This is a genomic window from Actinomadura sp. GTD37, assembly GCF_041951365.1.
In the GTDB taxonomy this organism is placed as follows: domain Bacteria; phylum Actinomycetota; class Actinomycetes; order Streptosporangiales; family Streptosporangiaceae; genus Spirillospora.
On the sequence record NZ_JBGNUS010000017.1, the window covers coordinates 1 to 45,400 of the forward strand.

At 73.9% G+C, this 45,400-nt stretch carries 43 protein-coding genes; 14 read left to right on the forward strand and 29 right to left on the reverse strand.

Features of this window, described 5'->3' with window-relative positions:
• Nucleotides 1-623: 623 nt before the first annotated feature.
• The 11 genes from tyrS to argC all read right to left on the reverse strand — a co-directional run bounded on the left by tyrS (nucleotide 624) and on the right by argC (nucleotide 11,781).
• Nucleotides 624-1,901 carry a tyrosine--tRNA ligase gene (gene tyrS / locus ACA511_RS40285; RefSeq protein WP_375030029.1) on the reverse strand — a complete coding sequence of 426 codons (1,278 nt, stop codon included), beginning with the start codon at nucleotides 1,899-1,901 and terminating at the stop codon, nucleotides 624-626.
• Nucleotides 1,902-1,976: 75 nt separating this feature from the next.
• Nucleotides 1,977-2,426: a hypothetical protein gene (locus ACA511_RS40290; protein ID WP_375030030.1), complete on the reverse strand. Its 450-nt coding sequence runs from the start codon at nucleotides 2,424-2,426 to the stop codon at nucleotides 1,977-1,979.
• Nucleotides 2,419-3,057, reverse strand: coding sequence for a DNA-3-methyladenine glycosylase (locus tag ACA511_RS40295; protein ID WP_375030031.1), 639 nt, complete (start codon nucleotides 3,055-3,057; stop codon nucleotides 2,419-2,421). Before ACA511_RS40295 ends, ACA511_RS40290 begins: the two co-directional genes overlap by 8 nt.
• Before the next feature lie 84 nt (nucleotides 3,058-3,141).
• A complete protein-coding gene (argH, locus tag ACA511_RS40300; RefSeq protein WP_375030032.1) occupies nucleotides 3,142-4,560 on the reverse strand; it encodes an argininosuccinate lyase in 1,419 nt (472 codons plus the stop codon).
• A gap of 166 nt (nucleotides 4,561-4,726) precedes the next feature.
• Entirely contained in the window at nucleotides 4,727-5,929 is a 1,203-nt protein-coding gene (locus ACA511_RS40305; protein ID WP_375030033.1) for an argininosuccinate synthase, read from the reverse strand.
• 64 nt (nucleotides 5,930-5,993) lie between these two features.
• Nucleotides 5,994-6,509 carry an arginine repressor gene (locus tag ACA511_RS40310; RefSeq protein ID WP_375030034.1) on the reverse strand — a complete coding sequence of 172 codons (516 nt, stop codon included), beginning with the start codon at nucleotides 6,507-6,509 and terminating at the stop codon, nucleotides 5,994-5,996.
• Nucleotides 6,506-7,423: an ornithine carbamoyltransferase gene (argF, locus tag ACA511_RS40315; protein WP_375030035.1), complete on the reverse strand. Its 918-nt coding sequence runs from the start codon at nucleotides 7,421-7,423 to the stop codon at nucleotides 6,506-6,508. The genes ACA511_RS40310 and argF overlap by 4 nt, the downstream gene beginning before the upstream one ends.
• Before the next feature lie 2 nt (nucleotides 7,424-7,425).
• Nucleotides 7,426-8,667 (reverse strand): acetylornithine transaminase, encoded by a 1,242-nt coding sequence (locus ACA511_RS40320; RefSeq protein ID WP_375030036.1) that lies wholly within the window; start codon nucleotides 8,665-8,667, stop codon nucleotides 7,426-7,428.
• Nucleotides 8,664-9,602 (reverse strand): acetylglutamate kinase, encoded by a 939-nt coding sequence (gene argB, locus ACA511_RS40325; protein WP_375030037.1) that lies wholly within the window; start codon nucleotides 9,600-9,602, stop codon nucleotides 8,664-8,666. Before argB ends, ACA511_RS40320 begins: the two co-directional genes overlap by 4 nt.
• Nucleotides 9,599-10,756, reverse strand: a complete 1,158-nt coding sequence (gene argJ / locus ACA511_RS40330; RefSeq protein ID WP_375030038.1) for a bifunctional glutamate N-acetyltransferase/amino-acid acetyltransferase ArgJ — start codon at nucleotides 10,754-10,756, stop codon at nucleotides 9,599-9,601. The genes argB and argJ overlap by 4 nt, the downstream gene beginning before the upstream one ends.
• A complete protein-coding gene (argC, locus tag ACA511_RS40335) occupies nucleotides 10,753-11,781 on the reverse strand; it encodes an N-acetyl-gamma-glutamyl-phosphate reductase (protein WP_375030039.1) in 1,029 nt (342 codons plus the stop codon). The genes argJ and argC overlap by 4 nt, the downstream gene beginning before the upstream one ends.
• Before the next feature lie 237 nt (nucleotides 11,782-12,018).
• Between argC and ACA511_RS40340 the strand changes: the two genes are divergently transcribed.
• The 3 genes from ACA511_RS40340 to ACA511_RS40350 are packed head-to-tail and all read left to right on the forward strand — an operon-like array spanning nucleotide 12,019 to nucleotide 14,329.
• Nucleotides 12,019-12,516 carry a MarR family winged helix-turn-helix transcriptional regulator gene (locus tag ACA511_RS40340; RefSeq protein WP_375030040.1) on the forward strand — a complete coding sequence of 166 codons (498 nt, stop codon included), beginning with the start codon at nucleotides 12,019-12,021 and terminating at the stop codon, nucleotides 12,514-12,516.
• Nucleotides 12,513-13,481: an ATP-binding cassette domain-containing protein gene (locus ACA511_RS40345; protein WP_375030041.1), complete on the forward strand. Its 969-nt coding sequence runs from the start codon at nucleotides 12,513-12,515 to the stop codon at nucleotides 13,479-13,481. The genes ACA511_RS40340 and ACA511_RS40345 overlap by 4 nt, the downstream gene beginning before the upstream one ends.
• On the forward strand, nucleotides 13,478-14,329 hold the full coding sequence (locus ACA511_RS40350; protein ID WP_375030042.1) for an ABC transporter permease: 852 nt from the start codon (nucleotides 13,478-13,480) through the stop codon (nucleotides 14,327-14,329). Before ACA511_RS40345 ends, ACA511_RS40350 begins: the two co-directional genes overlap by 4 nt.
• Before the next feature lie 490 nt (nucleotides 14,330-14,819).
• On the opposite strand, the gene ACA511_RS40355 is transcribed toward ACA511_RS40350, so the two are convergent.
• Together ACA511_RS40355 and ACA511_RS40360 are read right to left on the reverse strand one after the other, a co-directional pair.
• Nucleotides 14,820-15,554 (reverse strand): hypothetical protein, encoded by a 735-nt coding sequence (locus ACA511_RS40355; RefSeq protein WP_375030043.1) that lies wholly within the window; start codon nucleotides 15,552-15,554, stop codon nucleotides 14,820-14,822.
• A 71-nt stretch (nucleotides 15,555-15,625) separates the two neighbouring features.
• Entirely contained in the window at nucleotides 15,626-17,245 is a 1,620-nt protein-coding gene (locus ACA511_RS40360; protein ID WP_375030044.1) for an ABC-F family ATP-binding cassette domain-containing protein, read from the reverse strand.
• 292 nt (nucleotides 17,246-17,537) lie between these two features.
• Between ACA511_RS40360 and ACA511_RS40365 the strand changes: the two genes are divergently transcribed.
• The 4 genes from ACA511_RS40365 (at nucleotide 17,538) to ACA511_RS40380 (ending at nucleotide 22,860) form a co-directional block, all read left to right on the forward strand.
• Nucleotides 17,538-20,282 (forward strand): AAA family ATPase, encoded by a 2,745-nt coding sequence (locus ACA511_RS40365; protein ID WP_375030045.1) that lies wholly within the window; start codon nucleotides 17,538-17,540, stop codon nucleotides 20,280-20,282.
• Between the two features lie 69 nt (nucleotides 20,283-20,351).
• The gene (locus ACA511_RS40370) at nucleotides 20,352-21,299 is read left to right on the forward strand and encodes an ATP-binding cassette domain-containing protein (protein WP_375030046.1); all 948 of its coding nucleotides are present in this window, start codon (nucleotides 20,352-20,354) and stop codon (nucleotides 21,297-21,299) included.
• Nucleotides 21,296-22,069, forward strand: a complete 774-nt coding sequence (locus ACA511_RS40375) for an ABC transporter permease (RefSeq protein ID WP_375030047.1) — start codon at nucleotides 21,296-21,298, stop codon at nucleotides 22,067-22,069. The genes ACA511_RS40370 and ACA511_RS40375 overlap by 4 nt, the downstream gene beginning before the upstream one ends.
• Nucleotides 22,066-22,860 carry an ABC transporter permease gene (locus tag ACA511_RS40380; protein ID WP_375030048.1) on the forward strand — a complete coding sequence of 265 codons (795 nt, stop codon included), beginning with the start codon at nucleotides 22,066-22,068 and terminating at the stop codon, nucleotides 22,858-22,860. Before ACA511_RS40375 ends, ACA511_RS40380 begins: the two co-directional genes overlap by 4 nt.
• Nucleotides 22,861-22,912: 52 nt before the next feature.
• Here ACA511_RS40380 and pheT read toward each other — a convergent pair whose 3' ends face one another.
• The 8 genes from pheT to infC form a co-directional block, all read right to left on the reverse strand.
• Nucleotides 22,913-25,423: a phenylalanine--tRNA ligase subunit beta gene (pheT, locus tag ACA511_RS40385; RefSeq protein ID WP_375030049.1), complete on the reverse strand. Its 2,511-nt coding sequence runs from the start codon at nucleotides 25,421-25,423 to the stop codon at nucleotides 22,913-22,915.
• The gene (pheS, locus tag ACA511_RS40390) at nucleotides 25,423-26,532 is read right to left on the reverse strand and encodes a phenylalanine--tRNA ligase subunit alpha (RefSeq protein WP_375030050.1); all 1,110 of its coding nucleotides are present in this window, start codon (nucleotides 26,530-26,532) and stop codon (nucleotides 25,423-25,425) included. Before pheS ends, pheT begins: the two co-directional genes overlap by 1 nt.
• A gap of 137 nt (nucleotides 26,533-26,669) precedes the next feature.
• A complete protein-coding gene (locus tag ACA511_RS40395; protein ID WP_375030051.1) occupies nucleotides 26,670-27,782 on the reverse strand; it encodes an ATP-binding protein in 1,113 nt (370 codons plus the stop codon).
• Nucleotides 27,783-28,032: 250 nt separating this feature from the next.
• Nucleotides 28,033-28,464 (reverse strand): STAS domain-containing protein, encoded by a 432-nt coding sequence (locus tag ACA511_RS40400; RefSeq protein ID WP_375030052.1) that lies wholly within the window; start codon nucleotides 28,462-28,464, stop codon nucleotides 28,033-28,035.
• 364 nt (nucleotides 28,465-28,828) lie between these two features.
• On the reverse strand, nucleotides 28,829-29,644 hold the full coding sequence (locus tag ACA511_RS40405) for a TrmH family RNA methyltransferase (RefSeq protein ID WP_375030053.1): 816 nt from the start codon (nucleotides 29,642-29,644) through the stop codon (nucleotides 28,829-28,831).
• Between the two features lie 34 nt (nucleotides 29,645-29,678).
• Complete coding sequence (gene rplT / locus ACA511_RS40410; protein ID WP_371944371.1) at nucleotides 29,679-30,056, reverse strand: 50S ribosomal protein L20; 378 nt, start codon at nucleotides 30,054-30,056, stop codon at nucleotides 29,679-29,681.
• A 69-nt stretch (nucleotides 30,057-30,125) separates the two neighbouring features.
• Complete coding sequence (rpmI, locus tag ACA511_RS40415) at nucleotides 30,126-30,320, reverse strand: 50S ribosomal protein L35 (RefSeq protein ID WP_375030068.1); 195 nt, start codon at nucleotides 30,318-30,320, stop codon at nucleotides 30,126-30,128.
• Between the two features lie 183 nt (nucleotides 30,321-30,503).
• On the reverse strand, nucleotides 30,504-31,052 hold the full coding sequence (gene infC / locus ACA511_RS40420) for a translation initiation factor IF-3 (RefSeq protein WP_375030069.1): 549 nt from the start codon (nucleotides 31,050-31,052) through the stop codon (nucleotides 30,504-30,506).
• A gap of 603 nt (nucleotides 31,053-31,655) precedes the next feature.
• On the opposite strand from infC, the gene ACA511_RS40425 reads away from it, so the two are divergent.
• Nucleotides 31,656-32,150: an NUDIX domain-containing protein gene (locus ACA511_RS40425; protein WP_375030054.1), complete on the forward strand. Its 495-nt coding sequence runs from the start codon at nucleotides 31,656-31,658 to the stop codon at nucleotides 32,148-32,150.
• A 10-nt stretch (nucleotides 32,151-32,160) separates the two neighbouring features.
• Nucleotides 32,161-33,099, forward strand: coding sequence for a carbohydrate kinase family protein (locus ACA511_RS40430; RefSeq protein WP_375030055.1), 939 nt, complete (start codon nucleotides 32,161-32,163; stop codon nucleotides 33,097-33,099).
• On the opposite strand, the gene ACA511_RS40435 is transcribed toward ACA511_RS40430, so the two are convergent.
• Nucleotides 33,075-33,791 (reverse strand): HIT family protein, encoded by a 717-nt coding sequence (locus tag ACA511_RS40435; RefSeq protein WP_375030056.1) that lies wholly within the window; start codon nucleotides 33,789-33,791, stop codon nucleotides 33,075-33,077. The genes ACA511_RS40430 and ACA511_RS40435 overlap by 25 nt on opposite strands.
• Nucleotides 33,792-33,957: 166 nt before the next feature.
• Here ACA511_RS40435 and ACA511_RS40440 point away from each other — a divergent pair, with 166 nt between their 5' ends.
• A complete protein-coding gene (locus tag ACA511_RS40440) occupies nucleotides 33,958-35,355 on the forward strand; it encodes a prenyltransferase/squalene oxidase repeat-containing protein (RefSeq protein WP_375030057.1) in 1,398 nt (465 codons plus the stop codon).
• Between the two features lie 39 nt (nucleotides 35,356-35,394).
• On the opposite strand, the gene ACA511_RS40445 is transcribed toward ACA511_RS40440, so the two are convergent.
• The 7 genes from ACA511_RS40445 to ACA511_RS40475 all read right to left on the reverse strand — a co-directional run bounded on the left by ACA511_RS40445 (nucleotide 35,395) and on the right by ACA511_RS40475 (nucleotide 42,700).
• A complete protein-coding gene (locus tag ACA511_RS40445) occupies nucleotides 35,395-36,249 on the reverse strand; it encodes a shikimate dehydrogenase (RefSeq protein WP_375030058.1) in 855 nt (284 codons plus the stop codon).
• A gap of 11 nt (nucleotides 36,250-36,260) precedes the next feature.
• A complete protein-coding gene (gene mltG, locus ACA511_RS40450; RefSeq protein WP_375030059.1) occupies nucleotides 36,261-37,421 on the reverse strand; it encodes an endolytic transglycosylase MltG in 1,161 nt (386 codons plus the stop codon).
• Nucleotides 37,418-37,876 carry a Holliday junction resolvase RuvX gene (gene ruvX, locus ACA511_RS40455; RefSeq protein ID WP_375030060.1) on the reverse strand — a complete coding sequence of 153 codons (459 nt, stop codon included), beginning with the start codon at nucleotides 37,874-37,876 and terminating at the stop codon, nucleotides 37,418-37,420. Before ruvX ends, mltG begins: the two co-directional genes overlap by 4 nt.
• Nucleotides 37,877-37,913: 37 nt before the next feature.
• Entirely contained in the window at nucleotides 37,914-40,583 is a 2,670-nt protein-coding gene (gene alaS / locus ACA511_RS40460; protein WP_375030061.1) for an alanine--tRNA ligase, read from the reverse strand.
• A 2-nt stretch (nucleotides 40,584-40,585) separates the two neighbouring features.
• The gene (locus ACA511_RS40465; RefSeq protein WP_375030062.1) at nucleotides 40,586-40,921 is read right to left on the reverse strand and encodes a hypothetical protein; all 336 of its coding nucleotides are present in this window, start codon (nucleotides 40,919-40,921) and stop codon (nucleotides 40,586-40,588) included.
• Entirely contained in the window at nucleotides 40,918-41,334 is a 417-nt protein-coding gene (locus ACA511_RS40470; protein ID WP_375030063.1) for a DUF948 domain-containing protein, read from the reverse strand. Before ACA511_RS40470 ends, ACA511_RS40465 begins: the two co-directional genes overlap by 4 nt.
• A gap of 103 nt (nucleotides 41,335-41,437) precedes the next feature.
• Entirely contained in the window at nucleotides 41,438-42,700 is a 1,263-nt protein-coding gene (locus ACA511_RS40475) for a replication-associated recombination protein A (protein WP_375030070.1), read from the reverse strand.
• A 249-nt stretch (nucleotides 42,701-42,949) separates the two neighbouring features.
• Here ACA511_RS40475 and ACA511_RS40480 point away from each other — a divergent pair, with 249 nt between their 5' ends.
• From ACA511_RS40480 to ACA511_RS40495, 4 genes are all read left to right on the forward strand, one after another.
• Nucleotides 42,950-43,393 (forward strand): hypothetical protein, encoded by a 444-nt coding sequence (locus ACA511_RS40480; RefSeq protein WP_375030064.1) that lies wholly within the window; start codon nucleotides 42,950-42,952, stop codon nucleotides 43,391-43,393.
• Between the two features lie 103 nt (nucleotides 43,394-43,496).
• Nucleotides 43,497-44,102, forward strand: a complete 606-nt coding sequence (locus ACA511_RS40485; protein WP_375030065.1) for a DUF3105 domain-containing protein — start codon at nucleotides 43,497-43,499, stop codon at nucleotides 44,100-44,102.
• A complete protein-coding gene (locus ACA511_RS40490; RefSeq protein WP_375030066.1) occupies nucleotides 44,099-44,722 on the forward strand; it encodes a DUF305 domain-containing protein in 624 nt (207 codons plus the stop codon). The genes ACA511_RS40485 and ACA511_RS40490 overlap by 4 nt, the downstream gene beginning before the upstream one ends.
• A 65-nt stretch (nucleotides 44,723-44,787) precedes the next feature.
• Nucleotides 44,788-45,354 carry a TIGR03086 family metal-binding protein gene (locus ACA511_RS40495; protein WP_375030067.1) on the forward strand — a complete coding sequence of 189 codons (567 nt, stop codon included), beginning with the start codon at nucleotides 44,788-44,790 and terminating at the stop codon, nucleotides 45,352-45,354.
• Nucleotides 45,355-45,400 lie beyond the last annotated feature (46 nt).

Below are 45,400 nucleotides of genomic sequence, written 5' to 3' on the forward strand. Positions count from 1 at the left end.
CCAAACGACCAACCAAGGGGCGAACCCCAGCCGGCCAAACCTCGAAGAAAATCCCAGCAAACACGCACCCCCACAAAAGAGGGCCGTGCATTGCCTCAAAGAAATCCCCGACCATCCGAAGATGATCACGGGGCGACCCGGCCCCCAAAAAGAAGACCGAGCCGATAAAGGCACTGGCTTTTAACACGCTGTTGAGTTCTCAAGAAACGGACACCCACCGCGCCGAACCCCGCTCTCGCAGACCCGGCTCCGGGGCAACCCTTCAAGCCTACCCGATCCGCCCCGTTTGTCCAACTCTGGGGCCGTTCGGCCTCTGCGTCCCAATTGATGGAGACAAGACGGCTCGCCATCGAGATGGTCTGCAGAGGTTCCCCTTCGGGGCCGGCCGCCTGTTCGGCGTCCCGCTCCCCTGGGGGCGAGTAGAACACTAGATCCACCCGCCAGGGGCGTCAAATCGACCGTGTCCAGGGGTGAAACCCCAGGTCACATGCTGTTTTCCGGACCTCCATCATGCCTCGAACGGGTCCCTCGTAACCGCACTGTGACGTGTATCTACCGAAGTTTGGCCGCAGCATGACGACCGCCCGCCCGGCAGACGGCCGGGCGGGCGGTGACGGAGCGGTTCAGGGAGCGGTCACCTCGACGCCGCCGACGTTCCGCTTGCCGCGTCGCAGGACGAGGTAGCGGCCGTGGAGGAGGTCGGCGGCCGCCGGCACGGCGTCCTCGGAGTCGACCTTGGCGTTGTTGAGGTAGGCGCCGCCCTGCGCGATGGCGCGGCGCGCCTCCGACTTGCTCTTGCACAGACCGGACGCCGCCAGCAGGTCCACCACGGCCGGCAGGTCGCCGGACGGCACCTCGGCGCGGGGCACCTCGGCCAGCGCGGCCCTCAGCGTCCGCTCGTCCAGCTCCTCCAGGGAGCCCTGCCCGAACAGGGCGCGGGAGGCGGCGACCACGCGGGCCGTCTCGTCCGCGCCGTGCACGAGCGTGGTCATCTCCTCGGCGAGCGCCCGCTGCGGGGCGCGGGCCGCCGGACGGTCGGCGCCCTGCTTGACCAGTTCCTCGATCTCCTCCCGGGGGCGGAGGCTGAAGAACTTCAGGAACTGCTCCACGTCCCGGTCGTCGGCGTTGATCCAGAACTGGTAGAACGCGTACGGCGAGGTCAGCTCGGGGTCGAGCCAGTACGTCTCGCCGCCCGCGGTCTTGCCGAACTTGGAGCCGTCGGCCTTGGTGAGCAGCGGCGTGGTCAGCGCGTGCGCGCTGCCGCCCTCGACGCGGCGGATCAGGTCGACTCCCGCGGTGAGGTTGCCCCACTGGTCGCTGCCGCCCGTCTGCAGCAGGCAGCCGTGCCGGCGGTACAGCTCCAGGAAGTCCATCGACTGGAGCAGGACGTAGCTGAACTCGGTGTAGCTCATGCCCGTCGAGTCGAGCCGGGCCTTCACCGTCTCCCGGGCGAGCATCCGGTTGACCGGGAAGTGCTTGCCGATGTCGCGCAGGAACTCGATCGCGGACATGGGGCCCGTCCAGTCGAGGTTGCTGACCATGGTGGCGCCGGTCGGCCCGTCGTCGAAGTCGAGGAACCTCGACACCTGGCCGCGGACCCGCTCGACCCAGCCCGCGACGGTCTCCTCGGAGTTCAGGACGCGTTCGGCGCTCTTGCCGCTCGGGTCGCCGATCAGGCCGGTTGCGCCGCCGACGAGGCCGATGGGCCGGTGGCCCGCCTTCTGGAAGCGGCGCAGCGTGAGGATCTGGATGAGGTTGCCGAGGTGCAGCGAGGGCGCCGTCGGGTCGAAGCCGCAATAGAGGGTGACCGGTCCCGCGGCGAGCAGGGCCCGCAGTTCGTCCAGGTCGGTGGACTGCGCGACCAGGCCGCGCCACGCGAGATCATCCAGGATGTCGGTCACGGTCTCCCTCGTCTCCGGCTTGCATTCCGTCCGCCCCCAGCCTGCACGGGCGGGCACGTGTCACGCCAACGATATTCAACGGCCCTCGCGGTAGCGCACCGGGACGAACAGCTCGTGTCCCGAGTTGAACGCCACCCGGACGCCGTCCGCCTCCCACTTCACGGTCTCGATCCGGAGGCGGACCCCGGTGTTCAGCTCCACGTGCTCGAAATGGCCATAGGACAGGCCCGGGTCGTCGCCGATGTAGAGGTAATGCCCCTTGTACCGGCCGAACACCCGGCTCGTCGTCCGGATCAGCCCGACGTACTGGGCTCCTGCCTCGTCCTCCGCCGACTTCGGCTGCTCGACCCTGCTGACCGTGACGTCCTTGTCGGCGACGCGGTCGACGGCGACGAAGGCCGCGGCGACGACCAGGAGCGCCACGAGCACGTTCCGGAACGCCTTCCTCAGCCGCCGGGCCGGGGGTTTCGCCGACGGCGTCGGCGGCGGCGGCGCGGATGCGACCGGCGGTGCGGAGTCAGTCATTCGCGCCGACCCTCCCTCGCCGCCGCCTCGGCACGTGCGGCCGGTACGGGGAGACGCTCGGGTCGCCCTCGATCCAGAATCGCCATGGGACCTCCTTGGCGCCGTTCACGCCGGTCCGCGGTCCGCTGCGGATCAGCGCGGGGTCCGCGCCCTCGCCTTGGACGATGGTCATCTCCCCGCCGGGCGTGCACACGTCCAGGCCGTTCTGCTCCCGCGCGATGCCGAGGGCCTGGCAGAGCCTGGCCGGGCCGCGGGCGAGGTCGCGGACGGTCGAGCGGGGACGGCGCTCCCGGGCGACGTCCTCGCCGTCGATGATCTCGCCCGCGCGGAGCAGCACCGCCATGGACTCCCCGTCCGGTCCGCAGACCAGGTTCATGCAGAAGTGCATGCCGTAGGTGAAGTACACGTAGACGTGCCCGGGCGGCCCGAACATCACCGCGTTGCGCTGCGTCCGCCCCCGGAAGGCGTGGGAGGCCGGGTCCAGCGGGCCCGCGTACGCCTCCACCTCCGTGAGCCGCGCGGCCACCTCGCCGTCCGGGGTGCGGTGGGCGATCACGTGGCCCAGCAGTGAGGGAGCGACCTCGTCGACCGGGCGGTCGAAGAAATGCCGTGGCAGCAATGCTCCGTCCATCGCCTCACCGTGTCCTAGGGGTGGTACGCCGGGGACGCCAGCCTACGGGGCGCCCCGGCGGTCGCGCAGCCTTCTCTGCGGGCGTCAGGCGTCGGAGCCCGACGCCCAGGCGGCGTGCTCGTTGACCTGGGAGCGCAGCGCGGTGATCTGCTCGCGGACGCGGTCGGGGGCCGTCCCGCCGTACGCCTTGCGCGACGCGAGGGCGCCCTGGACGTTCAGCACCTCGCGGACGTCGGGCGTCAGGTGCGGCGACACCTTGGCGAGCTCCTCGTCGGTGAGGTCGTCGAAGCCCTTGTCGTTGACCTGGCACCACACGACGAGGTGGCCGACGACCTCGTGCGCGTCGCGGAACGCCGTGCCGCGCCGGACGAGGAGTTCGGCGAGGTCGGTGGCGAGGGCGAACCCGTCCGGGGCGAGGGCCTCCAGCCGCTCGGTGTTGACGCGCATCGTCGCGATGAGGCCGGACATGGCCGGGAGGACGAGCAGCAGCGTCTCGACGGCGTCGAACGCGCCCTCCTTGTCCTCCTGAAGGTCGCGGTTGTAGGTGAGCGGCAGGCCCTTGAGGGTGGTCAGCAGGGCGACGAGGTGGCCGATGAGGCGCCCCGCCTTGCCGCGCGCCAGCTCCGCGACGTCGGGGTTCTTCTTCTGCGGCATGATCGACGACCCGGTGGCGTAGGTGTCGTCCATCTCGATCCAGCGGAACTCCTGCGACGCCCAGAGGCAGATCTCCTCGCCGAGGCGCGACAGGTGCACGCCGGCCAGCGCGGCGGCGAAGAGGAACTCGGCGACGAAGTCGCGGTCGGCGACGGCGTCCATCGAGTTGGGCGCGGCGGCGTCGAAGCCGAGTTCGGCGGCGGTGGCCTGCGGGTCCAGCGGCAGGGACGAGCCGGCGAGGGCGCCGGAGCCGAGCGGGGAGATCGCCGCGCGCTTGTCCCAGTCGCGCAGCCGCGCGATGTCGCGGGTCAGCGGCTGGACGTGCGCGAGGAGCTGGTGGGAGAACAGCACGGGCTGCGCGTGCTGCAGGTGGGTCATGCCGGGCGCGGCGACGCCGAGGTTGTGCTCGGCCTGCGCGATCAGCGCGGTCTCCAGCTCGACCAGCCGGGACACGATCTGCCGGGCGTGGTCGCGCAGGTAGAGGCGCAGGTCGGTGGCGACCTGGTCGTTGCGGCTGCGGCCGGCGCGCAGCTTGCCGCCGAGGGCGCCGAGCCGCTCCAGCAGGCCGCGTTCCAGGGCGGTGTGGACGTCCTCGTCGGCGACGGTGGGCCGGAACTCGCCGGACCGGCACGCCTCCTCCAGGCCGTCCAGGGCACCGATCATGCGTTCCAGCTCGTCGTCGGTGAGCAGCCCCGCCCGGTTGAGGACGCGGGCGTGCGCGCGCGAGCCCATCAGGTCGTAGGGGGCGAGACGCCAGTCGAACTGGACGCTCACCGAGAGCCGCGCGAGCGCGTCCGACGGGCCGCCTTCGAACCGGCCGCCCCACAGCCGCGTCGGTGCCTTCGTCACGAAAATCCTCTTCTTCCCACCGCTGATCGTTTTGTCGTCTCCGTGCCGTGCCACCGCGCGGGGACACCGTGACCGGCGTCCCCGCGCGAAATGGCACGTCCGCCACAGGGTACGGCGAAACCGTCCGCGGCCTGCGCTCGGCTGGACCCCCGTGGCGTGCGGTCCGTCAGGCGTTCGTGTCGCGGTCCCGCTTGGCGGAGATCTTGCTGGGCAGGCTCCACAGCTCGACGAAGCCCTTGGCGAGGCTCTGGTCGAAGGTGTCGCCGGTGTCGTAGGTGGCGAGGTCGTAGCTGTAGAGGGACGCGTCGCTGCGCCGGCCGGTCACGACGGCGCGGCCGCCGTGCAGCGTCATCCGGACGTCGCCGGACACGTGCTTCTGCGCGTCGGCGATGAACGCGTCCAGGGACTCCTTCAGCGGCGAGAACCACAGGCCGTCGTACACCAGCTCGCCCCACCGCTGGTCGACGGACCGCTTGAAGCGGGCGAGGTCGCGCTCGACGGTGACGTTCTCCAGCTCCATGTGCGCGGCCATCAGCGCCATCGCGGCCGGGGCCTCGTAGACCTCGCGGCTCTTGATGCCGACGAGCCGGTCCTCGACCATGTCGATGCGCCCGACGCCCTGGGCGCCGGCGCGCCGGTTCAGCTCGGCGATGACCTGGTACGGCGTGAGCGGGCGGCCGTCCAGCGCGACGGGCACGCCGGCCGCGAACGTGATGACGACCTCGTCGGCCTCGCGCGGCTCGGCGGGGTCGGCGGTGTAGTCGTAGACGTCCTCGATGGGCCCGTTCCAGATGTCCTCCAGGAACCCGGTCTCGACGGCCCGGCCCCACAGGTTCTGGTCGATGGAGTACGGCGACTTGGCCGACACGTCGATCGGCAGCCCCTTCTCCTCGGCGAACGCGATGGCCTTGTCCCGCGTCCAGGCGAAGTCGCGGGCGGGCGCGATGACCTTGAGATCGGGGTCGAGGGCGGACAGGCCGGCCTCGAAGCGGACCTGGTCGTTGCCCTTGCCGGTGCAGCCGTGCGAGACGGTGGTGCCGCCGAACTGCTTCGCGGCCGACACCAGGTGCTTGACGATCAGCGGCCGGGACAGCGCCGACACCAGCGGGTAGCGGTCCATGTAGAGGGCGTTGGCCTGCATCGCCGGGACGCAGAAGTCCGCGGCGAACTCCTCCCTGGCGTCCACGACGACGGCCTCGGCGGCGCCGCAGGCGAGGGCCCGCTTGCGGATGTTGTCGAGGTCCTCGCCGCCCTGGCCGACGTCGACGGCGACGGCGATGACCTCGCCGCCGGTCTGCTCGGCGAGGTACGGGATGGCGACGGAGGTGTCCAGGCCCCCGGAGTACGCGAGTACGACGCGCTCGCTCATGGTCATTGTCTCCTGTGCGAAGTGTTCGGATTCGGAAGGCTGGGATGGGGGCCGCGGACGGCCCCTAACTTCGTCGTTCGCGCCCGCCGGTCAGCCTGAGGAGCGCTTGCGCGACGTCCTCCCCGCCGTGGGGGTCGCGGGCGATGACGAGGATCGAGTCGTCGCCCGCGACGGTCCCGAGGATCGTCGGCCACTCGGCGTGGTCGATCGCCGAGGCCAGGTACTGCGCGGCCCCGGGCGGGGTCCGCACCATGACCAGGTTGGCCGACGCCTCGGCCGAGACGAGCAGCTCCGCGGCGAGCCGGGAGAGCCGTCCGGTGAAGGTCTCGGCGGCCCCGGTGCGGGCCCGCCGGATCCGCTCGCCGCCCTCTCCGGGGACGGCGTAGATCAGGCTGCCGTCGTCGGCGCGCAGCTTCACCGCGCCGATCTCGACCAGGTCGCGCGACAGCGTGGCCTGGGTGACCTCGACCCCCTCGTCGCCGAGGAGCTTGGCGAGCTCGCCCTGCGAGTGGACGGGATTGCGGGTCAGCAGCTCGATCACCCGGGCGTGCCGGGCGGCCTTGGTCAGGGGGGTCGTCACCGGGAGCGCTCCAGAAGCCAGACGAGCAGGGCCTTCTGGGCGTGCAGCCGGTTCTCCGCCTCGTCCCAGACGCGGCTCCGCGGCCCGTCCAGGACGGACGCGGCGATCTCCTTGCCGCGGTAGGCGGGCAGGCAGTGCAGGACGATCGCGGCCGGGTCGGCGAGGGCGAGCAGTTCCTCGTCGACGGCGTAGGGCTCGTAGAGCGAGGTGTCCTTGCCGTCCTGGCCCATCGACACCCAGGTGTCGGTGGCGAGGACGTCGGCGCCGGCGGCGGCCTCCGCGGCGTCGTCGGTGACGGTCACGGACCCGCCGGTCGCGGCGGCGATCTCGGTGGCGCGGGCCACGACGGCCGGGTCGGGCGGGAGGGACGCGGGCGCGCCGACGCGGACGTGCATCCCGGCGGTGGCGCAGCCGAGCAGGTAGGAGTGCGCCATGTTGTTGGCGCCGTCGCCGAAGTAGGCGAGGGCGGCGCCGGCGAGGCCGCCCTTGGCCTCCCGGACGGTCTGCAGGTCGGCGAGGACCTGGCAGGGGTGGAACTCGTCGGTGAGGGCGTTGACGACGGGGACGGCGGTGCCGGCGGCCATCTCGTCGATGCGCTCCTGCCCGGCGGTCCGCCACACGATGGCGCCGACCTGCCGTTCGAGGACGCGGGCGGTGTCGGCGATCGTCTCGCCGCGGCCGAGCTGGCTCGTTCCCGCGTCCATCACGAGGGCGTTGCCGCCGAGTTCGGCGATGCCCGCGGCGAAGGACAGCCGGGTCCGCGTGGACGGCTTGTCGAACAGCACGGCGACCGACCGCGGGCCCTCCAGGGGCCGGTGGCCGAAGCGGTCCTTCTTGACCTTCGCGGCGAGGTCGAGCACCTCGGCCTGCTCGGCGGGGGTCAGGTCGTCGTCCCGGAGGAAGTGCCTGGTCATGGTCATCCCTCCTGGGCCGGGGAGGCGGCGTCGAGGATCGCGGGGAGCGCGCCCGTGAACGACCGCGCCTGGTCGGCGGTGAGGACGAGCGGCGGCGCGATCCGCAGCGCGTCCGGCTGGACCGCGTTGACCAGGAAGCCGGCCTCGCGGGCGGCGGCCTCCGCGGCGGGCGCGTGCGGCCCGGTGAGGACGGCGGCCCGCCACAGGCCGCGGCCCCGCACGCCCGCGAGCAGCGGATGGTCGACGGCGTCGAGCCCGGCGGCCAGGGCCTCCCCCACGGTGACGGCGTTGGCGAGGAGGCCGTCCTTCTCGATGGTGCCGAGGACGGCGAGGGCGGCGGCGGCGCCCACGGGGTTCCCGCCGAAGGTGCTGCCGTGGTCGCCCTTGGCGAACAGGCCGCCGTGCGGGCCGAACGCGACGCACGCGCCGATCGGCAGTCCCCCGCCGAGGCCCTTGGCGAGGGTGATGACGTCCGGCCTGGCGTTCTCGTGCTCGAACGCGAACCAGGTGCCGGTGCGGCCGATCGCGGACTGGATCTCGTCGGCGACGAACAGCGCGCCCGTCGCGTCGCAGATCTCGCGGGCGGCCTTGAAGTACCCGTCCGGCGGCGGGACGACGCCCGCCTCGCCCTGCGCCGGCTCCAGGAAGACGGCCGCGCAGTCCTCGTCCACGGCGGCCTTCAGCGCGTCCGCATCCCCGTACGGAACGAAGCGGACGTCGATGGCGAACGGCCCGAACGGCTCCCTGATCGACGCCTTGCCGGTGAGGGACAGCGCCCCCATGCTCCGGCCGTGGAACCCGTTCTCCGCCGCGACGAAGTACGACCGGCCGTTCTGCTTGCCGTACTTGATGGCGAGTTTCAGCGCGCACTCGTTGGCCTCGGTGCCGCTGTTGCCGAGGAACACCCTGCCGTCGCCGCCGAGCAGCGCGCGGAGCCGCTCGGCGAGCAGCACCTCGGGCTCGTGCAGGAACAGGTTGGACGTGTGCGCCAGCGTCGCGACCTGCGACGACACCGCCTCCACGAGGGCCGGGTGGCCGTGCCCGAGCGAGCTGACCGCGATCCCGGCGATCAGGTCGAGGTACTCGCGGCCGCCCGTGTCCCAGACCCGGCAGCCCTCGCCGCGCGCCAGCGCCAGCGGCGGGACGCCGTAGTTGGGCATGAACGCGGCCTCGAACCGGCTCCCGAGGTCGTTCACGGGGCCGTTCACGGGGCCGTTCACGGGGCCGCTCACGGGGCCGCTCACGGGGCCACCTCCGCCGGGGCGCCCGGGAGGCTGGGCAGCACCATCGTTCCGATCCCTTCGTCGGTGAAGATCTCCAGCAGCAGCGAGTGCGGGACGCGGCCGTCCAGCACGTGGGCCTGCGGGACGCCGCCGCGCACGGCCGCCAGGCACGCCTCCATCTTCGGCGCCATCCCCGCCGACAGGCCCGGCAGCAGCGCGGCCAGCTCGTTGGTGGTGAGGCTGTCGATCACGTCGTCGCTGCCGGGCCAGTCGGCGTAGAGGCCGTCGACGTCGGTGAGGACGACGAGCTTCGCCGCGTCCAGCGCGACGGCGAGCGCCGCGGCCGCCGTGTCGGCGTTGACGTTGTAGACCTGGCCGTCGTCGCCGCGCGCGATGCTGGAGATCACCGGGACGCGGCCGTCGTCCAGCAGCGCCCGGACGGCGCCGACCTGCACCTCGACGATCTCGCCGACCTGGCCGAGGTCGACCGGCTCGCCGTCCACGACCGCGCGCTTGCGCTCGGCGGTGAACAGGTTCGCGTCCTCGCCGGACATGCCGAGCGCGAACGGCCCGTGCCGGTTGATGAGGCCGACCACGTCGCGCTGCACCTGCCCGGTCAGCACCATCCGGACGACCTCCATGGCCTCCGGCGTGGTGACGCGCAGCCCGGCGGTGAACGTCGAGTCGATGCCGTTGCGGGCGAGCGCCGCGTTGATCTGCGGGCCGCCGCCGTGCACGATCACCGGCTTCAGCCCGGCGTAGCGCAGGAACACGACGTCCTCGGCGAACGAGTGCCGCAGTGCCTCGTCCGTCATCGCGTGCCCGCCGTACTTGATCACGACGGTCGTGCCGTGGAACCGCTCCAGCCACGGCAGCGCCTTGATGAGCGTCTCGGCCTTCGGCAGCACGCCGGCCCGGTTGCCGCGGATCTCCGCGCCGCTGGTGATCGCGCTCATGTCGAGTACGCCGAGTTCTCGTGGACGTAGTCGGCGGTGAGGTCGGTCGTCCAGACGGTGGCGCTGTGCGGGCCCGCCGACAGGTCGACGGTGATCGTCACGTCGCGGGGCCGCAGGTCCACCTTGTCGCGGTCGTCGCCGAACGAGCCGCTCCGGCACACCCACACGCCGTTGATCGCGACGTTGAGGTCGTCGGGCTCGAAGACCGCGTCGGTGGTGCCGACCGCCGACAGCACCCGGCCCCAGTTCGGGTCCTCGCCGTGGATCGCGCACTTGAGCAGGTTGTTGCGGGCGATGGACCGCCCGACGGTGACCGCGTCGTCCTCGGACGCGGCGCCGACGACCTCGATCGCGATGGCCTTGGACGCGCCCTCGGCGTCCACGAGCAGCTGCCGGGTGAGGTCGGCGCACACCTCGGTGAGCAGCGCGGTGAACTCCTCCTCGTCCGGGACGGTCCCGGCCGCGCCGGACGCCAGCAGCAGGACGGTGTCGTTCGTCGACGTGCAGCCGTCGGAGTCGAGCCGGTCGAGGGTGACGCCGGTCGCCGCGCGCAGCGCCCGGTCGAGCGCCTCGGCGGGCAGGTCGGCGTCGGTGGTGACGACGCAGAGCATGGTGGCGAGGGACGGGGCGAGCATGCCCGCGCCCTTGGCCATCGCGCCGATCATGTAGCCGCCCTCGCCCTGCCGGAAGGAGATCTTGGCGACGGTGTCGGTGGTGCGGATCGCGTCGGCGGCGGCGAGCCCGCCGTCGCCGCGCGACAGCTCGGCGGCGGCCTTGCCGACGCCGGGCAGCAGCAGGTCCATCGGGAGCCGCTCGCCGATCAGCCCGGTCGAGCAGACGGCGATCTCGCCGGCCGAGGCGTCCAGCAGCTCGGCGGCCTTCTCGGCGGTGGCGTGGGTGTCCTGGAAGCCGGGCGCGCCGGTGCAGGCGTTGGCGCCGCCGGCGTTCAGCACGACCGCGCGGACGCGGGCGCCCTTGAGGACCTGCTCCGACCACAGCACGGGCGCGGCCTTCACCCGGTTGCGGGTGAACACGCCGGCCGCCGCGCGGGACGGCCCGTCGTTGACGACGAGGGCCAGGTCGCGGGTCCCGCTGTCCTTCAGCCCGGCGACGACGCCGGCGGCGCGGAAACCCCGGGGGGCGGTGACGCTCAAGGGGACACTCCGATCGTGGTGAGCCCGAGTTCTTCCGGGAGGCCGAGGGCGATGTTGGCGCTCTGGACGGCGCCGCCCGCGGTGCCCTTGGCGAGGTTGTCGACGGCGGCGACCACGACGACGCGGCCCGCCGCCTCGTCCAGGGCCGTCTGGAGGAGGACGGTGTTCGCGCCGAGCGTCATGGACGTCGCCGGCCATGTGCCCTCGGGCAGCAGGCCGACGAACGGCTCGCCGGCGTACGCGTCCGTGTAAGCGGCGCGCAGCGTCGCGGCGGTGACGCCGGGGCGGGCCTTGGCCGTGCAGGTCGCGAGGATGCCGCGGCTCATCGGCGCGAGCGTCGGGGTGAAGGAGACCGTGACCGGCTCCCCCGCGGCCGCGCTCAGGTTCTGCACCATCTCCGGCGTATGCCTATGCGTGCCGCCGACGGCGTAGGCGGAGACCGAGCCCATGACCTCGCTGCCGAGCAGGTGCGGTTTGAGGGCCCGTCCCGCGCCCGAGGCGCCGGACGCGGCGACCACGACGGCGTCGGGTTCGGCGAGCCCGGCGGCGAACGCGGGGGCCAGCGCGAGCGACACGGCGGTCGGGTAGCAGCCGGGGACGGCGATCCGCCGGGCGCCGCGCAGCGCGTCCCGGTGGCCGGGCAGCTCGGGCAGGCCGTAGGGCCAGGTGCCCGCGTGGGGCGTCCCGTAGTACGCCTCCCAGGCGGCCGCGTCGGTGAGCCGGTGGTCGGCGCCGCAGTCGATGACCAGCACGTCCTCGCCCAGGCGCGCGGCGAGCGGCCCGGACCGGCCGTGCGGCAGCGCCAGGAACACCGCGTCGTGGCCGGCCAGGGTCTCGGGGGTGGTCTCGGCCAGGACGCGCCCGGCCAGGGATCGCAGGTGGGGCTGGTGCGCGCCCAGTTCGGTGCCCGCGTTGGAGCCCGCCGTCAGCGCGCCGATCTCGAACTCTGGATGTCCCGCCAGGATGCGCAGCAGCTCGCCGCCCGCGTACCCGCTGGCGCCGGCGACCGCCGTCCGGATTCCCATCTCCCCATGCCCTCTCGAAGACAACAAGCAAAAGTATGCATGACTCTGGATGGCTATCCAACAACGACCCCCGATGTTCCCACCCATTGAGATGAGCGCCACAGCGAAGCCGCCCGCGCATATGTCAACCACGGTTGACACTTGCCAAATGTCAACCTATGTTGACATCGTGACGTCGAGAGTAATTAGATGCCTAAAGGTTTGCCAGCTAAAGATCAGGGCCCTAACATCGTCCGCATGGAGAACTTCGGCATCGGCGACGTCGAGCTTTTCGGCCCCATGCAGGAGTGGCCGACCGGCAGGCTGTTCGCCGCCGCCTCGCGCATGTCGGGCCCCGTCGTGTGGCGCATCATCGAGAAGCACGGCATCAGCCCGGCCGGGTTCTTCCTGCTGCGCCTGCTCATCGTCGAGGACGGCCTGCGTCCCGGCGAGGCCGCCAGGCGGCTGCGCGTCACCCCGGCGACGATCACCTCGGTGGTCGACACGCTGGAGCGCAACGGGCACGTGCGGCGCGAGCGCTCCCACCGCGACCGGCGCGGGGTGATGCTGCGCATCACCGACGCGGGCCGGCAGCTGCTCGCCGAGAAGTCCCGGCCCATCGGCCGGGACCTCGGCCGCCTCTACAACGTCGTCGACGACGCCGACGAGGAGGCCGTCCGCAGGTTCCTGCTCAACCTGATCGAACGATTCGAGAACTACCCCCACGAAGAGGAAGCGGAGGGAGACGGCACATGACCGAATCCCCGGAAGCCGCAGTACGCACGGTCGGCCTCGAGAAGACCTATCCCGCCTCCGGGCCGCGTCCCGCGGTGCCGGCCGTGCGGGGCATCGACCTGGACGTCCCGCGCGGCGAGTTCTTCGGGCTGCTCGGGCCGAACGGCGCGGGCAAGTCCACCACCATCGGCATGCTCACCACGCTGGTCGTCCCGACGGGCGGCAGCGCCCAGGTGACCGGTCTGGACGTGGTCCGGGACTCCGTCGAGATCAAGCGGCGCATCGGCGTCGTCTCGCAGAACAACACCCTCGACAGCGACCTGACCGTCGCCGAGAACCTGGAGTTCCGCGGCCGGTACTTCGGGCTGAGCGCCCGGGACGCCCGCAAGCGCGCCACCGAGCTGCTGGAGCTGTTCGGGCTGACCGAGCAGCGCGGCGGCAACCCGTTCGAGATCTCCGGCGGGCAGGCCAAGCGCGTCATGATCTGCCGCGCGCTCATGCACGGCCCCGAGGTGCTGTTCCTGGACGAGCCGACCGCCGGCCTCGACCCGCAGACCCGCACCAACCTGTGGGAGGTGCTGCGCGGCCTCCAGGCGGCGGGGCAGACGATCCTCCTCACCACCCACTACATGGAGGAGGCCGAGGCGCTCTGCGACCGGGTCGCGGTCGTCGACCACGGCAGGATCCTCGCCAGCGGCACCGTCGACCAGCTGAAGTCCAGCGCGGGCGCCGACACCGTCATCACCGTCGCCTACGACGCCCCCGCGCCGGAGGAGATCAAGGCGCTCTCCGACCGGGAGGGCATCAGCAGGGTCGAGGTGAACGACGGCCAGGTCCGCGTCTTCGCCGCCGACCCGGAGGGCATCCTCGGCGAGCTCGTCACGATCGGCTCCTCCGCCGGCGTCGGCGTCACCGACGCCACCCAGCTCCGTCCCAGCCTGGAGACCGTCTTCCTCGCCCTCACCGGAAGGGAATACCGCGAATGACCGCCTCAGCCGCTCCCGCCGTCCTGGCCCCGCCGCCGCCCGCGCGGGCGACCGTCCCGCGCACGTTCGCCGCGATGATGGCGCGCGAGGCGCGGGTCATGCGCAAGAACTTCCTGTCGACGTTCGTCCGGGTGCTGGTGCAGCCGGTGATGTTCGTGTTCGTGTTCGCCTACGTCCTGCCGAAGCTCGGCGGCGGCGCGATGGCGGGCGGGCCGGGCGGGCCGTCGTTCTCCACCATCCTCGTGCCGGGCCTCGTCGGCTCGTCCATCATCATGCAGGCGATGATGGCGGTGATCTTCCCGCTGATGATGGAGCTGACCTGGCAGAAGTCGATCACGGACCGGGCGCTGGCGCCGGTGCCGATCCCGCTGCTGGCCGCCCAGAAGATCATCGCGGCGGCGGTGCAGGGCCTCATCGGCGGGCTGCTGGTCTTCCCCGCGGTGCTGCTCATCCACGCCGACGGCCAGTCGCCCGACGTGCACGTGGACAACTGGCCGGTGCTGATCCTGGTGATGGTGGCCGGGTCGCTGCTGTCGGCCGCCGGCGGCCTCCTGCTCGGCACGCTGATGAACCCGCAGAAGGTCCAGGTCCTGTTCGCGATGGTGCTGCTGCCGATGACGATGCTCGGCTGCGTGTACTACCCGTGGTCGGCGCTGGACCACATCCGCTGGCTGCAGATCCTCAGCCTGTTCAACCCGCTCGTCTACGTCAGCGAGGGGCTGCGGAGCGCGCTCACCCCCGACATCCCGCACATGCCGTCGTGGGCGTTCCTGCTGGCCATCGTCGGCGGGACGGTCCTGCTGACGTGGGCCGCGACCCGCACATTCACCAAGCGGGTCCTCACCTGAGCCGAGCACGGGAGCGGGGCCCGGGGGTTTTGCCATCCCCCGGGCCCCTGTGGTTACCGCCCACTTCGCACGCCGGCGTCAGTGGGACGCGGATCATCCTGAACGACTCCGGCGCGTTGCCGTTACGCCATCGCCCCACGAGCGGAGCGAGCCGGATTCGAACCGGCATATCCGGAGTTTCGTCCGCGTCCGCGCGATCCGGCGATCGGCGGTGAATGCTGAGCTTCGAGCGAGAATCTGAGGTTGAGCGGGCGGCTGCCTCTACCGGTTGGGCCACCCCGGCGCGGGTGCCGGGGGCGGGATTCGAACCCGCACTGAACGCTCACCCTGATCAGCTTCGGCTTGAGCTTCAGCTTGCGCTCCTCGCGCACCCCCCGCGCGGCGGCGGGGGGATCCTATTGAGTTGTCGCGGGCCGCTCGAGTCGCCGCGGGCCGCGCCCGGACCGGGCCCGGCCGCACCGGGGCCCGGCCGCACCGGGGCCCGGCCGGGTCAGCCGAAGATGTAGCCGAACACGGCGTCGCCCACGCGCCGGTCGGTCACCTCCGCGCCGTTGGCCTCCTCCCGCGCGAACTTCACGGCGTCCCGCAGCTTCTCGACGCGGTCGAGCAGCTCGTTGACCCGCCGGGCCGGCAGCGCGCCGGAGAACTTCACCGTCGTCCAGTGGCCGACGGCGATGTCCTCGTAGTAGACCTCGACCTGGGCCGGGTGCTTCTCGGTCGCCTCCGCCTTGACGTGGTTGCGCGGCACCTTCCTGGTCTTCACCGTGCGGACGGGCTCGGTCCGCCACACGTCGGTGGACGGGTCGAAGGTCCACGTCTCGGCCGCGTCCAGGATCGGCAGCTTCCGCAGGAAGGCGTGCAGGTCGGTGAGCTGCTTCTCCAGGAAGAGCAGGTAGGTGACGGGCACGTCGCGCACCAGCGTCGCGCCGTCCACGGCCACGTCGGCGCGGGCGGCGCAGTTGGCCCAGTCCTTGGTGGCGGTGACGTCGAGCAGCCGGGTGAGCGAGCGCGTCACGTCGCGCAGCACGCCCTCCACCGTGACCTGGACGCGGGTGGACTCGGCGGGCAGCTGCTCGCCGTCCTCGTCCTTCGGCTGGTAGGCCCGCGAGATGCCGGACAGCAGCGGGGCCTTCTGGGTCGACTGGTGCGCCGCCGCCAGCTCCTGGACGGACTTGCTCTTCACGCCCTTCTCGACCGCGATGATCTGGTTGAGCTTCGTCGGCATCCCGTTCACTTCCCCTCGATCGCGAGCACGACCGTAACAGCGGCGCTATCGCGTGATCACCCCATTTATCGCTACTCGATCGGCTCCGTCTCGCTGAGGCCGGCGGTGCGGTCCATGCGCAGCCAGCGGGTGATGCCCAGGGTGCGCAGGAACGGCATGTCGTGGCTGACCACGATCAGCGCGCCCTCGTAGGCGGCGAGGGCCTGCGCGAGCTGCGCGGCGCTCGCCATGTCGAGGTTGTTCGTCGGCTCGTCCAGCAGGAGGAGCTGCGGGGCGGGCTCGGCGAGCAGCAGTGACGCCAGGACGGCGCGGAACCGCTCCCCGCCCGACAGGGTCGCGGCGCGCTGCTCGGCGCGCGCGCCCCGGAACAGGAACCGGGCGAGGCCGGCCCTGATGTCGGTCACCGCGGCCGACGGCGCCTGGGCGCGGACGTTGCCGATGACGCTCAGCTCCCCGTCGAGGACGTCGAGGCGCTGCGGCAGGTAGCGGACGCCGTCCACGCCGATCCTCACCTCCGTTCCGTCGGGCACGCGCTCGCCGGTCAGCGCACGCAGGAACGTCGTCTTGCCCGAGCCGTTCGGGCCGGTCAGCGCGATCCGCTCCGGGCCCCGGACGATCAGCTCGGCGAGCGTGCCGGTCTCCGGCTCGGGCGCGGCCAGGCCGGTCACCGTCACGACCGTCCGGCCGGCCGGGACGCGGGTCGCGGGCAGCTCGATCCGGATCCCGGCGTCCTCGCGGACCGCCTCCTCCGCCTCGGTGAGCCGGGTGCGGGCGCCGGCGAGCCGCTCCTCGTGCATGATGCGGTGCTTGCCGGCCGACTCCTGGGCGGCCCGCTTGCGCGCCCCCATGACGATCTTCGGTTCGCGCTTGTTCTCGTACATCTTGGCGCCGTAGCGCTTGCGCCTGGCGAGCTTGACGTGGGCCTCCTCCAGTTCGCGCTTCTGGCGGCGCAGGTCGGTCTCGGCGGACCGGACCGTCCGCTCCGCGGCCTCCCGCTCGACGGCGAGCAGGTCCTCGTAGGCGGACAGGTTGCCGCCGAACGCCCGGACCGCGCCGTCGCGCAGGTCGGCGATCTCGTCGACGCGGTCGAGCAGCTCCCGGTCGTGGCTGACGACGACGAGCACGCCCGTCCAGGACGCGACCGCGTCGTAGAGGCGGCGCCGCGCGTCCAGGTCGAGGTTGTTGGTGGGCTCGTCCAGCAGCAGGACGCCCGGACGGGCGAGGAACAGCGCCGCGAGCCCGACCATCACGGCCTCCCCGCCGGAGAGGGTCGGGACGGTCCGGTCCAGGCCGAGGTGGTCGAGGCCGAGCCGGTCGAGTTCGGCGCGGGCGCGCTCCTCGACGTCCCAGTCGTCCCCGACGGCGGTGAAGTTCTCCTCGGTGGCCTCGCCGCGCTCGATGGCGTGCAGCGCGGCGCGGGTCGCGGTGATGCCGAGCAGGTCCGAGACGGTGGCCGCGTCGTCGAGGACGAGGTTCTGCGGCAGGTAGCCGATCTCCCCGTCGACGGCGACGGCGCCCGACGCGGGCCGCAGCTCACCGGCGATGATCTTGAGCAGGGTGGACTTGCCGGAGCCGTTGACGCCGATCAGCCCGGTCCGGCCGGTGCCGAACGCGGCGTCGAGGCCGTCCAGGACGACGGTGCCGTCCGCCCAGGCGAACGACAGGTCCGAGCACACGATGGCGAATGACATAAAGGGCGGTCTCCATGGGTTTCGAGCGGTTTCGGGCTGCATGGAGACACCGCGGGATCGCGCGACGCGCCGGCGGGCATGAGAAAGCCCGGCGGATCGGGGTCCACTCTGAGGTCGCGTGCGCGGGCCTGGACGGCCGTACGCGCGGTGTCGGACCTCAGATCCTCAATGGACTCCCCTGCCGGGCGGCGATGTGACGGGACCGAGGTTACCCGACGGCTTATCGCAACACAAGTAGTGTTAAGCGGTTTTCCGGTGGATCTCCGCCGGGCCGCCCGGCATCCTGGTGCGGATGGGAACCGTCAGCCCCGTGTTCGCCGGGCGCGCCGCCGAGATGGCCGAGTTGCGCGACGCCCACGCGCGGGCGTGCGCGGGCGAACCCGCCGCCGTCCTCGTCGGCGGGGAGGCCGGCGGCGGGAAGACCCGCCTCGTCGCCGAGTTCACCCGGGACCTGCGCGCGCTGACCGGCGGCTGCCTCGAGCTGGGCGCGGCCAGCCTGCCCTACGCGCCGTTCAGCGCCGTCCTGCGCCGCCTCGGCCGCGACACCGTCGCCTCGCTGATGCCCGGGACGGCCCTGCCCGAGCTGGCCCGGCTCATGCCCGGGCTGACCGCCGCGCCGCCGCCGGCCGACGACGGCACCGGCCAGATGCGGCTGTTCGAGCACGTCCTCGCGCTGGTGGAGCGGCTCGCCGAGCGGGAACCGCTCGTCCTCGTGATCGAGGACGCCCACTGGGCCGACGGCTCGACGCGCGACCTGCTGTCCTTCCTGTTCCGGAACCCGCCGCGCGGCCGGGTGCTGCCCGTCGTCACCTTCCGCCCCGAAGAGCCCGACACCCGTCCCCTGTTCGCCGACCTGGCCCGCCTCCCCCATGTGACGCGCGTCGGCCTGCCGCCGCTCACCCCGTCCGAGGTGGCGGACCAGATGCGCGGCATCCTCGGCGCCGCCGGTCCCGCCCTGGCGCGGGACGCCCACGCCCGCGCCGGCGGCAACCCGCTCTTCGTGGAGGCGCTCGCCGGCAGCCCCGGCGGAGCGGTCCCCGGTTCGCTGCGCGACCTGCTGCTCGGCCGCGTCCGCCGGCTGCCGGAGGAGTCCCGCGCGGCGCTGCGGGCGGCGAGCGCCGGCGGGGACCGCACCGGGCACGCGCTGCTGGCCGCGGTGACCGGCCTGACCGACGCCGGGCTGAGCGCCGCGCTGCGTCTCGCCGTCGACCGCGGCCTGCTCGTCGCGGACGGCGACGGGTACGCGTTCCGGCACGCGCTCATCCGCGAGGCCGTCCACGAGGACCTGCTCCCCGGCGAGCGCGCCGGGCTCCACCGCCGGTACGCCGAGAGCATCGAGCGCTCCCCCGGGCTCAGCGGCGCCCCGGCGAGCGCCCTGGCCGTCCACTGGCAGGGCTGCGGTGACCACGCGCGCGCCCTCGCGGCCGCGTGGCGGGCCGCCGGCGAGCACCATGCGGCCGCCGCCTACGCCGAACAGCTCACGCTGCTGGAACGCGTCCTGGACCTGTGGGACCTGGCGCCCGGCGCCGCGGCCTCGACCGGCCTCCCCCGGGTCCGGGTGCTGGAGGCCGCCGCGGAGGCCGCCGGGATGGTCGGCGACGCCGACCGCGGGCTGCCGCTCGTCCGGCGGGCCCTGGAGGAGGCGGGGGACGGGCCGGCGGACGACCCCGGCCTGGCCGCGCGGCTGCTGGCGCTGAGGGCGGGCCTGCGCGGCGTCCAGGGCGGGGAGGACGAGCTGGACGACCTGCGGGCGGCCGAACGGCTCGCCGCCGCACCGACGCCGGACCGCGTCCGGGTGCTCTCGCAGCTGAGCTCCCGGCTGCTGGTCTACGGCGAGCACGGCGAGGGGGAGCGGCTCGGCAGGGAGGCGCTGGAACTGGCGCGCGCCCTGGACCTCGGGCCCGCCGTCCCCTCGCTGAAGGCGCTCGTGGCCGCCGCCGCGGCACGGGACGGGGACGGCGACCTGGCTCCCCTCGAACGGGTCAGGCGCCACGACCTCGAACCGAGGGTGCGCGCCCGGACGCTGAACACGCTCGTGCACTGCCTCCTGAACCGGGGCCGCGCCGGCGAGGCCCTGGCGCTCGCGGCCGAGGGGCTCGCCGTCGCGGAGGACGCGGGGGTCGCCTACGGCTCGGGGACGGCGCTCGCGGTCAACGAGGTCGAGGCCCTGTACCGGCTCGGCCGCTGGGACGAGGCCGCCGGGGCGATCCAGCGGCGGCTCGACCGCCACCACGGGCCGGCCTTCCGGCGGCAGATGATGATCTGGCGGATCGCCCTGCTGGCGGCCCGCGGCGCCGGCCCGCGGCCCGATCCGGAGGCGCTCGGCGCCGCGTTCGACACGGGGTTCCCGCAGACCGCGCTGCCGCTCGCCCAGATGACCGTCGAGTGGCGGCTGGCCGAGGACGACCGCCCGGCGGCCCGCGCGGCCGTGGACGCCGTCCTGCGCCATCCGCGGCTCACCGTCCAGCCCTGCCATCTCTGGCCGCTGCTGGAGGCCGCCGCCCGCGCCGGCGGCCCGCGCCTCCCCGAGATCGCGGAACTGGCCGCGCGGGCGCCCGCCGCGACCCCCGTGGCGGCGGCGCACCGGGCGGCCGCCACCGCGCTCGCGGGCGGCCCGGCGGACTGGGACGCCGTCGTCGGCACGTGGGAGGGCCTCGGCCAGCCGTACCCGCTCGCGCGGGCGCTCTTCGACGCCGCCTGCGCCGACCTCGCGGCCGGGGACCGTCCGGCGGCCGCCGCCCGGTTCGCCCGCGCGGCGGACATCGCCGCGCGCCTCGGCGCCGCGCCGCTGGCCCGCCGCGTCTCCGAACGCGCCCGCCGCGCGGGACTGGCCGGGCCGTCCGGCGGGCCGCTGACCGCCCGCGAGTCGGAGGTGATGCGGCTGCTGGCGCGGGGCCGCTCCAACCGGGAGATCGCCGAGGAGCTCGTCATCTCCCCCAAGACCGCCAGCGTCCACGTCTCCCGCATCCTCGCCAAGCTGGGCGCCGCCTCGCGCGGCGAGGCCGTCGCCGCCGCCCGCGACCGCGGCCTGGCCTGAGGGGCCGGTCCGGGAGATAAGCCGGCTCCTTATGGCTCCGGGCCCCGCCTTACGGCGACGGTCGGAGACATGGAAGCCGCCGTGCACACCGCCGGGCTGCGCCGCGTCTACGAGCGCGGCCGGCAGGACCCCGTCGTCGCCCTGGACGACCTGACCCTGACCGTCGAGCAGAACGAGATCCACGGCCTGCTCGGGCCGAACGGGGCGGGCAAGACCACCCTCGTCAAGATCCTCTCCACCGTGCTGCTGCCGTCGGGCGGGTCGGCGCGGATCCTCGGCCGCGACGTGGTCGCGGACACCCGCGCCGTCCGGTCCCGGATCGGGCTCGTCCTCGGCGGCGACCGGGGCCTCTACGACCGGCTGTCCGCCCGCCGCAACCTGCTGTTCTGGGGCGCGCTGTACCGGCTCGACGCCCGGACGACCCGCGACCGCGCCGACGCCCTGCTCGAACGCGTCGGCCTCGCCGACCGCGCGGACGACCGCGTGGAGCGGTTCTCGCGCGGGATGCGGCAGCGGCTGCACCTCGCGCGGGGCCTGCTGCACGAGCCGCGCGTGCTGTTCCTGGACGAGCCGACGTCCGGCCTCGACCCGGTCGCGGCCGGGGCGTTCCGGCGGCTCGTCCTCGACCTGCGCGCGGAGGGCCGCACGTTCCTGCTGGCCACGCACGACATGGACGAGGCGGCGGCGCTGTGCGACCGGGTGACGCTCATCGACCGCGGGCGGATGCTGCTGAGCGGGGACACCGCGCGCGCCGGGCGGTTCCTCGGCGAGCGCGAGTGCGTCGACTTCACCCACCCCGACCCGTCCGTCGCCGGGGACCTGGCCCCGCTGCCCGGCGTGACCGACGTCGAGCGGCGGGACGGGGCCGCCTGGCGCGTCCACACCGCCGACCGGGACGGCACCCGCCGCGTCCTCGCCCGGCTGCTGGACCTCGACGTCCTCACCGCCCGGCGCGGCGAGCCGACGCTCGAAGAGGTCTACCTGCGCGCGGTCGGCGACCGGGGGATGCGGGTATGAGCACGCTCCGCGTGATGTGGCATGCGGTCCTGCTCCAGCTGGCGCTGTCGCGGCGCGACCCCGGGCACGCGCTCATCCTGCTCATCGCGCCCATGCAGACGACGACGATGCTGGCGCTGACCGTGACGGCGCACCGCCCGGACGTCGTGGCGAACGCCGTCCTGGCGCCGGGCCTGATCGGGCTCTGGGTCGCCGCGCTCGACTACGCCGGGCGCATCGTCCCCGAGGACCGCTGGGCCGGGCGGTTCTCCCCGATGATCGCGGCGCCCGTGCCGCTCGGCCCGGTCGTCGCCGGACGGGTCGCGATGGTGGTGCTGGTCGGCGTGGCGGCGTTCGCGGAGTCGTGGCTCGTCGCGGCGCTCGGCTTCGGCCGGGTGCTGACGGTCGCCGACCCCGCGCTGTTCGCCGTCGCGGTCGCGGTCACCTGCCTGGCCACGATCGGCACGGCCACGCTGCTGTCGGCGGTGCTCGTGGTGTCGCGGGCGCGCGACGTCCTGCAGAACTCCCTCGGCTACCCGTTCTACATCCTCGGCGGGATCCTCGTCCCGGTCGCGGCGCTGCCCGGCTGGCTGCACCCGATCAGCCGCGTCGTGTTCCTGTCGTGGAGCGCCGAGCTGCTCCGCGGCGCCGTGCACGGGGACGCGCGGGGCTGGCCCCGGTCGGTCGCGGCGATCCTCGTGCTGGGCGCGGCCGCGATGGCGGCGGGGCTGTGGCTGACACGGCACTACGTGGACCAGTCCCGCCGGAAAGGGACGGTGGAGTTCGCATGAGGGACGTGCTCCGGATCGTCCGGGAGTCCCTGAACCTGGGGTTCGCGGAGATGGGCGCCGTCTACACGTGGCGGACGTGGACGTTCGGATGGCTGATGCGGCTGCTCTGCCAGGCGACGTTCTACGCGCTGCTCGGACGCTACGTCGGCGACGAGGCCACGATGCGGTACGTGCTGATCGGCAACATCGTCGTGCTGGCCTGCATGGAGTCGACCATCGTGGTGATCTCGCTGGCCGGTGAGCGGCGCATGGGGACGCTGCCGCTGCTCGCCATCGCACCGTCCGGGCACCTGCCGGTGTACCTCGGGCGGGGGCTCCAGTGGACGGTGACGGGCCTGACCAGCTCGCTCGTCGCGTGGCTCGTCCTGCCGCCGCTGCTGGGCGTCCCGCTGCCGTGGCCGCGCGCCGCGTACGCGTTCCCGGCCGTCCTGCTGATCCTCGCGAGCAGTTACGGCTACGGGTGCGCGCTGGCGGGCGTCGCGCTGCGGATGCGCGGCGTCGAATGGCTGGTGCTCAACGCCGCGTACGGGATCGTGATGACGTTCGGCGGAGTGAACGTCCCGATCGGCGTCTGGCCCGCCCCGCTGGAGGCCGCGGCGCACGCGCTGCCGGTCGTGCACGGGCTGGAGGCGGTGCGCGGCATCCTGGACGGCGCGCCCGCCGGCCACGTCATGCGCCTGCTCGGGACCGAGGCGCTCGTCGGGGCCTGCTGGTACGCGGTGGCGGCCCTGTCGATGGACCGGCTCGTGTCCGTCGGCCGCCGCGACGGCGGCCTCGACCACGCGGGCTGAGACGCGGACGCGCCCCGGACCCGGCGTGGGTCCGGGGCGCGTCCGGCCGGTGTCAGGCGCCGCGCAGGACGGCTCCGGTGCGGCCGGACGCCGCCGCCACCGCGGCGTCGCGGGCCTGCGACGCCTCCTCCGCGGTCAGCGTCCGGTCGGGGGCGCGGAACCGCAGCGAGTACGCCAGCGACTTGCGGCCCTCCCCCACCTGCTCGCCGGTGTAGACGTCGAACAGCCGGATCGCCTCCAGCAGGTTCCCGGCGCCGTCGCGCAGCGCCGTCTCCACCTCGGCGGCGGGCACCGCGGAGTCGACGACGAGCGCGACGTCCTGCATCGCGACCGGGTAGGACGACACGTGCGGCGCGCGGACGGTCACCGGCTCGCCCAGCCGGCGCAGCTCCAGCTCCATCGCGCACGACCGCGCCGGCAGCCCGTACGCCTTCGTGACGCGCGGGTGCAGCTCGCCTGCGTGGCCGACCAGGGCGCCGCCCGCGTAGAGCGCGGCGCAGCGGCCCGGATGCCAGGGGGCGTGCTGGTCGGCCTCGGCCGTCAGCTCCACACCGGCCTCGCGGGCCACCGTGCGGGCCGCCTCGACCGCGTCCGCCCACAGCGCCGGACGGCCCTCGCCCCACCAGCCCGACGGCTCCCGGTCGCCGGACAGCACGACCGCGACCCGGTGCGGCTGGTCGGGCAGCGCCGCCTCCACCGAGGCGATCTCCTCGGCGGTCGGGCCGCGGTCGACCGGGAGGCGCGGCGCGCGCTCCGGCGCGTCCGGCCGCGGCCGGAACACCACGCCCAGCTCGAACAGGGCGGCGTCGCCGAAGCCGCGCCCCACGTTCAGCGCCAGCACCTTCAGCAGCCCCGGCAGCAGGGTGGTGCGCAGCAGCGGCTCCTGCTCCGACATCGGGTTCGCGAGCCGCAGCGTCCGGCGGCGGGCGTCGTCCGCCGGGAGCTGGAGGCCGTCCAGGTCCTTCTCCGCCAGGAACGGGAACGCGAGGGCCTCGACGTAGCCGGCGCCCGCGAGCGCGCGGCCGACCCGGCGGCGCAGCCGCTGCCCGGTCGTGAGGCCCTGGCCCGCGCTGGGACGCGGCGCCCTGGCCGGGATGTTCTCGTAGCCTTCGAGGCGGATGACCTCCTCGGCGAGGTCGTTCGGGTCGGTCAGGTCGGGACGCCAGGACGGCGGCGTCACCGTCAGGACCTCGCCCCCCTCGACCGTGCAGCCGACCTGCTCCAGCCGCCGGACCACCGCGTCCCGCCCGTACGCCACGCCCGCGACCCGGTCGGGGTGCCCGGCCGGCATCGTGACCGCGACCGGCTCGACCGGCGCCTCGGCGTGCGTCACGCCCGGCACGATCTCCGCGCCGCCCAGCTCGGCGAGCAGCCGGACCGCCCGGTACGAGGCGTACAGCGGCAGCTCGCGGTCGACGCCCCGCTCGAACCGGTGCGACGCCTCGCTGTGCAGCCGGTGCCGGCGGCTCATCCGGGCGGTGCCCATGGCGTCGAAGTGCGCCGCCTCGATGACCATGTCGGCCGACCGGTCGCCGATCTCGGTGGCGAGCCCGCCCATCGTGCCGGCCATCGAGATCGGCCCCGACTCGTCGGTGATGAGGATGTCGTCGGGGTCGAGGCTCCGCTCGACGTGGTCGAGCGTCTCCAGCGTCTCGCCGGGCGCGGCGCGCCGCACCACGATCGGGCCGGTGAGCTTGCCCCGGTCGAAGGCGTGCAGCGGCTGGCCGAGTTCGAGCATGAGGTAGTTGGTGACGTCCACGGCGAGCGACACCGGGCGCATCCCGGCGCGGTGCAGGCGGACCCGCATCCACATCGGGGTCGCCGCGTCCGGGTCGAAGCCGCGCACCTCCCGCAGCACGAACCGGTCGCACGCGGTCGGGTCGCCGATGCTCGCCGGGTGGACGCCGCCCGGCCCGCCGCCGTCCGGCGGACCCCCCGGCCCCTCTCCGGCGGGCAGTTCCACGTCCGCCGGGTCCTTGAACGGGACGCCGTAGGCGGTGGCCGCCTCGCGGGCCAGGCCGCGGATCGACAGGGCGTAGCCGCGGTCGGGGGTCACGGCGATGTCGAGGACGTCGTCGCGCAGCCCGAGCAGCTCGATCGCGTCCGCGCCGACGGGCGTGCCGGGCGGCAGGACGAGGATGCCGCCGTGGTCGTCGCCGATGCCCAGCTCCGCCACCGAGCAGATCATGCCCTCGGACAGGCGGCCGTAGGTCTTGCGGGCGCCGATCTCGAACCCGCCGGGCAGCACGCCGCCGGGCAGGATCACCACGACGCGGTCGCCGGCCGCGAAGTTCGTGGCGCCGCACACGATGCTCTGCGGCTCGCCGGTGCCGTTGGCGTCGCCGACGTCCACCCGGCAGTGCCGGATCGGCTTCTTGAAGCCGGTCAGCTCCTCGATCTCCAGGACCTCGCCGACGACGAGCGGGCCGGTGATGTCGGCGCCGGCCCGCTCGACCGTCTCGACCTCCAGGCCCGCCGCGATCAGCTCGGCGGCCAGGGCGCGGCCCGTGACGCCGGCCGGCAGCTCGACGTACTCGCGCAGCCAGGAAAGCGGGGCCCGCATCAGATCTCCATCCCGAACGGGAGGGTGAACCGGACGTCGCCCTCCACCATGTCGTACATGTCCTCCACGCCGTGCCGGAACATCAGCGTCCGCTCGACGCCGAGGCCGAACGCCCAGCCGCTGTAGCGGTCGGCGTCGACGCCGCAGGCCACCAGCACCCGCGGGTTGACCATGCCGCAGCCGCCCAGCTCGATCCAGCCCTCCGAGCTGCACGTCCGGCACGGCTCGCCGCCCGGTTCGGCGGACGTCCCCCGGCACACGAAGCACTGCATGTCCACCTCGGCGGACGGCTCGGTGAACGGGAAGTACGACGGCCGGAACCGCGTCCTCAGCCCCGCGCCGAACATGCCGGTGACGAACGCGTCGATGCCGCCGCGCAGGTCGGCCATCGTCAGGCCCTCGTCGACCGCGAGGCCCTCCAGCTGGTGGAAGACGGGGCTGTGCGTGGCGTCCAGCTCGTCGGTGCGGAACGTGCGGCCCGGCGCCACCACGTAGACCGGCAGCTCCCGGGACAGCAGCGACCGGATCTGCATCGGCGAGGTGTGCGTGCGCATCACCAGGCCGGACTCCTCCGACTCGACGAAGAAGGTGTCCTGCATGGTGCGGGCCGGATGGTCCGGCAGGAAGTTGAGCGCGTCGAAGTTGTACCACTCCGCCTCGACCTCCGGGCCTTCGGAGACCTCGAAGCCCATGGAGACGAAGACGTCGGCCATCCGCTCCTGCATCGTGGTCAGCGGATGGCGGGCGCCGCGCGGGGCGCGGTCCCACGGGAGGGTGACGTCGACGGTCTCCTCGACGAGGACGCGCTGGTCGCGCTCGTCCTCCAGTTCGGCCTGGCGCTCCTTCAGCGCCTTGGACACCGCGCCGCGCGCGGCGCCGATGCGCTTTCCGGCGTCGGCGCGGGCCGCGGGCGGCAGCGCGCCGATCTCCCGGTTGGCGAGGGCCAGCGGGGAACGGTCGCCGGCGTGCGCGAGGCGGACCTGCTTCAGGGCGTCGAGGTCGGCGGCCGCGGCGATGGCCGCGAGCGCCTCGGCACGGGCCCGCTCCAGCTCCTCGGGCTGCAGCGCGGACACCTCGACGGGGTCATAGGACTTGTTGGGTGCAGACATGGTGGTGTGATCGACTCCGGTCGGCGTGGGACGCCCGCAGTCTAGTCCGCGGACGGTGAAGATCCGGAAAGCGTGCGCGAGACGCGCTGGCCCGCCCAGGGACCCGGTGCCGCCGCGAGCGGCGGTGTGCGCCGCGTTCAGCCGGCGTAGTCGGGGGCCCCTGCGGGCACGGTAAATCGGAACTCGGCGCCGCCGCCGGGCGCCCGCCGCACGGTGATCACGCCGCCGTGCGCCTCGACCAGGCCCTTGACGATGTAGAGCCCGAGGCCGGTGCCGCCGCGCCGGTTGCCGCCGGGGCCGCGCCAGAACTGCCGGAAGACGCGCTGGACGGCCTCGGGCGGAATGCCCTCGCCCTCGTCGCGCACCGACACGGCGGCCCCCTCCTTATGCGCGTCCGGCTCCACCATGATGGTGACAGTACCCGCTCCGTGGCGCACCGCGTTCTCGACGAGGTTGCCGAGGATCTGGTCCATCTTGTCGGGGTCGAGCCACATCTCGGGCAGTTCGCCGCGCGCCTCGAAGCGGAACCGGTCCTCCGGCTCGCCGGCCGCGACCCGGCCCGCGATGATCTTGCGGACCTCGCCGGGGATGTCGACGACCTGGCGGCGCATCTCCAGCCGGCCCGCCTCGATGCGGGACACGTCCAGCAGCTCGGTGATCAGCCGGGTGACCCGGTCGGCGTCGGCGTTGACGGTCTCCAGCATCACCCGCTTCTGGTCGTCGTTGAAGCGGTGCCACTTGGCGAGCAGCGTCGCGGTGAACCCCTTCACGCTGGTCAGCGGGGAGCGCAGCTCGTGCGCGACGGTGGAGACGAGGTCGGCGCGGTCGCGCTCCTGGCGGGCGCGGTGCACGGCGTCGCGCAGGCACACGGTGAACCGCTCCACCCGGCCGCGCTCGCCCCGCCGGTAGGCGGCCGTCACCAGCACCTCGGTGCCGCCGGGCAGGAACAGCGCGCGCTCGGGGTGGCGGGTGCGGGTGCACAGGCCGTCGTAGGGGGCCAGGCACTTCCACCAGTCGCGGCCCTCGGCGTCGTGCAGGGGCAGGACGTCGCGGAAGTCGCGGCCGACGGCGGACTCGGCGGCGACCCCGGTGATCCGCGTGGCGGCGGCGTTGAACACCAGGACGCGGGCGTCCCGGCCGGCGACCATCAGCCCGTCGGGAAGGTCGTCCGCGGCGTCCCACTCGGCGGCCGGCCCGGACCCTTGCGCGGGTACGCGCGCGGCAGCGTGAGGGGACTCCTCTCCGCCCACAGCGGCCTCCAGAACACCGATGAGAACGCGGCCTGTCGAATAGAGACTCTAGCCGGAGTCGGCCATCTTGCGGGACCCGGAAACCGCCCGGCGGCAAGGCATCTGTAGCCTCCCGGACGGGGTGCCGCGCCCGCGGAGGGCGGCCTCACCTGCCCGGATCGTCCCCGCGCCGGAACGCCCGCCGGACTCCCGGCCGGGACCGCTCACCCGGACTTCTTTCCGGGAACTTTCCCAGCGACTCCGGGATCCCTCACAGGGACGTCGCGGACGGGCCGTGCGCGGCCCACACGTCGTCCACGCGGGCGTGGACCGCGAACACCCGGTGCAGCCCGGTGATGCGCAGCAGCCGCAGCTGGGCGGGCCGGACCCCGGCGAGGACGATCTCGCCGCCGTCCGCGGCGATCTGGTTGTGCGCGGCGACCAGCGCGCCGAGCCCGGCCGCGTCGCAGAACGGGACGGCGGTGAAGTCGGCCACCAGCCGGCGCGGCCCCGTCCGGGGCAGCCGGCCGTGCAGCTCGACGAGCCGGTCGCGCAGCGTGCCGGCCGTGCGCAGGTCGATCTCCCCGGCCACCGCGACGACGGCCGTGCCGCCCCGGACCAGGGCGAGGTCGACCCGCAGCCCGCCGAGCGCGCCCAGCGGGTCCGGCGCGCCCGCGGGGGCGTCCGCGGCCGGGGCCCGCATGCCCGCGCGGCACCTCACCTCCGGCGCGCGCCGGGCCGCTCTCCTGGCCGGCCTGGTCTCCTCGGTCATCACGTTCGCCCCCACTCTGCACGGCGCCATGCCGCCCCTGGTCAACCCATTGATCAACACGGTAGGCGGCGGGTCGGACGGCGTAATCCCCCGCCGGTCCCCATCCCGCTCCTACCTGCGGACGAGCCGCACTCGGCGGCAGGGCGCCCCCGCCCGCCGTCCGTTCGCGGTCCATCCTCCCAGCTCACCGGCCGGGAAGCGGCGCCTCAGGCGACCGCTTGCGGCCATCCGATCACGGAATGCAGCGAACTTACGCGACCGTTCGCACGTGCGCCCGAAACGTCCCGTGTTCTCGTCACGTCCCGCGCTGCGCGCGCGCCGAGGCGTAGAGGCATACGGCCGCGGCGGTCGCCAGGTTCAGGCTCTCGGCACGCCCGTGGATGGGCACGCGCACGACCTCGTCCACGTGCCGGAGTATCTCGTCGGGGAGCCCCCACGCCTCGTTCCCGAACACCCACGCGGTGGGGCGCGCGAGCAGCCCCGCGTCGATCGCGTCGTCGAGGGTGCGGTCGCCAGCGCCGTCGGCGGCGAGGACGGTGAGGCCCGCGCCCTTCAGCTCGGGGATCAGCGCGTCGAACCTCGGGCCGGTGACGACCGGCAGGTGGAACAGGCTGCCCGCCGAGGCGCGCACGCACTTGCCGTTGTAGGGGTCGACGGACGCGTCGGTGAACACGACCGCCTCCGAGCCGGCGGCGTCGGCGGTGCGCAGCACGGTCCCCGCGTTGCCGGGGTCGCGGACGTGCGCGAGCACGGTCACCAGCCGGGGACCGGCCTCCAGCGCCTTGCCCAGCGGGACGTCGACGAACTCGCAGACCGCCAGCAGCCCCTGCGGGGTGACGGTCTGCGCCAGCTCCGCCATGACCTCGCCGCTGACGCGCAGCACCGGGGCGCCCGCGCGCTCGGCGGCGAGCACCAGTTCGGGGTGGCGTGCCTCCGCCTCCGCCGTGGTGAACAGCTCGGCGAGGCCGCCGGGCGTCTCCAGCGCCTCCCGCACCGCCTGCGGCCCCTCGGCGAGGAACCGGTTCTCGCGGCGCCGGAACGCGCGTTTGGCGAGCCGCCGAGCGGCCTTCACCCGTGGTGATCGGAGAGAGGTCAGCTCGCGGCCCGCCATGTCGCTGTGATCGCCCGTGTGCCGGTCGCCCGGCTCAGGCCGCCTCCGAACCCTCGGCCGGGAGCGCGTCCTTGGCGATCTTGACCAGGGCGGCGAACGCCGGCGCGTCGTTGACGGCCAGCTCGGCCAGCATGCGGCGGTCGACCTCGACCTCCGCGGCCTTCAGGCCCTGGATGAACCGGTTGTAGGTGATCCCGTTGGCGCGGGCCGCGGCGTTGATCCGCTGGATCCACAGCCGGCGGAACTGCCCCTTGCGGTCCTTGCGGTCCCGGAAGGCGTAGGTCATCGAGTGGAGCTGCTGCTCCTTGGCCTTGCGGTACAGGCGCGAACGCTGACCGCGGTAACCGCTCGACCGCTCCAGGACGACCCGACGCTTCTTGGCGGCGTTGACGCCCCGCTTCACGCGTGCCACGTTCTGAACTCCTTCGTGGGGGCCGGGGCCGTACGGCCTCGGCCGGTCGCTGACATTGCTGGTCGAGGGCTACTTGCGCAGCAGCTTCTTGATGTTCTTCGCGTCGGCGGCGGCCACCACGGCGGGGCCGGAGAGCCGGCGCGTCCGCTTGGTCGGCTTGTGCTCGAGCAGGTGGTTCTTGTTGGCGCGGCGGCGCATCACCTTGCCGGAGCCGGTCAGCTTGAAGCGCTTCTTGGCACCACTGTGGGTCTTGGTCTTCGGCATGGTCGCCGTCGTCTCCTTCATTCCCGGCCCCCGTGCCGTGCCGCACGGGGGCGCGCCTGATCGGCGCACCCCACGAAGGTCCGTGGACGCGCCAGGTCAGGCTTCAATGTACGTGCGCCGCGACCCCGCTCAGCCGCGAGGTCGCGGTCTCGGGACCGCCGCGAGGCCGTCCCTGGACGGCCGTCAGGCGGTGGTCTCGGCCTCCTGCCCGCGGGCCGTCTTCTTCTTGTGCGGGCCGAGCACCATGATCATGTTTCGGCCGTCCTGCTTGGGCCGCGACTCGACGAAGCCGAGCTCCTCGACGTCGTCGGCGAGCCGCTGCAGCAGCCGGTAGCCCAGCTCGGGGCGGGACTGCTCACGACCGCGGAACATGATCGTGACCTTCACCTTGTCCCCGGCCTTCAGGAACCGCACCACGTGACCCTTCTTGGTCTCGTAGTCGTGCGGGTCGATCTTCGGGCGGAGTTTGATCTCCTTGATGACCGTGTGCGCCTGGTTCTTCCGCGCCTCACGCGCCTTCATCGCGGACTCGTACTTGAACTTGCCGTAGTCCATGAGCTTGGCGACGGGCGGGCGCGCGGTGGGCGCCACCTCGACGAGGTCGAGGTCCGACTCACGCGCGAGTTCAAGGGCCTTGGCGATGGGCACTATGCCCACCTGTTCGCCGTTCGGGCCGACGAGCCGGACCTCGGGCACGCGAATGCGGTCGTTGATACGCGGTTCGGCGCTGATGGGACCTCCTTGGGGCCGTTCTCAAGTTCGTTGGACCGGTCGTACCCCGAGGCTCCCACGAGAAAAGCCCCGTACGACTCACGCACGGGGCCACCTTCGGTCTTCCCGGGCGGACGGGCCGTCCGGGAACGACGGCGGGACGGGCGCGCTGCGCCCGTTCGCCGGACCGATACCCACCGGCCTTGGAATCCGGGATGTCCCCAGATCGATACCGCGGGCTCCGGCGGTGCCGCCCTGGTGGGCGGCCAGCAGGATCCGCGGCCTCGGCCGGTCAGGTGGGAGGTGGCCTCCGCTTGAGCGCCCGGCACACGCCATCACTCGGATCGCGCGCACAGGGCCGGTCGACCACTAAGACTACCACCCGGCGGGTGCGGGCGCGCCATGCCGGAAACCGTGCCGTGACGTGCGGCATGGCCGGGTGCCTCGTGAGGTACGCCACCTTTAGAACAGCTCCGGGCTCCTCGCCATTCCCCCGGCCGGGCGGGGCGGGCCCTGGAGGTGAGGGTGTTCTGGCCGGGCGGGCGTCTCGGCGCGCCCGGCCGCCGTTGTTACGGTGGAGCCGAGACGGCCCGGTGGGCCGGCACCAGGGAGGTTGTTCCCGCGATGCCCTCGGTCGAGGCCGGCGCCGCCGGCCCCCTCACCGCCTTGTCGCCGATCGCGCTGCAGTTCGCGCAGAAGGCGTTCATCGTGTCCGGCGGCGCGCTGCTGCTCGTCCGCAAGTCCGCGTCCGACCCGTTCCACCCGGGCCGCTGGGAGGTGCCCGGCGGGCGCCTGGAGGTGGACGCCGACCTCGATCTCGACGACCACATCCGCCGGGAGGTCTGGGAGGAGGTCGGCCTCAAGATCGATCCGGGGCCGCCGTTCCACCTGTGGCAGTGGTTCATGCCCGACCGCGGCGGACCGCCCGGCGGGCGGGCGCGGGTCGTCGCGGCGGCGCGGCGGTGCCGGCCGGTGACGCTGGACGCCACCCTCGGCAACCAGGACGAGAGCGATCACCTGGACGGCTGCGCCTGGGTGCCGCTGGACGAGCTCGGCCGGTACGACCTCATCCCGAGCCTGCGCCCGGTGATGCGGGCGTTCCTGTCGCCGGGCGCCTGACGGCCGGCGCGTGGTCCCGCCGCGTTCGCCCGCCGAGTGGCCGGGCCTCGACGGCGCGGCCGAGCGCAGGTTCGCGCTGCTCGCCGCCGGCGACGCCTGCATCGAGGTCCGCGCCGCGCTGCCGGACGTCCGGTTCGCCGACCTGCGCGCCGACCGGCTCTCCTACGCCCCGGCGCGCGCCGTGGTCGCGGGGACGGCGGTCAACCTGGCCCGGTGCGCGGCCGGCTACTTCCGCCGGGTGGGGGTGCTGGCGAAGGTCGGGGACGACGGATACACGCCGGTCATCCGCGGGGAGCTGCGCCGGATCGGCGCGGACGACCACCTGCTCGTCGACGCGGGCGCGCCGAACGGCGTCTCGGTGATGCTGCGCGACCGCCCGCACGGCGGCGGTCCGGGCGTCCGGCTCCTGGTCGTGCAGGACGAGCCGCCCGGACGGCGGCTCACCGCCGCGGACGTCGCGGGGGCCGCGTCCGCGATCGGGGACGCGGACGTGCTGGCCGCCGACGGGTACTCGCTGCTGTCCCCGGTCTCGCGGGCGGCGCTGGACGAGGCGGCGCGCATCGCGGGCGCGGCGGGGACCCGGGTGGCGTTCGACCTCGTCCCGCACGACATCGACGCGCGGCTCCCGGCGTCCGCCGTCCTGCCGGCGCTGGCCCGCGCGGACGCCGTCTTCGCCGAGGCGCCCACGCTGGCGCGCCTGCTCGGCCGCCCGGCGCCGTCCGGCGCGCGGGCGGTGCGCGAGCTGCTGCCGGTGCTGGACCGCGAGGTGCCGGGGAGGCCGCTGTGGCTGCTGCGGTTCGGCCCGACGTCCCTGGAGCACGCGCTCGCCTACCAGCGGGGACGGCTGCTGATGGAGTACCCCACCGGCTACCGGGACGGCGTGGAGCGCGCGGGCTTCGGGGACCGGCTGGCCTCGTGCGAGCTCTACTGGTGGCTCTCGGGAGGCTGATCGCCGTCCGGGAGCGCGGCCGCCGCCGTGCGCAGCGCCCGCAGGGTGCGCAGGAAGCGCCGCCTGCTGCCGGGGAGGCCGAACGTCTCCTGCCAGCGCCACGTCCCGTCCGGCCCGGCGGCCGTCACGGCCCAGCGCAGGAACTGGCTCTCGACGCCGTCGCCGGGGTGGACGGTCATGACGCCGCCCTCCTCGATCAGCAGGTAGGAGCGGCCGCTGCGGACGTGGGCCCGGAGGACGGCGCGGCCGGCGGGCGCTCCGGGCCGCCCGCGCTCCTCCACCACCGCGCGGATGCCGGGCGTCCCGGGGAGCAGGTGCCAGTGCGCGTGGTCGATGCACGCGCCGCCGCCCTGGGAGCGGGCCGGTCCGTGCTCGAACAGCAGCAGCTCGCCGCTCCCGTAGGCCGCGCGGTAGAGGCGGGCGACGCGGTCGCGCCAGCGCAGCGCGCGCTCCCACGTCGTCCGGCCGAACTCCCCCGCGCACCGGTAGTGGTCGCGGGTCACCAGGAGGACATGGCCGTCGGCGAGGGGCGCCACGTCCGGGATGAGGAGGAAGTCGCGGTCGCCGGCGATCACCCCGGACTCGCCGGGCAGGCCGGCCATGCCGTTGAACCGGAACCGCAGCGGCGGGCACAGGACGCACTCGTGCCGGGGCTCGTCAGGGGGCTCGCTCCACGCCGTCGGCTCGGCCAAGCCTCCTCCAGCACCACGGAACGGGGACCACTCCCCCTCCAGCGTGCCCGGTGCCCGGCCCCGGCGATCTGTGCGGCCGCGGATACAGACATGGAACCCGCGGGGTACAAAGCGTGTCCTGGCGGGAACAAAAAGAGCAGAAGGCGACACCACTAAGCAGACAGCGTTGAACCAGACACCTCCGCTCCCCGCGCCCGCCCCCCGCGCCGACCGTCCCCCCGTCCCGCCGCGACGCCGGCCGCGCCCGCCCCGCGACGCCCCGGTCATCGACATGGCCGTCCTCGAAACCCGGCTGAACGAGTCGCTGGACGTCCTGCGCGACACCTACGCGCCCGCGCTCGGCTCCGGCGGCGGCTGGTACCACGAGCTGGCGCGGCCCGAGCCGGGCACGACCGCGACGGCCCTCGGGCTGCTGGCGTTCGTCGAGGCGGGGCGCCCGTTCGAGTACTTCGACGAGGGGCTGGCCTTCCTCGCCGCCCGGCAGGCCCGCTCCGACGACGGGCTCCGCGACGGCGGCTGGGCCACCAAGACCAGCCTCGGCATGCCGGTGGTCGAGGCGACCGGCTGGATCGCGCGGTTCCTCGCCCGCGCCCGCTGCGACCTGCGCGACGACGCGCCCGACACCGGGCGCGCCTACCGGTGGCTGCTGCGCAACCAGAACCCGGACGGGGGATGGGGCTCGCTGCGCGGCTGCCCGTCCCGGGTCTGGCTGACGTGCCTGGCGCTGCGCGCGCTCAGCCAGCTCAACCCCTACGACCCGGCGGTCGACCGGGGAGTGGAGTGGCTGACCGCCGACCGGACCGCGCACCGCCCCGGCTGGGGGCCGACCCCGGCGTCCCGGCCGACCGTCACCCACACCGCGTTCGCGCTGGTGACGCTGGCCGAGGCGCGCCCGGAGCTGCGGACGGAGCGGCTCCTGGACGCCTACGACTGGCTGCTGGAGCACCTCGACCCCGACGACGACCACACGTGGATCGAGACCTACGACGTCTCCCCGCAGCCGGGGGGCGCCGGGCCGGGACGCGTGTGGCGGCTCGCCCTCTGGCACTACGGGCTGCCGATCGCGCTGACCGCGCTGCTGCGCGATCCGCGCGGCCCGCACGGCCCGGTCGTCGCGCGGGCGTTCCGGACGCTCGCGCGCGGCGAGTTCGCCGACCCGCGCTGGAACCGCTACCCGGGCAGCGGGCGCACCTCGCTGTGGACGCTGTGGTGGCGGCTGGAGACGCTGATCGCGCTCAGCCGCGTCCCGCTCGCCGGGCACGCCGACATCCTGCACTGGCTGCCGGACGCGACCGTCGTGCAGCGGTCGCACGCGCGGGAACGGGCGCTGGCCGACCTCCTGCCGCACCGCAGGATGATCGATCCGGTGGGGCTCGCCCTGCGGCACTGGGCGGCGTTCCTGCTGAGCCTCGTGTGCGCCGCCAGCGCGCTGGGCGTCGCGGCGGGCCTGTGGGGCTGGAAGGACTTCTGGCTGAGCGTGATCCTGCCGATCATCCTGACCAGCGTCGACGAGTCGGTGAAGCGCCGCCGCACCCCGCGCGGGCCGCCGCCCGCCCCGCCCTGACCGGGCGGAGCGCCAGGCACGGGGGTCAGACACGGGGCGTCAGGCGCGGCGCGCGAGTTCGGCCTCTCCGGCGGCGCGCATCGCCGCCACCGGCACGTCCTCGCGGCCGGTCATCAGCACCACCTGCCGGACGGCCTGGTGCAGGAGCATCGCGAACCCGCCCACGACCGTCCCGCCGGCCCGCTCCACCGCTGCGGCGAGCGCCGTGGGCCACGGCGCGTACACCACGTCGAACAGGGCGGCGCCCGACGCGGCGACCGGTTCGGCGAACGCGTCGGCCGCGCGTCCCGGCAGCGTCGACACCACGAGGTCGGCCGGCAGGTGCGCGGCCACCCGGTCGAGCGGCACGACGCGGACCGCGAGGCCGAACCGCTCCCCCACCTCGGCGGCGCCGGCGGCGCGCTCGGGCGTCCGCGCCGCGAGCACCGCCTCGGACGTGCCGAGCCGGGCGAGCGCGGCCAGCGCGGACGCCGCCGTCGCGCCGCCGCCGAGCACGAGCGCCGAAGGCGGCGCCTTGAGGCCCGCCTCGGTCAGCGCCGTCTCGATGCCGTGCACGTCGGTGTTGTCGCCGTGCCGCCGCCCGTCCCGCAGGACGACCGTGTTGGCGCCGCCCACCTTCACCGCCAGGTCGGACACCGAGTCGACGAGGTCGAGCGCGACCCGCTTCAGCGGCATGGTCAGCGACAGGCCCGCCCATTCGGGGCCGAGGCCGTCCAGCAGCCCGGCCAGACCGTCCTCGCCGCACTCGACCGCCTCGTAGGACCAGGTGCGCAGGCCCATCGCCGCGTACGCCGCGCGGTGCAGGACCGGCGACAGCGAGTGCGCGACCGGCGACCCCAGCACCGCGGCCCGGCGGCCCGGCCCCTGCTCCCCCGGGCCCCGTCCCCCCGTCACCCTGTCCCCCGTCACTGGCCCGGGTGCGCCTTCTGCCACTCCCGGAACTCCTTCTCGATCTTCAACCGCTCCGCTTCGGTCGTGGCGAACTTCGTCACCTTGTTCGTCGGGTCGGTGGCGATGAAGTACAGCCAGGTGCCGTCCTTCGGGTTCAGCGCCGCCTCGATCGCGTCCGGACCGGGATTGGAGATCGGGCCGGGCGGCAGGCCCGTGTGCAGGTAGGTGTTGTACGGCGACGGGGTCAGGAGGTCCTTCTCGGTGACCGTCAGCCGCCGCTCGTTCAACGCGTACAGCACCGTGGTGTCGAACTGCAGCTTCATGCCCTTCTCCACCCGGTTGTAGATCACCCGGGAGATCTTGGGCAGGTCGCTGGGCTTGCCGCCCTCGGCCTGGACGAGGCTGGCCAGCGTGATGACCGTCGCCGGGTTCATCCGCGCCTCGCGGGCCTTGGCGACGAGGTCGACGCTGCTCGCCTCCTTGTTGAACCGCTCGATCATCTGCTTGAGGATCTGCTCGGCCGAGCCGTTCGGGTCGAGGTCGTAGCGGCCCGGGTGCAGGTACCCCTCCACCCTGCCCTTGGCGTACGACGGCAGCCCGAGGCTCTTGCCCTTCTTCGCGGCCGCCTGGAACTCCTTCACCGAGATCCCGGTCTTCTCCGCCAGCCGCTTGAAGAGCTCGACGGCCCGCATGCCCTCCGGGACCGTGACCTGGTTCCCGGCCCGCGACTTCGGGTTCAGCAGCAGCGCCATCGCCGCGGCCGACGACATCTTCCGCCGCATCTGGTAGAAGCCCGGCTGGATGCTGGAGGCGCGCGTCTCCTTGTTGTACGCCTTCACGAACGCGCGGGCGCTCTTGACGACCTGGTGGCCCTCCAGCGTCAGCCCGATCACCGAGCCGCTCGCGCCCTCCTTGATCTGGACCGTGACATTCCCGGCGCCCTGGCCCGCGTAGTCCGGCGGGTGCCACTTGCTGTCGAGCCACGCGTACCCGAGGACGCCGCCGGTGCCGAACACCGCCACCAGGAACGCCATCGCGAACAGGGCCGCGGCCCGGCCGCTGCGCCGGCGCCGCTTCTGCCGCTTGCGGACGCGCCGCTGGTCCCGCCTGCCGGACCGGCCCTCCGGCGGGCGGCCGTCCCGGTAGGGATCTGAGAAGAGGTCCAAATCGTTCATGCGCTCCCCCGGACGATCTCTCCTGGGGGGTGCCCAGTCAACCGTTCCGCGTCGAGGGCCGCCTGCAGCAGGACCGCCGCGGCGGCCTGATCGACGACCTTGCGCCTCGCTTGACCATGTACTCCACCGGCCCGCAGCCCGCTCTCGGCGGTCACGGTGGTGAGCCGCTCGTCGTGCAGCCGGACCGTCTCCGGGGGAAGACGGTCCGCGAGGCGGGCCGCGAACCTGCGCGCCGCCTCCGCCGCGGGGCCCTCCCTGCCCGACAGCGACGTCGGCAGGCCGACGACGACCTCGATCGCCTCGTACTCGGCGGCGAGTTCCACCAGGCGGTCGACGTCGCCCTTGCCGCTCTTCACGGTCTCGAAGGGGGAGGCGAGGATCCCGCCGGGGTCGCTCTTCGCGACCCCCACCCGCACGCTCCCCACATCGACTCCCAGCCGGACGCCGTTTCTCATGTCCCCGGCTCCGGTCGCCTACCCCGTCGTGCCGGGCTCACGCGGCCCCTACGGCTCGTTCGACCGCGGCGAGGGCGTCGCCGACGGCCGCCGGGTTCGCGCCGCCGCCCTGCGCGAGGTCGTCCTTGCCGCCGCCCCCGCCGCCGAGGGCCTTGGCGGCGAGGCCGACGAGCGCGCCCGCCTTGAGGCCGCGCTCGCGCGCCCCCTGGGTGACGGCGACGACCACGACGGGACGGTCCTTCGGCACGCCCGCGACCATCACGACGGCGGGCCGGGCCGCCAGCCGGCCGCGGACGTCGACGGCGAGTCGGCGCAGGTCGTCGGCGCCGGTTCCGTCCGGGGCGCGGTGGCCGACGAACGCGGTGCCGTGCACGTCCCGCGCGCCGTCGGCGAGGGAGCCGGCGATCGCGAGGACCTGCTGGGAGCGGAGCTTCTCCAGTTCCCGCTCGGCGTCGCGCAGCCGGGTGACGACCCCGGAGATCCGCTCGGGCAGCTCCTCCTTGCGCGTCTTCATCTGCTCGGCGAGCTGCGCGACGAGCACGCTCTCGCGGGCGAGGAAGCGGAACGCGTCGATGCCGACGAGCGCCTCGACGCGGCGGACGCCGGCGCCGATGGACGACTCGCCCAGCACCTTGACCAGGCCGAGCTGCCCGGAGCGGGCGACGTGGGTGCCGCCGCACAGCTCGCGGGAGTAGTCGCCGACCTCGACGACCCGGACCTCGTCGCCGTACTTCTCGCCGAACAGCGCCAGCGCGCCCATGGCGCGGGCCTCGTCGATCGAGGTGTGGAAGGCCCGGACGTCCAGGTCGCCGACCAGCACCTCGTTGACCTCGTCCTCGACGTCGCGCAGCACGCTCGGCGGGACGGCGCCGGAGGCGGTGAAGTCGAACCGGAACCGGCCGGGCGAGTTCTCCGAGCCGGCCTGCGCGGCGGACTCGCCGAGCGCCCGGCGGAACCCGGCGTGCACCAGGTGGGTCGCGGTGTGCGAGCGGGAGATCGCCCGGCGCCGCTCCACGTCGACCTCCGCGTAGGCGGTGTCGCCGGCCTGCGCCTCGCCGCTGCGGACGCGCCCGCGGTGCACGATGAGTCCGGCGAGGGGCGCCTGCACGTCCGTGACCTCGACGACGGCTCCGTTGCCGAGCCGGATCAGGCCGTGGTCGGCGAGCTGGCCGCCGCCCTCGGCGTAGAACGGGGTGCGGTCGAGGACGACCTCGACCTCGGTGCCCTCGCCCGCGGCGGGCGTGTTGGCGCCGCCCACCAGCAGCCCGACGAGGCGGGCGTCGCCGGCGAGGCTGCCGTAGCCGGTGAAGTCGACCTTTCCGCCCGCGCCGGTGAGCAGCTCGTCCAGGACGGAGACGTCCAGGTTGCCGGTCCTCTTGTCGCGGGCGTCCTTCTTCGCGCGGTCCCGCTGCTCCTGCATCAGCCGGCGGAAGCCCGCCTCGTCGACCTGGAGGCCCTGCTCGGACGCCATCTCCAGGGTGAGGTCGATCGGGAAGCCGTAGGTGTCGTGCAGCTTGAACGCCTGGTCGCCGGCCAGCCTCGCGCCGCCCGACCGCTTGGTCTCCTCGACGGCCGTGTCGAAGATCGCGGTGCCGGTGCGGAGCGTCTGGAGGAAGGAGTCCTCCTCGGCGTCGATCACCGTGTGGATGTTCGCGGCCGTCCGCACCAGCTCGGGGTACTGCTCGCCCATCGCCCGGACGGCGACGGAGGTCAGCTCGTGCATGAGCCCGGCGTCCTGGCCGCCGAGCAGCCGCAGGTTGCGGATGGAGCGGCGCAGGATGCGGCGCAGCACGTAGCCGCGGCCCTCGTTGCCGGGGCGGATGCCGTCCGCGACCATCATGGTCCCGCTGCGGACGTGGTCGGCGATGACGCGCAGCGACACGTCGGCGCGGTGGTCGCGGCCGTACCGGGTGCCGGTGAGGCCGGCGGCGCGGTCGAGGACCCGCCACAGGGTGTCGGTCTCGTAGATGTTGTCGACGCCCTGGAGGATCGCCGCCATGCGCTCCAGGCCCATGCCGGTGTCGATGTTCTTGGCGGGCAGGTCGCCGAGGATCGGGAAGTCGGTCTTGCTCTCCCCGGGGCCCCGCTCGTACTGCATGAAGACGAGGTTCCACACTTCGAGGTAGCGGTCCTCGTCGGCGACCGGGCCGCCCTCGCGGCCGTACTCGGGGCCGCGGTCGTAGTAGATCTCCGAGCAGGGGCCGCACGGGCCCGGGACGCCCATCGACCAGAAGTTGTCCTCCATGCCGCGCCGCTGGATGCGGTCGAGGGGGACGCCGACCTTCTCGTGCCAGAGGCCCCGCGCCTCGTCGTCGTCCTGGTAGACGGTGACCCACAGCTTCTCCTCGGGGAAGCCGAAGCCGCCGTCCTCGCGGGACGCGGTCAGCAGCTCCCAGGCGAACGGGATCGCCTGCTCCTTGAAGTAGTCGCCGATGGAGAAGTTGCCCAGCATCTGGAAGAACGTGGCGTGCCGGGTGGTCCGCCCGACCTCCTCGATGTCGGGCGTCCGCACGCACTTCTGCGCGCTGGTCATCCGCGGCGACGGCGGGGTGCGCTGGCCGAGGAAGTACGGCTTGAACGGGACCATGCCGGCGTTGACCAGCAGCAGGGTCGGGTCCTCGGCGACCAGGCTGGCCGAGGGCACCACCGTGTGCCCGCGCTCCTCGAAGAAACCGAGGAAGCGGCGTGCGACCTCTGCCGACTCCATGATCAGTGGCCATCCTTGTCGTCGTCGATGATCGTGTATCGCGCCTTCAGCACCCGGCGGGGCGGGGAGCCCCGGTATCCGGGGACCTCGGCGTCCGGCGGCGCCTGGTCCATGCGGACGGCCTCGCGCAGTTCCTCTTCGCGGGCCCGCATCTCGGTACGGACGTCGGAGGCGAAATGCCTCAACCGGTCGCCGGTGCCCTTCCCGGTCGCCACCGCGCGCATCGCGACCCCCTCCGGGGACAGGCTGCGCGCGACCCGCTCCACCCGCCGCTTGACGCGGTGGGTGACGTAGACGCCGGTTCCGGCGCCGACCGAGAGCCAGAACAACCGCCTCATCCGCGTCCCTTCCCCGAGGAGCGGGCCTGAAGCTGCGGCCGGCCGGACGCGTTCCGCCCGTCGCCGTCGCCGTTCTTGAGGGCCTTGCGGACCCCGTAGGAGAAGGCCGCGGCCTTCACCAGCGGGCCGCCCACCACCGACGTCATGACGGTGGTGACGGCCGAGACGTTCTGGGTGACGCCGGCGACCTGCTTGGTGATGACGTCGGTGCGGCCGAGCTGCTCGTTGGCGCGCTCGACCGTGCGGGTCATGTCGTCGAGCAGGGGGGCGGCCTGGTCGCCGAGCTCGCGCACGACCCTGCCGGCCTCGCCGAGGAGACGGGAGAGCTTCAGCAGGGTCAGCGCGATGAACGAGACGAGCACCGCCCAGAACACGGCCACGATGAGGCCTGCCAGCTGTCCACCAGTAAGCATCGGGCTTTCCGTTCGTGCGAATTCGGTTCGGGCCGGTTACGGCGACACAGACCTTACCGGGCGGCAAGGCCTTGTGGCGGTACGACCGGCCCGGCGGGAGCGATCAGGACCGGTCGCCCGCGCCGCGCAGGACGGAGCGGATCCGCGCGAGGACCTCGGTGAACCGCGCTTCGGCGCCGTGCCTGGTCGGGCGATAGTACTCCCGCCCGTCCACCGGGTCGGGCGCGTACTGCTGCCGGACGACGCCGCCGGGATGGTCGTGCGCGTACTTGTAGCCCTGCCCGTGGCCGACCTTCGCTGCGCCCTTGTAGTGGGCGTCGCGCAGGTGCCCGGGGACGGGCCCGGCGAGGCCCTTGCGGACGTCGCCGAGCGCCCCGTCCACCGCCGTGATCACCGCGTTGGACTTGGGCGCCAGGGAGAGGTGGATCACCGCCTGGGCGAGGTTGATGCGGGCCTCGGGCAGGCCGACGAACTCCACCGCCTGCGCCGCCGCGACCGCGGTCTGGAGCGCGGTCGGGTCGGCCATCCCGACGTCCTCGCTGGCGTGCACGATGAGCCGCCGCGCGATGAACCGCGCGTCCTCGCCGGCCTCGATCATGCGGGCGAGGTAGTGCAGCGCCGCGTCGACGTCGCTGCCGCGGATGCTCTTGATGAACGCGCTGATGACGTCGTAGTGCTGGTCGCCCTCGCGGTCGTAGCGGACGGCGGCCCGGTCGACGGCCTTCTCCAGCACGCCGGCGTCGATCACGCCGCCTTCGTCGACGACGAGGGAGGCGGCCTCCAGGTAGGTGAGGGTGCGGCGGGCGTCGCCGCCGGCGAGCCGGACGAGGTGGTCCTCGGCGGCGGGGTCGAGGACGACCGCACCGCCCAGGCCGCGCTCGTCGGCGAGCGCCCGGCGGATCACCTCGCGCAGGTCGTCCTCGCCGAGGGGCTCCAGCGTGAGCAGCAGGGACCGGGACAGCAGCGGGCTGATGACGGAGAAGAACGGGTTCTCGGTCGTGGCGCCGATGAAGGACACCCAGCGGTTCTCCACGGCGGGGAGCAGGGCGTCCTGCTGGGCCTTGTTGAAGCGGTGGACCTCGTCGACGAACAGGACCGTCTGCCGCCCGGTCATGCCCAGCTCGCGCCGGGCCAGGTCGATCTCGGCGCGGACGCGCTTGACGCCGTCGCTGACCGCGGAGATCTCCACGAACCGGCGGGACGTGGCGAGGCTGACGACCGTGGCGAGGGTCGTCTTGCCCGTGCCGGGCGGGCCCCACAGGACGAGCGACATCGGCACGTCCCGGTCGACGAGCTGCCGGATCGGGGTGCCGGGGCCGAGCAGATGGCCCTGCCCGACGACCTCGTCCAGCGCGCGGGGGCGCATCCGCACCGCGAGCGGCTGCTCCGCGCCGGGCGGCGCCGGGACGGCGGGGCCGGGCGGCGCGGCCCCGGGAGCCGCCGGCCGCTGCCCCGGCGCGTCGAAGAGGCCCTCCGGCTCGCCCGATTCCGCCCTGCTGGTCACGCTCCGACACTATCTCGGGCCGCGGACGTTCCCGGACGTCCGGCATCCGTGGAACCCGGGGGCGGGCTCCGGCGTTGGAAGAGCCCGGAAGGCGCATTCAGGAGAGTGACGGTGTCCGGTACGGCCCTGCACCGGCGCCACGGGACGGCTGGTCTGCTCGTGGCGCTGTTCGTCGTGGCCGGGCTGGTGTTCAGCTACGGGCTGGGCCACGGGCCGCCGCCGCGCGTGTGCACCGAGCACGCCGTGAGCGCGCCCGCCGACACCGCGCCGGGCAACACCGCGGCCTCCGGCGGCGTGGCCGCCGCCCCGGCGCCGAGCCTGCACGGGCTCGCCGACGCGGCGCTCAGCGCTCCGGCGAAGCCGCGGCCGCCGATGCCGGCGGACGTCTGCCTGTGCGCGGCCGTCCTGTTCGCCCTCCTGCTGCTCGCGCTGGCCACGGGCCTGCGGCGGCCCCTGTCCCGCCTGCCCGCGCGCGCCGGCTGGTCGCTCGCGCCGCCGCCGGGCGCCGCGTCCACTCCGCTGTTCCCGCCCGTCCTCCAGGTGCTCCGGCTGTGATGAGCCGGCCGTAAGGCCGCACGCACCGCCGTATCGCCGTCCCCGCGATGCGGCGCCTGCCCGCATCCCCCGTACGGATCACAGCACCCTGAGAGGACCGCTCATGTCCAAGAGCGCCCGCAACAAGAACGCCAAGCAGAAGAACGCGCTGACGCAGTCCGAGGTCCCGTGGGGCGGCATCGCCTTCTTCACCGTCATCGGCCTGGTGGCGGTGATCGCGATCGGCTACGCGTTCATGCAGACCCGGTCGTCGTCGGCGGACACCGCGTCCGTCGCGGGCCTGGTCACCAAGGACGGCCTCGGCCAGGACCACACCACCAGCGCGGTCGAGTACGACACCGACCCGCCGATGGGCGGCGACCACGACCCCGTCTGGCAGAACTGCGACGGCCGCGTCTACGACACGCCGCTGCGGAACGAGAACGCCGTCCACTCCCTGGAGCACGGCGCCGTCTGGATCACCTACCGTCCCGGCCTGGCCGCGGACCAGCTCGACGCCCTCAAGGGCAGGGTCTCCGGCGCCGACTACACGATGCTGAGCCCGCACCCGTCCCAGGACGCGCCGATCAAGCTCACCGCCTGGGGCCACCAGCTCTCGCTGGAGAGCGCCGCCGACCCGCGCGTGGACGAGTTCCTGCGCGGGTTCGTGAAGGGCCCGCAGACGCCCGAGCCGGGCGCGGCCTGCGACGGCGCCAAGGACGCCCCGTGAGCGTGGAGCCCGCGGCGCCGCGGGGGCGGCGGGTCACCGTCGTCCTCGCGGTCCTCGTCCTGGCCGCCGGGGCCGTCTTCGCGGCGGTGGCCGCCGCCCGCTCGGGGCGCCCCGGCGCGGACGGTCCGGAGGCGGGGTTCGCCCGGGACATGAGCACCCACCACGCGCAGGCCGTGCGGATGTCGTTCATCGTCCGGGAGCGCACGGACGACGCGGACGTCCGGCTGCTTGCCTACGACGTCATCACCACGCAGCAGGCCCAGATCGGCATGATGACGGCCTGGCTGGACGAGTGGGACCTGCCGAAGACCGACCCGTCGGGCCGCATGCGCTGGATGTCCGGGCACGGCGGCCACGGGGTCGGCGCCGCCATGCCCGGGATGGCCACGCGCGGGCAACTGGCCGAGCTGGAGGAGGCGTCGGGCCGCGCCGCCGAGATCCTGTTCCTGCGGCTGATGATCGCCCATCACCGCGGCGGCGCGGACATGGCGGACGCGGTGCGGGCCCGCACGGGCCACGACCGGGTGCGGCGGCTGGCCCGGACGATGGCGGCGGGCCAGCGGTCGGAGATCGCGCAGATGGGCGCGATGCTGCGGGAGCGGGGTGCGGCGGCGGCCTGAGCCGGGACCGGCGACCTTCGCGATAGCGCTTGACACCGCGGCCGGATCGCGGGTCACTGACCACCATGGCTCACAACCTCAGCGGCTTCCACCGGGCCCTCGATCTGTTCGAGGGCCTGGTCGCCGGCGTCCCGCGGGACGGCTGGGACGCGCCGTCGCCCTGCGAGGGGTGGACCGCCCGGGACGTCGCCGGCCATGTGACCGGCGGCCAGTACCTGGTGCGGGCGCTGGCCGCCGGGGAGCCCGAGCCGGACGTCGGCCTGGACCCGGCGCGGTTCGTCCCGGGCGACGTCCTGATGAGCTGGCGGACGGCCCGCAAGGAGTGCGCGGCGGCGCTCGGCCCGGAGGCGCTGCTGCGCCACATCCCGTTCGGGGGCCTGGGCGAGCTGCCGCTCGGCGACTACCTGGAGGGCTACATCCTGGAGCCGCTGGTGCACGCGTGGGACCTGGCGCGCGCGACGGGCCAGCCGTCCCGCCTGGACCCGGACCTCGTCCACCACGCGTTCGCCACGGCCCAGGTGGTGGCCGCCCCCCTGCGCGCCGCCGGCGACCTGGCCCCGCCCCTACCCGCCCCAAGAGGAGCCGACGAGCAGACCAGAATGCTCGCCTTCCTGGGCCGCACCGCCACCTGACCACACCCCACCCCCACCAGCCCGCCCCCCGAGCCCCCCAGGCTTG

Bases quoted from the DNA above. Each gene is read 5' to 3' on its own strand.
- ACA511_RS40365 (WP_375030045.1), top strand. From the start codon at position 17,538: ATGGGAACCGTCAGCCCCGTGTTCGCCGGGCGCGCCGCCGAGATGGCC.
- ACA511_RS40400 (WP_375030052.1), bottom strand. From the start codon at position 28,464: ATGCGGGCCCCGGCCGCGGACGCCCCCGCGGGCGCGCCGGACCCGCTG.
- alaS (WP_375030061.1), bottom strand. From the start codon at position 40,583: ATGGAGTCGGCAGAGGTCGCACGCCGCTTCCTCGGTTTCTTCGAGGAG.
- argC (WP_375030039.1), bottom strand. From the start codon at position 11,781: ATGGGAATCCGGACGGCGGTCGCCGGCGCCAGCGGGTACGCGGGCGGC.
- ACA511_RS40350 (WP_375030042.1), top strand. From the start codon at position 13,478: ATGACCGCCTCAGCCGCTCCCGCCGTCCTGGCCCCGCCGCCGCCCGCG.
- ACA511_RS40380 (WP_375030048.1), top strand. From the start codon at position 22,066: ATGAGGGACGTGCTCCGGATCGTCCGGGAGTCCCTGAACCTGGGGTTC.
- ACA511_RS40495 (WP_375030067.1), top strand. From the start codon at position 44,788: ATGGCTCACAACCTCAGCGGCTTCCACCGGGCCCTCGATCTGTTCGAG.
- ACA511_RS40470 (WP_375030063.1), bottom strand. From the start codon at position 41,334: ATGCTTACTGGTGGACAGCTGGCAGGCCTCATCGTGGCCGTGTTCTGG.
- ACA511_RS40295 (WP_375030031.1), bottom strand. From the start codon at position 3,057: ATGGACGGAGCATTGCTGCCACGGCATTTCTTCGACCGCCCGGTCGAC.
- ACA511_RS40340 (WP_375030040.1), top strand. From the start codon at position 12,019: ATGGAGAACTTCGGCATCGGCGACGTCGAGCTTTTCGGCCCCATGCAG.
- ACA511_RS40345 (WP_375030041.1), top strand. From the start codon at position 12,513: ATGACCGAATCCCCGGAAGCCGCAGTACGCACGGTCGGCCTCGAGAAG.
- ACA511_RS40290 (WP_375030030.1), bottom strand. From the start codon at position 2,426: ATGACTGACTCCGCACCGCCGGTCGCATCCGCGCCGCCGCCGCCGACG.
- argF (WP_375030035.1), bottom strand. From the start codon at position 7,423: ATGACCAGGCACTTCCTCCGGGACGACGACCTGACCCCCGCCGAGCAG.
- ACA511_RS40355 (WP_375030043.1), bottom strand. From the start codon at position 15,554: ATGCCGACGAAGCTCAACCAGATCATCGCGGTCGAGAAGGGCGTGAAG.
- ACA511_RS40475 (WP_375030070.1), bottom strand. From the start codon at position 42,700: ATGCGCCCCCGCGCGCTGGACGAGGTCGTCGGGCAGGGCCATCTGCTC.
- ruvX (WP_375030060.1), bottom strand. From the start codon at position 37,876: ATGAGAAACGGCGTCCGGCTGGGAGTCGATGTGGGGAGCGTGCGGGTG.
- ACA511_RS40375 (WP_375030047.1), top strand. From the start codon at position 21,296: ATGAGCACGCTCCGCGTGATGTGGCATGCGGTCCTGCTCCAGCTGGCG.
- ACA511_RS40305 (WP_375030033.1), bottom strand. From the start codon at position 5,929: ATGAGCGAGCGCGTCGTACTCGCGTACTCCGGGGGCCTGGACACCTCC.
- mltG (WP_375030059.1), bottom strand. From the start codon at position 37,421: ATGAACGATTTGGACCTCTTCTCAGATCCCTACCGGGACGGCCGCCCG.
- argB (WP_375030037.1), bottom strand. From the start codon at position 9,602: ATGAGCGCGATCACCAGCGGCGCGGAGATCCGCGGCAACCGGGCCGGC.
- pheT (WP_375030049.1), bottom strand. From the start codon at position 25,423: ATGCGGGCCCCGCTTTCCTGGCTGCGCGAGTACGTCGAGCTGCCGGCC.
- ACA511_RS40405 (WP_375030053.1), bottom strand. From the start codon at position 29,644: ATGGCGGGCCGCGAGCTGACCTCTCTCCGATCACCACGGGTGAAGGCC.
- ACA511_RS40370 (WP_375030046.1), top strand. From the start codon at position 20,352: ATGGAAGCCGCCGTGCACACCGCCGGGCTGCGCCGCGTCTACGAGCGC.
- rpmI (WP_375030068.1), bottom strand. From the start codon at position 30,320: ATGCCGAAGACCAAGACCCACAGTGGTGCCAAGAAGCGCTTCAAGCTG.
- ACA511_RS40465 (WP_375030062.1), bottom strand. From the start codon at position 40,921: ATGAGGCGGTTGTTCTGGCTCTCGGTCGGCGCCGGAACCGGCGTCTAC.
- pheS (WP_375030050.1), bottom strand. From the start codon at position 26,532: ATGTCTGCACCCAACAAGTCCTATGACCCCGTCGAGGTGTCCGCGCTG.
- ACA511_RS40485 (WP_375030065.1), top strand. From the start codon at position 43,497: ATGTCCAAGAGCGCCCGCAACAAGAACGCCAAGCAGAAGAACGCGCTG.
- ACA511_RS40425 (WP_375030054.1), top strand. From the start codon at position 31,656: ATGCCCTCGGTCGAGGCCGGCGCCGCCGGCCCCCTCACCGCCTTGTCG.
- ACA511_RS40360 (WP_375030044.1), bottom strand. From the start codon at position 17,245: ATGTCATTCGCCATCGTGTGCTCGGACCTGTCGTTCGCCTGGGCGGAC.